Annotated in this window: 54 protein-coding genes and 3 tRNA genes (2 of these 57 only partly in view); 18 read left to right on the top strand and 39 right to left on the bottom strand. The window is 67.6% G+C overall.

What is annotated here, in order from left to right; genetic code table 11:
* The 22 genes from fliD to ACR4XJ_RS10310 form a co-directional block, all read right to left on the bottom strand.
* Positions 1-750 carry the beginning of a flagellar filament capping protein FliD gene (gene fliD, locus ACR4XJ_RS10415; RefSeq protein WP_434755144.1) on the bottom strand. The gene continues 984 nt to the left of window position 1, outside the view, so the window shows 750 of its 1,734 coding nt (coding positions 1-750); its start codon is at positions 748-750; its stop codon lies beyond the left edge, outside the window.
* 212 nt (positions 751-962) lie between these two features.
* Positions 963-2,456: a flagellar hook-associated protein FlgL gene (gene flgL / locus ACR4XJ_RS10410; RefSeq protein WP_434755143.1), complete on the bottom strand. Its 1,494-nt coding sequence runs from the start codon at positions 2,454-2,456 to the stop codon at positions 963-965.
* A gap of 183 nt (positions 2,457-2,639) precedes the next feature.
* Positions 2,640-4,712, bottom strand: coding sequence for a flagellar hook-associated protein FlgK (flgK, locus tag ACR4XJ_RS10405; RefSeq protein ID WP_434755142.1), 2,073 nt, complete (start codon positions 4,710-4,712; stop codon positions 2,640-2,642).
* A 95-nt stretch (positions 4,713-4,807) separates the two neighbouring features.
* The gene (locus ACR4XJ_RS10400) at positions 4,808-6,385 is read right to left on the bottom strand and encodes a flagellar hook protein FlgE (protein ID WP_434755141.1); all 1,578 of its coding nucleotides are present in this window, start codon (positions 6,383-6,385) and stop codon (positions 4,808-4,810) included.
* A gap of 33 nt (positions 6,386-6,418) precedes the next feature.
* On the bottom strand, positions 6,419-7,096 hold the full coding sequence (locus ACR4XJ_RS10395) for a flagellar hook assembly protein FlgD (RefSeq protein WP_434755140.1): 678 nt from the start codon (positions 7,094-7,096) through the stop codon (positions 6,419-6,421).
* On the bottom strand, positions 7,071-7,436 hold the full coding sequence (locus ACR4XJ_RS10390) for a zf-HC2 domain-containing protein (protein ID WP_434755139.1): 366 nt from the start codon (positions 7,434-7,436) through the stop codon (positions 7,071-7,073). The genes ACR4XJ_RS10395 and ACR4XJ_RS10390 overlap by 26 nt, the downstream gene beginning before the upstream one ends.
* Before the next feature lie 246 nt (positions 7,437-7,682).
* The gene (locus tag ACR4XJ_RS10385; protein ID WP_434755138.1) at positions 7,683-8,618 is read right to left on the bottom strand and encodes a helix-turn-helix domain-containing protein; all 936 of its coding nucleotides are present in this window, start codon (positions 8,616-8,618) and stop codon (positions 7,683-7,685) included.
* Positions 8,619-8,749: 131 nt separating this feature from the next.
* Positions 8,750-10,393: an FmdE family protein gene (locus ACR4XJ_RS10380; RefSeq protein ID WP_434755137.1), complete on the bottom strand. Its 1,644-nt coding sequence runs from the start codon at positions 10,391-10,393 to the stop codon at positions 8,750-8,752.
* 355 nt (positions 10,394-10,748) lie between these two features.
* A complete protein-coding gene (locus tag ACR4XJ_RS10375) occupies positions 10,749-12,176 on the bottom strand; it encodes an NADH-quinone oxidoreductase subunit N (protein WP_434755136.1) in 1,428 nt (475 codons plus the stop codon).
* On the bottom strand, positions 12,173-13,732 hold the full coding sequence (locus ACR4XJ_RS10370) for a complex I subunit 4 family protein (RefSeq protein ID WP_434755135.1): 1,560 nt from the start codon (positions 13,730-13,732) through the stop codon (positions 12,173-12,175). Before ACR4XJ_RS10370 ends, ACR4XJ_RS10375 begins: the two co-directional genes overlap by 4 nt.
* Positions 13,733-13,765: 33 nt before the next feature.
* Positions 13,766-15,547 carry a Na(+)/H(+) antiporter subunit D gene (locus tag ACR4XJ_RS10365; protein ID WP_434755134.1) on the bottom strand — a complete coding sequence of 594 codons (1,782 nt, stop codon included), beginning with the start codon at positions 15,545-15,547 and terminating at the stop codon, positions 13,766-13,768.
* A gap of 168 nt (positions 15,548-15,715) precedes the next feature.
* Positions 15,716-15,973: a hypothetical protein gene (locus tag ACR4XJ_RS10360; protein WP_434755133.1), complete on the bottom strand. Its 258-nt coding sequence runs from the start codon at positions 15,971-15,973 to the stop codon at positions 15,716-15,718.
* A 9-nt stretch (positions 15,974-15,982) separates the two neighbouring features.
* Entirely contained in the window at positions 15,983-17,482 is a 1,500-nt protein-coding gene (locus tag ACR4XJ_RS10355; protein ID WP_434755132.1) for a monovalent cation/H+ antiporter subunit D family protein, read from the bottom strand.
* On the bottom strand, positions 17,482-17,796 hold the full coding sequence (nuoK, locus tag ACR4XJ_RS10350) for an NADH-quinone oxidoreductase subunit NuoK (RefSeq protein ID WP_434755131.1): 315 nt from the start codon (positions 17,794-17,796) through the stop codon (positions 17,482-17,484). Before nuoK ends, ACR4XJ_RS10355 begins: the two co-directional genes overlap by 1 nt.
* Positions 17,793-18,299: an NADH-quinone oxidoreductase subunit J family protein gene (locus ACR4XJ_RS10345; RefSeq protein ID WP_434755130.1), complete on the bottom strand. Its 507-nt coding sequence runs from the start codon at positions 18,297-18,299 to the stop codon at positions 17,793-17,795. Before ACR4XJ_RS10345 ends, nuoK begins: the two co-directional genes overlap by 4 nt.
* Position 18,300: 1 nt before the next feature.
* The gene (locus ACR4XJ_RS10340) at positions 18,301-18,933 is read right to left on the bottom strand and encodes a 4Fe-4S binding protein (protein WP_434755129.1); all 633 of its coding nucleotides are present in this window, start codon (positions 18,931-18,933) and stop codon (positions 18,301-18,303) included.
* Between the two features lie 172 nt (positions 18,934-19,105).
* A complete protein-coding gene (nuoH, locus tag ACR4XJ_RS10335) occupies positions 19,106-20,080 on the bottom strand; it encodes an NADH-quinone oxidoreductase subunit NuoH (protein ID WP_333504674.1) in 975 nt (324 codons plus the stop codon).
* Between the two features lie 6 nt (positions 20,081-20,086).
* The gene (locus tag ACR4XJ_RS10330; RefSeq protein WP_434755128.1) at positions 20,087-21,307 is read right to left on the bottom strand and encodes an NADH-quinone oxidoreductase subunit D; all 1,221 of its coding nucleotides are present in this window, start codon (positions 21,305-21,307) and stop codon (positions 20,087-20,089) included.
* Positions 21,300-21,905, bottom strand: a complete 606-nt coding sequence (locus ACR4XJ_RS10325; RefSeq protein ID WP_434755127.1) for an NADH-quinone oxidoreductase subunit C — start codon at positions 21,903-21,905, stop codon at positions 21,300-21,302. Before ACR4XJ_RS10325 ends, ACR4XJ_RS10330 begins: the two co-directional genes overlap by 8 nt.
* Complete coding sequence (locus ACR4XJ_RS10320; RefSeq protein WP_434755126.1) at positions 21,902-22,465, bottom strand: NADH-quinone oxidoreductase subunit B; 564 nt, start codon at positions 22,463-22,465, stop codon at positions 21,902-21,904. Before ACR4XJ_RS10320 ends, ACR4XJ_RS10325 begins: the two co-directional genes overlap by 4 nt.
* A complete protein-coding gene (locus ACR4XJ_RS10315; protein ID WP_434755125.1) occupies positions 22,441-22,821 on the bottom strand; it encodes an NADH-quinone oxidoreductase subunit A in 381 nt (126 codons plus the stop codon). The genes ACR4XJ_RS10320 and ACR4XJ_RS10315 overlap by 25 nt, the downstream gene beginning before the upstream one ends.
* Before the next feature lie 690 nt (positions 22,822-23,511).
* Entirely contained in the window at positions 23,512-24,402 is an 891-nt protein-coding gene (locus ACR4XJ_RS10310; protein WP_434755124.1) for a sialate O-acetylesterase, read from the bottom strand.
* Positions 24,403-24,718: 316 nt separating this feature from the next.
* On the opposite strand from ACR4XJ_RS10310, the gene ACR4XJ_RS10305 reads away from it, so the two are divergent.
* Positions 24,719-24,976, top strand: coding sequence for a hypothetical protein (locus ACR4XJ_RS10305; RefSeq protein WP_434755123.1), 258 nt, complete (start codon positions 24,719-24,721; stop codon positions 24,974-24,976).
* A gap of 49 nt (positions 24,977-25,025) precedes the next feature.
* On the opposite strand, the gene ACR4XJ_RS10300 is transcribed toward ACR4XJ_RS10305, so the two are convergent.
* Complete coding sequence (locus tag ACR4XJ_RS10300; RefSeq protein ID WP_434755122.1) at positions 25,026-25,400, bottom strand: hypothetical protein; 375 nt, start codon at positions 25,398-25,400, stop codon at positions 25,026-25,028.
* Between the two features lie 231 nt (positions 25,401-25,631).
* Positions 25,632-27,812: a glutamine synthetase III gene (locus ACR4XJ_RS10295; RefSeq protein WP_434755121.1), complete on the bottom strand. Its 2,181-nt coding sequence runs from the start codon at positions 27,810-27,812 to the stop codon at positions 25,632-25,634.
* On the opposite strand from ACR4XJ_RS10295, the gene ACR4XJ_RS10290 reads away from it, so the two are divergent.
* On the top strand, positions 27,811-28,116 hold the full coding sequence (locus tag ACR4XJ_RS10290) for a hypothetical protein (protein ID WP_434755120.1): 306 nt from the start codon (positions 27,811-27,813) through the stop codon (positions 28,114-28,116). The genes ACR4XJ_RS10295 and ACR4XJ_RS10290 overlap by 2 nt on opposite strands.
* Before the next feature lie 160 nt (positions 28,117-28,276).
* Here the strand turns inward: ACR4XJ_RS10290 and ACR4XJ_RS10285 are convergent, their stop codons facing one another.
* The 8 genes from ACR4XJ_RS10285 to ACR4XJ_RS10250 form a co-directional block, all read right to left on the bottom strand.
* Positions 28,277-28,930 (bottom strand): CBS and ACT domain-containing protein, encoded by a 654-nt coding sequence (locus ACR4XJ_RS10285; protein ID WP_434755119.1) that lies wholly within the window; start codon positions 28,928-28,930, stop codon positions 28,277-28,279.
* A gap of 45 nt (positions 28,931-28,975) precedes the next feature.
* Complete coding sequence (locus ACR4XJ_RS10280) at positions 28,976-29,680, bottom strand: ABC transporter ATP-binding protein (RefSeq protein WP_434755118.1); 705 nt, start codon at positions 29,678-29,680, stop codon at positions 28,976-28,978.
* Positions 29,673-30,395, bottom strand: a complete 723-nt coding sequence (locus ACR4XJ_RS10275; RefSeq protein WP_434755117.1) for an ABC transporter ATP-binding protein — start codon at positions 30,393-30,395, stop codon at positions 29,673-29,675. Before ACR4XJ_RS10275 ends, ACR4XJ_RS10280 begins: the two co-directional genes overlap by 8 nt.
* Positions 30,392-31,333, bottom strand: coding sequence for a branched-chain amino acid ABC transporter permease (locus tag ACR4XJ_RS10270; RefSeq protein ID WP_434755116.1), 942 nt, complete (start codon positions 31,331-31,333; stop codon positions 30,392-30,394). The genes ACR4XJ_RS10275 and ACR4XJ_RS10270 overlap by 4 nt, the downstream gene beginning before the upstream one ends.
* On the bottom strand, positions 31,330-32,256 hold the full coding sequence (locus ACR4XJ_RS10265) for a branched-chain amino acid ABC transporter permease (protein WP_333504687.1): 927 nt from the start codon (positions 32,254-32,256) through the stop codon (positions 31,330-31,332). The genes ACR4XJ_RS10270 and ACR4XJ_RS10265 overlap by 4 nt, the downstream gene beginning before the upstream one ends.
* 273 nt (positions 32,257-32,529) lie before the next feature.
* Positions 32,530-33,714: an ABC transporter substrate-binding protein gene (locus ACR4XJ_RS10260; protein WP_434755115.1), complete on the bottom strand. Its 1,185-nt coding sequence runs from the start codon at positions 33,712-33,714 to the stop codon at positions 32,530-32,532.
* Between the two features lie 495 nt (positions 33,715-34,209).
* Positions 34,210-34,830 carry a polysaccharide deacetylase family protein gene (locus ACR4XJ_RS10255; protein WP_434755114.1) on the bottom strand — a complete coding sequence of 207 codons (621 nt, stop codon included), beginning with the start codon at positions 34,828-34,830 and terminating at the stop codon, positions 34,210-34,212.
* A gap of 205 nt (positions 34,831-35,035) precedes the next feature.
* The gene (locus ACR4XJ_RS10250) at positions 35,036-35,236 is read right to left on the bottom strand and encodes a hypothetical protein (protein WP_434755113.1); all 201 of its coding nucleotides are present in this window, start codon (positions 35,234-35,236) and stop codon (positions 35,036-35,038) included.
* Between the two features lie 350 nt (positions 35,237-35,586).
* On the opposite strand from ACR4XJ_RS10250, the gene ACR4XJ_RS10245 reads away from it, so the two are divergent.
* From ACR4XJ_RS10245 to ACR4XJ_RS10235, 3 genes are all read left to right on the top strand, one after another.
* Positions 35,587-35,662, top strand: a tRNA-Val gene (locus tag ACR4XJ_RS10245).
* A gap of 6 nt (positions 35,663-35,668) precedes the next feature.
* Positions 35,669-35,745, top strand: a tRNA-Asp gene (locus ACR4XJ_RS10240).
* Between the two features lie 98 nt (positions 35,746-35,843).
* Positions 35,844-35,920, top strand: a tRNA-Asp gene (locus ACR4XJ_RS10235).
* 74 nt (positions 35,921-35,994) lie between these two features.
* Here the strand turns inward: ACR4XJ_RS10235 and ACR4XJ_RS10230 are convergent.
* A complete protein-coding gene (locus ACR4XJ_RS10230) occupies positions 35,995-36,438 on the bottom strand; it encodes a winged helix-turn-helix transcriptional regulator (protein ID WP_434755112.1) in 444 nt (147 codons plus the stop codon).
* An 84-nt stretch (positions 36,439-36,522) separates the two neighbouring features.
* Between ACR4XJ_RS10230 and ACR4XJ_RS10225 the strand changes: the two genes are divergently transcribed.
* The 4 genes from ACR4XJ_RS10225 to ACR4XJ_RS10210 all read left to right on the top strand — a co-directional run bounded on the left by ACR4XJ_RS10225 (position 36,523) and on the right by ACR4XJ_RS10210 (position 41,295).
* Positions 36,523-37,380, top strand: a complete 858-nt coding sequence (locus ACR4XJ_RS10225; RefSeq protein ID WP_434755111.1) for an SDR family oxidoreductase — start codon at positions 36,523-36,525, stop codon at positions 37,378-37,380.
* Positions 37,381-37,537: 157 nt separating this feature from the next.
* Positions 37,538-37,774 carry a hypothetical protein gene (locus ACR4XJ_RS10220; RefSeq protein ID WP_434755110.1) on the top strand — a complete coding sequence of 79 codons (237 nt, stop codon included), beginning with the start codon at positions 37,538-37,540 and terminating at the stop codon, positions 37,772-37,774.
* Positions 37,775-38,207: 433 nt separating this feature from the next.
* Complete coding sequence (locus tag ACR4XJ_RS10215) at positions 38,208-39,923, top strand: SulP family inorganic anion transporter (RefSeq protein WP_434755109.1); 1,716 nt, start codon at positions 38,208-38,210, stop codon at positions 39,921-39,923.
* A 229-nt stretch (positions 39,924-40,152) separates the two neighbouring features.
* Positions 40,153-41,295, top strand: coding sequence for a glycosyltransferase (locus ACR4XJ_RS10210; RefSeq protein ID WP_434755108.1), 1,143 nt, complete (start codon positions 40,153-40,155; stop codon positions 41,293-41,295).
* A 109-nt stretch (positions 41,296-41,404) separates the two neighbouring features.
* On the opposite strand, the gene wbaP is transcribed toward ACR4XJ_RS10210, so the two are convergent.
* Positions 41,405-42,844 carry an undecaprenyl-phosphate galactose phosphotransferase WbaP gene (gene wbaP / locus ACR4XJ_RS10205; RefSeq protein WP_434755107.1) on the bottom strand — a complete coding sequence of 480 codons (1,440 nt, stop codon included), beginning with the start codon at positions 42,842-42,844 and terminating at the stop codon, positions 41,405-41,407.
* 179 nt (positions 42,845-43,023) lie between these two features.
* The gene (locus ACR4XJ_RS10200) at positions 43,024-43,596 is read right to left on the bottom strand and encodes a flavin reductase family protein (protein ID WP_333504697.1); all 573 of its coding nucleotides are present in this window, start codon (positions 43,594-43,596) and stop codon (positions 43,024-43,026) included.
* A 303-nt stretch (positions 43,597-43,899) separates the two neighbouring features.
* Here ACR4XJ_RS10200 and ACR4XJ_RS10195 point away from each other — a divergent pair, with 303 nt between their 5' ends.
* The 5 genes from ACR4XJ_RS10195 to ACR4XJ_RS10175 all read left to right on the top strand — a co-directional run bounded on the left by ACR4XJ_RS10195 (position 43,900) and on the right by ACR4XJ_RS10175 (position 48,534).
* Entirely contained in the window at positions 43,900-44,655 is a 756-nt protein-coding gene (locus ACR4XJ_RS10195; RefSeq protein WP_434755106.1) for an ABC transporter substrate-binding protein, read from the top strand.
* Between the two features lie 196 nt (positions 44,656-44,851).
* A complete protein-coding gene (locus tag ACR4XJ_RS10190) occupies positions 44,852-45,532 on the top strand; it encodes an amino acid ABC transporter permease (RefSeq protein WP_434755105.1) in 681 nt (226 codons plus the stop codon).
* Positions 45,533-45,542: 10 nt separating this feature from the next.
* Complete coding sequence (locus ACR4XJ_RS10185) at positions 45,543-46,328, top strand: amino acid ABC transporter ATP-binding protein (protein WP_434755104.1); 786 nt, start codon at positions 45,543-45,545, stop codon at positions 46,326-46,328.
* Positions 46,328-47,002 (top strand): amino acid ABC transporter permease, encoded by a 675-nt coding sequence (locus ACR4XJ_RS10180; protein ID WP_434755103.1) that lies wholly within the window; start codon positions 46,328-46,330, stop codon positions 47,000-47,002. Before ACR4XJ_RS10185 ends, ACR4XJ_RS10180 begins: the two co-directional genes overlap by 1 nt.
* A gap of 104 nt (positions 47,003-47,106) precedes the next feature.
* Positions 47,107-48,534, top strand: coding sequence for an FAD-binding oxidoreductase (locus tag ACR4XJ_RS10175; RefSeq protein ID WP_434755102.1), 1,428 nt, complete (start codon positions 47,107-47,109; stop codon positions 48,532-48,534).
* A 184-nt stretch (positions 48,535-48,718) separates the two neighbouring features.
* Here ACR4XJ_RS10175 and ACR4XJ_RS10170 read toward each other — a convergent pair whose 3' ends face one another.
* Complete coding sequence (locus ACR4XJ_RS10170; protein ID WP_434755101.1) at positions 48,719-49,378, bottom strand: hypothetical protein; 660 nt, start codon at positions 49,376-49,378, stop codon at positions 48,719-48,721.
* A 239-nt stretch (positions 49,379-49,617) separates the two neighbouring features.
* On the opposite strand from ACR4XJ_RS10170, the gene ACR4XJ_RS10165 reads away from it, so the two are divergent.
* Both ACR4XJ_RS10165 and ACR4XJ_RS10160 read left to right on the top strand, forming a co-directional pair.
* Positions 49,618-50,832 carry a pyridoxal phosphate-dependent aminotransferase gene (locus ACR4XJ_RS10165; RefSeq protein WP_434755100.1) on the top strand — a complete coding sequence of 405 codons (1,215 nt, stop codon included), beginning with the start codon at positions 49,618-49,620 and terminating at the stop codon, positions 50,830-50,832.
* A complete protein-coding gene (locus ACR4XJ_RS10160) occupies positions 50,833-51,627 on the top strand; it encodes a uracil-DNA glycosylase (RefSeq protein WP_434755099.1) in 795 nt (264 codons plus the stop codon).
* 63 nt (positions 51,628-51,690) lie between these two features.
* On the opposite strand, the gene ACR4XJ_RS10155 is transcribed toward ACR4XJ_RS10160, so the two are convergent.
* Complete coding sequence (locus ACR4XJ_RS10155; RefSeq protein ID WP_434755173.1) at positions 51,691-52,734, bottom strand: radical SAM protein; 1,044 nt, start codon at positions 52,732-52,734, stop codon at positions 51,691-51,693.
* Between the two features lie 522 nt (positions 52,735-53,256).
* On the opposite strand from ACR4XJ_RS10155, the gene ACR4XJ_RS10150 reads away from it, so the two are divergent.
* Together ACR4XJ_RS10150 and ACR4XJ_RS10145 are read left to right on the top strand one after the other, a co-directional pair.
* Entirely contained in the window at positions 53,257-53,676 is a 420-nt protein-coding gene (locus ACR4XJ_RS10150; protein WP_434755098.1) for an HIT family protein, read from the top strand.
* A 26-nt stretch (positions 53,677-53,702) separates the two neighbouring features.
* Positions 53,703-53,996, top strand: coding sequence for an integration host factor subunit alpha (locus ACR4XJ_RS10145; protein WP_007524232.1), 294 nt, complete (start codon positions 53,703-53,705; stop codon positions 53,994-53,996).
* Between the two features lie 189 nt (positions 53,997-54,185).
* On the opposite strand, the gene ACR4XJ_RS10140 is transcribed toward ACR4XJ_RS10145, so the two are convergent.
* Together ACR4XJ_RS10140 and ACR4XJ_RS10135 are read right to left on the bottom strand one after the other, a co-directional pair.
* Positions 54,186-54,635 (bottom strand): MarR family winged helix-turn-helix transcriptional regulator, encoded by a 450-nt coding sequence (locus ACR4XJ_RS10140; RefSeq protein ID WP_434755097.1) that lies wholly within the window; start codon positions 54,633-54,635, stop codon positions 54,186-54,188.
* Positions 54,636-54,755: 120 nt separating this feature from the next.
* On the bottom strand, positions 54,756-54,762 hold the 3' portion of the coding sequence (locus ACR4XJ_RS10135) for a hypothetical protein (protein ID WP_434755096.1). It continues 890 nt past the right edge of the window; 7 of the gene's 897 nt are visible here — the last part of the coding sequence; its start codon lies beyond the right edge, outside the window — the gene reads right to left on this strand; its stop codon occupies positions 54,756-54,758.

Raw genomic sequence — 54,762 nt, 5'->3', positions numbered from 1 at the left:
GGTCACCCCGTCGATGACGTCGTCGATGGTGTTGGTGGAGCGCTCGATCCACTCGTCGGCGGCGGCGGGAAAGCCGTCCACCTTGATCTGGGCGTTCTGGGCCTTCTGGGTGTTGGTGAAGGCGTCCGGCCCCATGGCGTCGAAGCCGGTATCGTTGATGGTCACGGTGTTGTCCGCGCCAAGGTCCATGCCGCGTATTTGCAGGTGGTAGGCACTGCCTTCATTGATGATGCCGGCGCGCACGTCGTCGTTGTTGCCGCTGGCGTTGTTGATGAGGCTGGCGAACTCCGAAAGGGTGGCGCCGCCCGGCACGTCGATGGTGTACGTCTGGTCGCCGTAGGTGAACGAGAAGGTCTGGTCGGTGTCGGTGATCACCGTGTCGGTGGAGGCGTAGCCGTCGTCGCTGCTCCAGATGTCGTTTTTGGCCAGCTGGTTCACCACCACGGTGTGCGAGCCTTCTTCCGCATCGTTGCCGGCGGTGACGGTGACGCAGGTCTCGTCGGAAGAGGTGGCCCCCTTGGCGAGAAAGTCGGACACGTCGCTGTAGCTTTGCAGGGTCTGGTACAGCGTGGTCATCTGGGTTTCCAGGTCCTGCACCGCGGCCAGCCTGGCCTCGTAGTCCGACTGTGCCGCAAGCATGCTGTTGTAGCGGTATTCCTCCACGGCCATCTGGGCCTCGATGATCGCATCCCAGTCGGTGCCGGTGTTCAGGCCGGTGAAGGTGATGGAGCCGGACCAGTATTCGGACATGGATTCCTCCGTGGGGGCAGGGGGCGAGCAATGCGGGTGCTGGCCGGTATCGGGCTGGCGCCGGACCAGGGGATGCTTCTAATTTAGGATTTTCGTTCGTTGGCAAGGAAAACGAGTCTGCCATGAGGGAGTATACTCTTCTCGTATTCGACCGATATGGCAGGCGAAGTTTGACGAAGCCAACGGGCGAAAAGACAAGTTGGAAGTATCCCCTAGAGATAATCGAGCAGGCTGAGCTTCATGACGGCGGACGATGTGCTGAGCACCGCCTTGTAGATGGTGGTGAGCTTGGAGAGTTCGGTGGCCAGTTCCGTGGTGTCGGCGTCCACCACGTTGCTGACGGCGTTCTTGGCCGTGGAGGTGAGCAGGGTGTTGGCCGTTTCGATGTGTTCCAGGCGTATTTCGCGCGCGCCGATGTCGCTGGCGGCGGAAAGCATCCTGGCCTGCCCTGCGGTGATGGCCTCCAGGCTTTCGGCGATGCCTTCCTCGTTGTTGGTCTCCAGGTAGCCGATGAACTGGCCGATGGCCTCGAACAGGTCGTCGCCGCCGGTGCCGGAGTAGCCGGTGCCGTCGGCACTGTAGAGCCCGCCGAACACGTCCAGCCCGCAACTGTTGATGGCGATGCTGGTGCCTGTGGAGACCCGCACGGTGAGGTCGGTGGAGTCGGAGGTGACGGTGAAGGTGTCGCCCGCCGCAAGGCCGCTGCCGCTGCCCGCCGAAAGCTCCAGGGTGCCGCCGGGCACGGTCAGCGTGCCGTTGTCCGAACTCTTCACGTCGGACCAGGTGAGCCCGCCGTCGGTGGAATAGCGGTACGATACGGGGCCGGACACGTTGGTGTCGCCCTCGATGCGCACCACCACCGAACTGCCGAAGGTGCCGGTGGGCGTGGCCGTGACGCCGGTGTTGGTCTGGGCCGTCACCTTCGCGCCGTCGTCCGCGTCGCCGGTGTAGATGGCGGCCGGGCGCACGGTGATGCGCGTGCCCGCGCCGGTGTCGTCGTCGGATACGGCGGTGACCCCGGTGCCATCCTGCATGTGCACCTGCACCCCGTCGCAGGACAGGGTGGTCTCTCCGGCGGCCAGGGTGGCCTCGGTCCAGGTGTCGCCGCCGTCGGTAGAGTAGCGGTAGGAAATGGCGTCCGTGCCCACGGCACCGTCGCCGGTGAATTCGATGCGGATGCTCTGGTCCGCCTCGCCGTCCACCGAGAGTACGGCGGACCCCGCGCCCGAGGCCAGGGTGGCCCCGCTCACCGTGGCCCCCAGGCCCAGGGTGTAGGCCGTGCCCCCGGAATCGCGCCCGGCGAAGATGGACTGCCCGTTGTACTGGGTGTTGGCGTAGGTGATCAGCTGTTCGTACAGGCCGCGCGCCTCTTCGGCGATGGCCAGCCGGTTGGCGTCGGTGAGCGTGCCGTTGGCCGCCTGTTCGGCCAGTTCGATGAGGCTGGTGATCACGGTGCTGGCGTCGCCCAGGGTGTCGTCGGCCAGCGAGAGCCAGCCTTTGGCCGTGTTCACGTTGCTCTGGTACTGGGTCAGCTGGCTGATCAGCGTGGAGTTGGTCAGCGCCACCTCGGTGCCGTAGGGGTCGTCCGACGGGCAGTTGATGCGCTGCTGGGTGGCCATCTGGATGGTCAGCCGGTTGATGTCCGATTGCAGGCGGGTCATGTATTTCAGCGAGTTGTCGTAGGTCATGCTGGTGGAGATGCGCATGGTGGACTCCCGGGAGAAATGGCGGCGTGCGTTCGTCTAGGGGCTGTTTCTAAGTTAGGGTTTTCGTTCGTTGGCAAGGAAAACGAGCCTGCCATGAGGGAGTATACTCTTCTCGTATTCGACCGATATGGCAGGCGAAGTTTGACGCAGCCAACGGGCGAAAGGACAAGTTAGAAACAACCCCTAGTCCCGCAACGAAAGAACGGTTTCAAACATGGAGTTCGCCACCTGGATGAGTTGCGCGGCGATGCTGTACGCCTGCTGGTACCTGGTGAGGTTGATCAGTTCTTCGTCGGTGTTCACGCCGGAAATGGACTGCTGGAGGCTGTCGGCGTTTTCGGCCAGGGTGCTGTAATAGGTGTACTTGCGGGCGGAGGTGTCCACGTCGGTGCCCACGGTGGAGACCAGCGCGGCCAGTTGCTTGCTCAGGGTCCTGGAGGTGGAACCGCTGGCCAGGTCCAGGGTCACCTTGGCGTCCGCCAGCGCGGCCAGGTTGTTGGCGCAGGTGGAGTCGCCGGAAAGCACCTCGCCCGAGGCGTCCACCACGGCGGCGTTGACCCGGTTGGGGTCGTTCAGCACCGCGTCGGACACGGCGATGTTCCCCGCGTCGTCGCCAGAGAAGAAGGTGTTGATGCCCAGCGCCGCGAGCAGGCCCGAGGTGTCGCCCGCGAACTGGAACGAATGGCCGTCCGCCGCCGCGATGGTGAGTTGCCCGTTGCTGATGCTGGCCGTGAGCAGGCCCGAAAAGGTGGTGTTGAGGGCGTCTGCCACGTCCTCCAGGCTGTCGGACGCGGGGTCGATGGCGATGGACGACAGTGTGGACACCTCTCCGGTGGCGTCGTCGTACACCGAGATGGAGAGGGTGCCCGTGGTCAGCCGGTCGGCGTAGGCCAGGCTGCTGTCCGAGAGGGCCGCGGTGGTGTCGTCCACGGAATTTCCGGACGTGGCGGACGAGAAGTTGGTCAGCCCCGCGCCCTGGCTGTGCACGTAGTTGACCTGCCAGACCAGTTCTTCGGCCAGGGCGTCCAGCGTCTCCAGATAGCTGCCCACGTACTGGTCGCGGGTGGCCAGCAGCCCGGCCAGGCTGCCGCCGGAAAGGCGGTTGTTGCTGTCCGAGTCGGTGACGTCGATGGGGGTGACGTTCACCTTTCCGGAGGTGGTCTGGTACCAGTACACCCCGGATTTCGCCATGACGGTGAAGTCGTCGCCCACGGCCAGGCTGCCGCTGGCGGCCGCGCCGGAATCGGTGGACGAGCCGAACCAGATGGACACCCCGGCCACGGTCACCTTGTCGTCAGCGCCCGAGGCCGTGAACAGCAGGGTGTTGCCGGAATCGTCGGTGAGCCAGGTTTCCCCGCCGTCCAGCGACACCTTGTAGGTGGCCGCGCCCGCCGAACCGTCGGCCGTGCCCGAGGTGACGAACTCTATGGTGATTTCGTGGCTGCTTTCGCCCTCGAAGTAGATCTGCCCATCGAAGGTGGAGGCGGAGGTCAGCGACTGGGTGGCCTGCGGCCCCTCATAGGCCAGCTTGTGGGTGGTGCTGCCTTGCACCAGGGTCTGCCCGGCGGCGGTGTACACGGTGGCCTGGCCGTCGTCGTTGTAGACGACGGAAAGGGCGAGATAGGTGGAAAGCTCGCGCAGGGCGGTGGCCTGGCTGTCCAGCAGGGTGGCGTTTTCCGGGTCCCCGGCCAGTTGCGAGTTGAGGCCGGCCAGGGTGTCCAGCAGGTCGTTGATGTCGTCGACCTGCTGTTCGATCTGGGAATTCAGGCTGGTCTGCACCGCCTCCAGGCTGGCGCTGGTGGAATTGAGCAGCGTGGTCAGCGTTTCCGCGTAGCCGGTCAGTTCGGTGCGGGCGGCCTCGCTTTCCGGGTTTGCGGCCAGCGCGTCGAGGCTGGTCCAGAAGGCGTCCAGGGCGGTGGACAGGTCGTAGCCCTCGTCGTCGCTGTCGTCGAACAGCGTTTCAATGGACGAGAGGGTGGAGGTGATGGTCTCCCACATGGACGCCTGGGAGCTGTACGTCAGGTACTGCGACTCCACGGTGTAGCTGAAATGCCGGGTGATCTCCGACACCGTGGCCCCGGAACCGTAGGTGTACCCGCCGCTGCTGACCGTGGGTCCCGTGGCGTACTGCACCGTCTGGCGCGAGTAGCCTTCCACCCCGGCATTGGACAGGTTGTTGCTGGTCACCGATATGCCGATCTGCGCGTTGGAAAGCGCGTTGGCGCCGATGTTGAAAATGGAACTGAGCGAGGACATGGCGCGTCCTTACGGGCAGACCCGTGCGTTGCGGCGGAACCGGTAGGCGGGCGCGCGGCGCGCGGGGCCGACGATCCCCGCGCGCCCCGGCCGCCCTAGCGCTTCAGGCCAAGAGCGGTCTGAAGCATTTCGTCCACGGTGGTGATGACCTTGCTGTTGGCCTGGTAGGCGCGCTGCATCACGATGAGGCTGACCATCTCGGTGGACACGTCCACGTTGGATTCCTCCAGCTTTTCCCCGTAGATGCTGCCGTAGATGCCCTGCCCCGCCCGGCCGATGTTGGCCGTGCCCGATTCCGTGGTGGCCGAGTACAGGTTGCCGCCCATCAGCTTCAGCCCCTGGTCGTTGTCGAAGCTGGCCAGGGCCACGATGAACAGCGCCTGGGTCTGGCCGTTGGAGTAGGTGCCGTAGATCACCCCGCCCTCGTCCACGTAGTAGCTGGTCAGGTAGCCGGTGGCGTAGCCGTCCTGGCTTGATTTGTTGGTGCTGCTGGCCGAATCGTAGCTGGTGGAACGGTTGGTGCCGTAGGCCGTGGAGGTGAAGCCGAACAGCAGCGAACTGTCCGTGCCGATGTCCGCCGCGCTGGTGACGGTGGTGTTCCAGCTGTCGGTGATGGACTTGGCCGACAGGCCGAGGTTCAGTTCGACCTGAATGGCGTTGGCCGCGTCGGTGGTGCTGGCGTCGGCCGAACCGGAGAAGTTGCAGGCGAACACCGGCAGGCCGCTGGTGGAAAGCTCCGCCAGGGTCCAGTTGGACAGGTCGGTCAGGTCGCCGCTGGCGGTGGAATCGAGCGTGAAGGCCGTGGTGGAGACCAGCGCGCCGGTGGCGTCGAAGGTCAGCGTGCCCGCCATCAGCAGCCCGGCGGCCGAGGTGCCCGCCAGGCTCTGGCCGTTGATGGTGCGCACGTCCTCGCCGGGGTCCATGGTGACGATGTATTCCCAGGTGGTGGCGCCGGTGGTTCCGTCCTCCACCTTGTCGAAGTACACGGTCAGTTCGTGGGCGGAACCGGCCTCGTCGTACACGGTGATGGTGGTCTGGTACTCGTACTTGGCGGTGCCCAGCGGGTCGTCGGCGGTGCCGTCCCATTCGGTGAGCAGCGAGAAATACGGGTCGGTGGTGGAGGTGGAGTTGTCCTCGCCGTCGGAATCCAGGTTCACCGTCAGGGAGATGTTGGTGGTGGCGGACGCGGGCGAGGTGCGGCTTGTCAGCTGGATGTCGCCCAGCGCGCCGGTGGTCTGCGGGTCGCTGGAACTGGCGGTGTCCGGGTCCACGGCCCAGCCCTGCACCTGGTAGCCGGAGGAGTTCACCAGGTACCCTTCGGTGTTGAAGGTGAAGTCGCCCGCGCGGGTGTAGTATATCTGGCCGTCGTTCTGCGGGTCCTCCACGATGAAGTAGCCCACGCCCCCGATGGCCATGTTCATGGCCTCGGAGGTGTCCTTGTACGACCCCTGCGAGAAGTCCGTGGCGATGGCCGCGATGGACGAGCCGTTGCCGATCTGGTCGATGCCGCCGGAGGTGGTGATGGAGGAATAGAATACGTCCTCGAACAGCATGGACATGGACTTGTAGCCCGTGGTGCTGGAGTTGGCGAGGTTGTTGCCGATGACGCTGATGGACTCGGCGGTGCTCAGCAGCCCCGAGACGCTGGCATACATGGAGGATGAAAGGCCCATGGCGTGCTCCCGCGACAGTGCGCGTGCTGGTTGTTATGCGTCGGAGGAGACGACGCTGTAGACGTCTTCGAGGTTCACCGTGCGGCCGTCGGACAGGGTGAGCACCGTGACGCCGTTCTCCACCGAGACGCCGGAGACCGTGCCCGCCACCATGGTGGAGACCTCCAGGCTGTCGCCGTCCTCGTCGTAGGCTTCGAACACCACGCTGTAGGTGCCGTTGGCCACTTCGGCGCCGGTGTAGTTGGTGCCGTCCCAGGTGAAGGTGTAGGTGCCGCTGTCCGTGGCGCCGAGGGAGATGGAATTGATGATGGTGCCGCTGGAGTTGTAGACGTGCGCAGTCAGGCTTTCCGCGTCCGATTCCAGCGTGAAGGAGACGGCGGTGGTTCCGTCGCTGGTCTTGGAGATGTCGTCGCCTTCGGCCAGCACGGACTGCCCGATGAAGCTCACGGCGGAGTTCAGGCTCATGGCGGTGAGCGAGTCGTAGATGGAGGTGGCCGTGTCGTTGAGGGCCGACAACTGCTCCACCGTGGAGAACGAGGCGATCTGGTTGATCATCTCGGTGGAGTCGGTGGGATTGGTGGGGTCCTGGTTCTGCAACTCCGCGATGAGCAGTTGCAGGAAGGCGTCGGAATCCAGCGTGGTCCCGCTGCTGCCACTGCTGGAAGACGACGATGTGTTGGTGGCGCTATACAAGGATGAGATAGTGGTCATTGCTGTCCTCCGGGCCTTGTTCCGGCGTGCCCTGTTCCGGCGTGCCCTGTTCCGGGTCATGTCCCGTTTCGTGCCGGGTGGAGAGGGCCAGCGCCGCCTCCACGGCCTCGAACGGCGTCTTCACTTCCGGCGCCTTCATGATCTTGCGCAGTTCCAGAAGGTCTCCCCTGCATGACCTGCACGATGCGAAGTGCGATTCAAGACGCCTTCGTTCAGCAGGTGTGGCCGATTTTTCCAGGTAGCAGGCGATCATGTTCACGCCGGGACATGGCGAATCGTCCGTGCACAGTCCTTCCTCGATGGAATGGAGCACCGTGGCGTGGTGCCGCTGCTGTCTCATGGGCTGAACTTCCGTGCTGAGGTGTGAAGGACCTGTTACCGGTATGTACGGAGGCAACAGGCCGGAACGCCCATCAAGAGACGGAAAGAGATGTAAAGGCGGCTTTACGGAGAGGAGGGGGGAGAGCGGCGGCGGGGCATGGGGACGGCGGGTGCGGTTCTGGGCGCGGCCCGGAAACGGCAAAGGGCCGGAACATGTCCGGCCCTTGCGGTGTGCGGCGGAGAGAGCGGGGCGGGGTGGGGGGCGTCAGGCGTCGGTGGCGGTTTCTCCGGACGGGTGCGCCACGGCCCCGCCCTGCTGGTACTGGCGGGGGGTGGCCCCGGTCAGGTCGCGGAACACGCGCGAAAAGTGGCTCTGGTCGGAAAAGCCGGTTTCCGCCGCCACGTGGCTGATGGCGTGCCCGGCGGCCAGCAGGCGCCGTGCCGCGTCCACGCGCAGTTGGGTCTGGTAGGCGTGCGGGGGCAGGCCCGTGGCCTGCTGGAACATGCGCAGCAGGTGGCAGCGGCTGCGCCCGGCCAGCCGGGCCAGGTCGTCCAGCCGTACCGGGTCGGCCACGTGGCCGCGCAGGTGGCGGCGCACCGCCTCCACCGCCTCGGCGGGGTCCGGCGGGTTTGCGGCGGTGGCCGTGGCAGGGTCTGGGCCAGGGTCTGGGCCAGGGTCTGGGCCGGGGCCGGAAGCGGGCAGGCAGTGGCGGGCCAGCAGCAGTTCCGCCGCCTGCACCAGCAGCGACTGTTTTTCCAGCACCGAGCCGCCGCGCGTCACCGCGTCGTACAGGGCCGACCACGCGGCCGTGGTCTGCGCGCAGTCCACCACCGGCGAGCGGAAGCGGGGGAGGCAGGGCCGGGCGGGCGCGGTTTCCGGGGCCTCGGCGGTTGCCGCCAGTTCCGCCAGCCAGTCCGGGTCCACGTAGAACATGCGGTAGGCGAAGAAGGTGTCGCGGTCGGGGTTGCAGGCATGCACCCGGCCCGGTTCGATGAGCACCAGTTGCCCGGCCACGGCCCGGTGCGGCGCGCCCTCCAGCATGAACGAGGCGGCCCCGCCGTCCATGAGCCCGATGGAGTACGCGGCGTGGGTGTGGCGGCGGAAGGTTTCCTCGTTGTAGCTCGACCGGCGCACCTCCACTCCGGGCAGGTCCGGGTCGCGCCAGAAGCGGACGGCGGCATGGCGTGGGCTGCGGCTCATGGGGGGAAGTATCGGGGGGCTTGCCGGGCGCGTCAAGTGTGTGGGGTCGGCAGCGGCGAACGCCGGAAACGGAAAAACCGGGAAGGCCCGCGCCTTCCCGGTTTTGCTCGTGATCAGGTGCCGTCCGGGCGCTATTTCCCGAACGGGCACTTGGGATAGGTGCAGCTCTTGCACTCCATGCACAGGCCGCCCTCGCCCAGTTTCGCCAGGTCGCGCCGGGTGATCTCCACCCCGGCCAGCAGGCGCGGCAACAGGATGTCCAGCGCGGTGGTCTTGTAGAACAGCGCGCAGGCGGGCACGCCCAGCACCTGCACGGGGTGGGGGGCCTGTTCGTTGGCGATGCGCCCCACCAGGCTCATGGTGCCGGGCAGCATGGGCAGGCCGTACAGCATGTCGGCAAGGCCCGCGTCCACCAAACCCTTGCGGGTCACGTCGTCCGGGTCCACGGACAGCCCGGCCGTGGTCACCACCAGATCCGCCCCGGCGGTGATCAGGTCGCGTACGCCCTGGGTTATCAGGGCCGCGTCGTCGGGGGCGAACACGGTCTTCACCACCTCGCAGTTCAGGCGCTGGGCCTTCTGGGTGATGATGGGCGCGAACTTGTCCTGGATCAGCCCCTGGAAGACCTCGGTGCCGGTGACCAGGATGCCGATTTTCGCGGCGCGCATGGGCAGCACCCGCAACAGCGGGCCGTCCTGCAACATGGCCGTGGCCTTGATGTAATTCTCGCGCGAGAGGTACAGCGGGATGGCCCGCGTGCCCGCTACCTTGGTGCCCGCCAGCACCACGCTGTAGCCCTGGCGGGTGGCGCACATCACGTCGGGCACCAGGTTGAAGCGCTCCAGCCGTTCGGCGTCCACCAGCAGCAGGCCGTCGCGGGTGGCGGTGAGGTTGGCCTTGCCCTCGCGCGGGGCGTCGCGCATGGCCACGCCCTCGCCCGCCATCAGTTCGGCGAAGGTCTTGGCGGCCTCGTCCTCGTGCACCCAGGCCTCGGCGGCGTCCGCGTCCTCCTGCACGTAGATGGAGTTGCGCCCCATCAGCTGCAATCTACAGATGTCGCCCGCAGTCAGTTCCTGCCCGGCGGTGAATTCGGCGTCCTTGTGCTCGCCAGGGACGATGCGGGTCATGTCGTGCAGGGCGCGCTTGCCCACGGCCTCGGCCACGGGCACGGCGCGCAGGGCGGGCTGGCCCTCGAAGGCCAGGCCCGGACCGGCGTGGTAGGGCGATTCGCCCTGGCACGAGCGGCAGATGCCGCCCGAGGACACCGGATAGTATTCGCCGCACAGCGGGCAGCGGCCCACCAGCCCCTTGCCCTTGTGGCCCAGCCGGTCGGGCCGCACGGTGACGGGCCGGGCGGTGAGGATGTCCGGCCCCGCCTCCTTGATCTGGGCCTGCAACAGCGGCGTGTCCTGATCCTTCTTGGGCTTCAGCTTCAGGAACCAGGTGCGGATTTCGCCCCACGGCCCCATCTTGTCCACGTCCAGGTGCACGCGCACCCCTTCGCCGGTGCGCTTGTCGAACAGCGACACCGCGTAGATGCCGAAGTTCATGATGCGCAGCCAGCCGTTGCCCACCGTGCAGGGGGTCAGCAGCTGCACCGCGTCGGGCAGACACTGTTCGGTCTCGGAAATGGCGTCGAACAGCACGCCTTCCGGCAGGCCCTGCCGGGCCAGTTCGACCATGTAGCCGCCGATGATCAGGCCGGGGGCCGGGTAGCCGTGGAACCTGCGCGCCACTTCCATGAATTCGTCGTGGGTGTGCGGACCGATGAGCATGTGGTGGTTCTCGTGAAGGCAAAGGTTGCGTGAACGGCGCGGCGGCGGGGAACCGGCCGGGGATGCCTGCGCGGCGGACTGGATGGCCGGCCCGTGTGGCCGGAATTTCAGGGAAAACCGGTGTGTTGCCGTAATGTTCCCGCCCTGCGGCAGGACACTAGCAGGTTTCGGCGCGGCAGTCACGGAAGCGCGACTTGGCGTGACATTGGCACCACATGCCGCCGGGAGCCATGCTCTCCTTGAGAGTGCAAAATCCCCCTGCCCCGCGTGGGACAGGGGGATTCCGTATGTTTTCGGGAAAGCCGGGGCTGTGGACGGCCCCTTCGTTTTTAGCCCCGATCAGCTCAGGATTGGATCAGCCGAAGAGGGCCATCCCCGCCTTGACCGCCTTCTCGAACAGCGGCGCGGGCACGATGCCCAGCACCAGCGTGGCGGCGGCCAGCGCCACCGCGCCGCCCAGGCTGAACGCGCTCTGGTCGGGCGCGGGCAGGGCCGTGTTCTCGTCCGGTTCGGTGTAGGCGTGGCGCACCAGCGACAGGTAGTAGTAGATGGCGATGGCGCTGTTCAGGGCCAGGGCGATGACCAGCCAGTTGTACCCGTGGTTCCACGCCGCCGTGATCAGGAACAGCTTGCCCATGAAGCCCGCCGTGGGCGGCAGGCCCACCAGCGCGAAGGCCCCCACGCCAAGGGCGAAGGCCAGCACCGGAGAGCGGCGGTGCAGCCCGTTGAGGTCGGACAGGACCAGGTTGCGTCCGTCCACGGCCACGCGGGACACCACCCAGAAGCACAGCAGGTTCATGACCACGTACACCAGCGCATAGAACGCGGCGGCGGCAAGGCCCTCCGCCGTGCCGGACACTAGGCCCACGGTCACGTAGCCCGCGTGCGCCACGGACGAGAAGCCCAGCATGCGCTTCACGTCCTTCTGGACCAGCGCGCACAGGTTGCCGAAGGTCATGGAGATGACCCCCAGCCAAGCGATGGCCGTGGTGATCTCCAGCCCCGGCTGGAGCAGGGCCGCCAGGCGCACCAGCACCACCACCGCGCCCAGCTTGGGCAGGGTGGCCACGTAGGCGGCGGTTTCGTTGCTGGCCCCCTGGTACACGTCGGGGCACCAGAAGTGGAACGGGAACAGGGCCAGCTTGTAGAACATGCCGCACAGGAACAGCGACAGGCCTACCACCGCCATGGGGCTGGCCGCCCACGACCAGTCGCGCGCGGCCAGCGCCGCGATGTACGTGGTCTGCTGCGCGGCCATGATGTACGATAGCCCGTACAGCGAGATGGCCGTGGCCGCCGCGCCGAACAGGATGTACTTGACCCCGGCCTCGGCCCCCTCGCGGGTGCGCCCGCGCAGGGGAATGAGCACGTACAGGCTGTACGACGACAGTTCCAGCGCAAGGTACAGGGTCACCAGTTCGGCGGCGGATGCCAGCAGCATCAGGCCCCACGCCGACACCCCCAGGAACAGGAAGTAGTCTGCGCGCTTGCCTTCCTCCAGCGTGGGCTGGCGGGTGGCGTTGAGCACGGCGATGCAGAAGCCGCCCGCCACGCACAGCTTGAAGAACTGCGACAGGGCGTCCACCTTGTAGGCGTCCCACAGCAGCATTCCTTCCGCGGGCAGACCGGCCACGGTGGCGGCCGTCACCGCCAGCGCCCCGTAGGGCAGCCAGCGGTGGGCGGACACGGAAGCGGCCCCGGCGGCCAGCGCCTGCACGAACAGCACGGCCACCAGCAGCAGCATGGCGCACTCGGGCAGCAGCAGGGTAAGGTCGAGGTTCACTGGCGCACCTCCTTGGCGATGGCGGCGGATGCGAGGATGGCGGGCGGTTCATGGCGCGGGGCGTCCGCGCGGCCGAAGGCAAGCTGCGCTTCGGCCACCGGGGCGCGGTTGCGCAGGTCGGCCAGCAGGCGGTCCACGGCGGGGTCGATCAGCCGCAGGAAGGGCGCGGGCGCAAGGCCGATCCACAGCACCAGCACGGCGGGCAGCAGCAGGTAGGCCCATTCGCGGCGGTTCAGGTCGTTCCACGTCTTGGCCGTGGACGGGCTGCCCCAGGCCATGCGCAGGCTGACCCGGAACATGTACGCCGCCGCCAGCAGCGCGCCGGGCACGATGAGCACGCCCACGGTCAGGCTTTGCTGGAAGGCGGCCACGAACACCAGCACTTCACCCACGAAGCCGTTGGTGCCCGGAAAGCCGAACGAGGCCAGGGCATACAGCCCCCAGAAGAACATGAACGCGGGCAGGTACTTGCCCAGGCCCATGTTGTCCGCCACCTCGCGGCTGTGGCTGCGTTCGTACAGCGCGCCGATCATCATGAACATGGCGCCGGTGACGATGCCGTGGTTCAGCATCTGGAGCAGCGCGCCCTGCACGCCGCTTTTCTGGAACAGGAAGATGCCCAGCGTCACGAAGCCCATGTGGGCCACCGACGAATAGGCCACCAGCTTCTTGATGTCGGTCTGCCCCAGAGCCACCGCGCCCCCGTACAGGATGGACACCACCGACACGCCGATCATCAGCGGGGCGAAGTGCACGCTGGCCTCGGGCGTCAGCGGCAGGCAGAAGCGCAGGAACCCGTAGGTGCCCATCTTCAGCAGCACCGCCGCAAGGATGACGCTGCCTGCGGACGGGGCCTGCACGTGCGCGGCGGGCAGCCAGGTGTGGAACGGGAACATGGGCACCTTGATGGCGAAGGCCAGCGCCATGGCGAGGAAGGCCCAGTACTGGAAGCGGAACCCGAAGGTCTGCTGCATCAGGTCGGGGATGGAGAAGGTGCCCCCGGCGATGCGGAAGGCCACGATGGCCACCAGCAGCAGGGTGGACCCGGCAAGGGTGTACAGGAAGAACTTGATGGATGCGTAGCGCCGCTCGGCCCCGCCCCATACCGCGATGAGCAGGTACATGGGGATGAGCATGGCCTCCCAGAACACGTAGAACAGCACCAGGTCCATGGCCGTGAACACGCCGATGCAGGCGGAGGTCATCAGCAGCAGGCAGACGTGGAACTCCTTCACCCGCTTGCCGATGTACGTCCACGAGCACAGCACGCACAGCGGCAGGGTGAACAGGGTCAGCCACACCATCAGGATGCTGATGCCGTCCACGGCCAGGTGGTATTCAAGGCCCCAGCGGGCCACCCAGGTCATGCGCTCCACGAACTGGAACCCGGCGTCGGGGTTGAAGGCGATGAGCGGCCAACCCGCCGCAAGCCCGGCGAGCGACGCCGCCAGCGACACGCGGCGCACGGTCTCGTCGTCGCGCAGCGGCAGCAGCAGCGCCGCCGCCGCAAGGGGCAGGAAGATCAGGATGCTGAGGACCGGTATGTCAGGATACACAGGCGTCTCCGTTTTTTGTGGGTCCCGTTGCGGCTAGCCGAGATACCAGACCAGGCCGAACACGCACAGCGCCAGGAACGCGGCCAAGCCCAGGTAGTCCTGGAGGCTGCCGTTCTGGGTGCGCGCGCCAAGCCCGCCGATGCCCCGCACCGTGCGTGCGCTGCCGTCCACCACGCCGTCGATGGCCCTGCGGTCGAACCACACGGAACCCAGCGCGATGCCCATCAGCCCGCGCAGGCCGCCCGTGCGGTATGCCTCGGTCCAGCGGTCGTCCAGGAAGGCCAGCGGGCGGCACACGAAGCGCAGCGCCCCGGTGCCCACCGCGCGGTAGGCGATGTCCACGTCTAGGTTCAGCCCTTCGTGCGGGGTGATCACCTTGCGCAGCAGGTAGAAGGCCAGCCCCGAGAAGCCCAGCAACAGCAGCGATTGCAGCACGTGCCACGCGGTCCACGGCACGTAGGGGTGCTCCACCTCGAAGGGCAGCCAGGCGTACAGGATGGACGGGGCCACGCCCTGCGCGATGCACAGCACGGCCAGCACGGTCATGCCCGCGTACATGTTCCACGGGATGGGGGCCAGCGCACGGTCGTTGTCCGTGGGCTTGCCGCCCCAGAAGGCGAAGTAGGGCAGCTTGATGCCCACCGAGATGAACGTGCCCACCGCCGCGATTTCGAGGCCCAGCGCCACGAGGGTGCGGTGCGCCTCGGCCGCGCCGGTGATGGTCATGGTCTTGGAGATGAACCCGTTGAACACCGGCATGCCCGAGATGGACAGGGCCGCCACCATGTACAGCACCATGACCCACGGCAGCCGCGCGGCCAGTCCGCCCAGCTTGTCCAGCTTGGCCGTGCCCGCCGCGTGCAGCAGGCAGCCCGCGCCCATGAACAGCAGGCCCTTGTACAGGATGTGCGCGTAGGCGTGGGCCACCGCGCCGTTCAGGGTCATGGCCGTGCCCACGCCGATGCCCGCCACCATGTACCCCACCTGCGAGACGATGTGGTACGACAGGATGCGCCGGGCGTTGTTCTCGATGCAGGCGTACAGCACGCCGTACACCGCCATCACCGTGCCCGCCGCCGCCAGGATCTCCCATCCGGCGAAGCCGCGCGCCAGCACGTACACCGCCGTCTTGGTGGTGTAGGCGCACATGAACACCGAGCCGGTCACCGTGCCGCGCGGGTAGGCGTCGGGCAGCCATGCGTGCAGCGGCACCACGGCGGCGTTGACGCAGAACCCGGCCAGGATCAGCCATTCGTACAGGGGCGGGGTGGCCCCCGGGGCCATGGCCGTGAACTCCCACGTGCCCAGCGCCTTGTAGCGCAGCAGCAGGCCCGCCAGCAGCAGCAGGCCCCCGGCGGTGTGGTAGAGGAAGTAGCGGAAGCCCGCCAGCACCGACTCGCGCGTGCGGTTCAGCAGCACGAGGAAGGTGGAGCCGATGGACATCAGTTCCCAGAACACGAACAGGGTCAGGTAGTCGCCCGCGAACACGCAGCCGAACCCGCCCGACACGTACAGGGCGGCGGCGATGTGCTGGCCCCGGTCCTCCACGTGCATGGCGTACAGCATGCCCGCCAGCGACATCACCGCGAACACCTGGGCGAAGACCAGCGACAGCTTGTCCACCCGGCCCAGCAGCAGGGTCTGGCCCAGCCAGTTCAGGGTCAGGTGGTCGCCCGGCGTCATGGTGAACACGGCGAAGATGGCCAGCACCGCCGGGGCGGGCAGCAGCCAGTTCCACCATTTTCCGCGCAGGAAGGGCAGCACCGCCGCCAGCGCCAGGAACCCGATGGCGGGGTGGATGAAGGGAGAACTCATTACGCCACCTCCTTTGGCTGCAAACGCGGTCTTTGGGCACCGGCGGCGTTATCGGCGCAAAAGCCTCCTCGCCGTAGCGCTGCTACGCCTGCGTCGTCTTTTCCGCCGCTGCCTTGCCGCTGCCGGGAAGCCCGCGTTTTCGCGTCAAAGGCGATGCCGCAATGAGTTCTACACGTCTCCATAGTGGTCCTCCTTGCGCACGATGGCGGGCTGCACCATGCGCTTCATGATCACCACCATCAGCACGCCCACCACGAGGCCGAACAGCGCCCAGAAGCCGGGGTAGGCGTCGAGGACGAAGTGCGGGTCGTGCGGGCCGATGAACAGGTTCAGCAGCACGAGGGCGGCCAGCACCCCGTACAACGCCTTCAGCCATGCGCCGCGCAGTTCGCGCTGGCGTTCAAGGAATGCTCCGAGTCCGTTCATGGTGCGCTCCTAGAAGTGGCCGAACGCCTGGATGAAGTTCAGGAACACCTGCGGGTACAGGCCCAGCAGCAGCGATATGGCCCCGGTCAGGCACAGCGGCACCACCATGGAGGCGGGGGCCTCGCTGTATTGCTCGATGTTGGCGTCGGGGGCGGGCGGCAGCATGAACGCCCGGTAGAAGATGGGCACGAAGTAGCCCGCGTTGAGCAGGGTGGACAGCAGCAGGGCCACCAGCAGGGCGGTCTGCCCGGCCTGGAGTGAGCCGTTGACGATGTACCATTTGGAGACGAAGCCGCACACCGGCGGCATGCCGATCATGGACAGCGAGGCCAGGCCGAAGGCCCCGAAGGTCCACGGCATGCGGCGGCCAAGGCCGTTCATCTGGCTGATCTTCTTGATGTGCGTGGCCACGTAGATGGCCCCCGCGCCGAAGAACAGGGTGATCTTGGAGAAGGCGTGGTGGGGGATGTGCATCAGCCCGCCCTGCACGGCCGACGGCGTCAGCAGGGCCACCCCGATGATCACGTAGGACAGCTGGCTGACCGTGGAATAGGCCAGCCGGGCCTTGATGTCGTCCTTGGTCAGGGCGATGAGCGAGGCCCCCACGATGGTGAACGCCGCCAGCCACGCGGTGGGAATGCCGAGGCCCAGCGTGTCCATGGCCTCGACCCCGAAGCCGGACAGGATGATCCGGCTTACGGAGAACACCCCCGCCTTGACCACGGCCACCGCGTGCAGCAGGGCCGAGACGGGCGTGGGGGCCACCATGGCCGAGGGCAGCCAGTTGTGGAACGGGGCAAGGGCCGCCTTGGCCAGGCCCGCGATGTACAGCACGTAGGTCAGCCGCACCAGGTTGGGGTGGGCGGCGATGACGTCCGCCGGGAACATGCCGGTGAGCACGTCGCCAAGGCGCATGTCCAGCGTGCCGGTGAGCACGTAGGTCAGCACCATGGCGGGCAGCAGGAACAGCTTGGAGGTGCCCATCAGGTACACCAGGTACTTGCGCGCCCCGGCAAAGCCCTCCGCGTCCTGGTGGTGGGCCACCAGCGGGTAGGTGAAGACGGTGATGACCTCGTAGAACAGGTACAGGGTGAACACCGTGGCCGAGAAGGCCACCCCCACCGCGCCGAAGATGGCCACGGCGAAACAGGTGTAGTAGCGCGTCTGGGCGTGTTCGTTCAGCCCGCGCATGTACCCGATGTTGTAGCTGGTGGCGAAGCCCCACAGGAAGGTGGCGATGAGCGCGAAGATCATCCCCAGCCCATCGGCGCACAGGGTCAGGCTGATGCCGGGCAGGATGGTGGTGACGGTGTAGGTGTAGATGGTCCCGCCGATCACCCCCGGCGCCAGTTGCAGCACCGAGACGAAGGTCAGCGCGGCGGCGATGAACGACACGGCCTCGCGCCGGTTGGCGTTGCCGCGCGCCAGCATGATGGCGAAGGGCGCGACCAGGGTGATGATGAGCGGAACGAGCAGGCTCGCGGTTTCGATGGTGTTGGGCGCTGTCATCACGGCTGCTCCCTCAGGGTGGTCAGGGCGTCGGTGCGGGTGGAGCCGAAGCGGCGGAACACCACCACGATGGCGGCCAGGGTCACGGTGGCTTCAGCCGCCGCAAGGCCCATGACCAGCAGCGTGGCCAGTTGTCCGAGGGCGGCGTCGCCCCCGGTGAGCTGGGTGGCGGCCACGATGGACAGCCCCGCGCCGTTGAGCATCAGTTCAACGGCGATGAGCATGCCCACCAGCGTGCGCCGCTTGACCAGCCCGGCCAGGCCCGCGCCAAGCAGCACGAGGGAGGCCAGTTGGTAGAGCACGAGCGGTTTCACTTGTCCCTCCTTTCCCAGACGAGCAGCACGGCCCCGGCCATGGAGATGAGCAGGACCACCGAGATCAGTTCGAAGGGCAGCACGTAGTCCTCCATCAGCCTGCGGCCGAGGTCGGCCAGCGGCACGTCCGGCGGCAGCAGGTGCGACGCCGTGGGGTGCAGCAGCAGGATGGGGGCCAGCAGCGCGCCGGGCAGCATGGCCGCCAGCACCCCCTTGAAGGTGCGCGCGGCCGGGGCGGGGTCCGCCTCGTCACCGTCCGCGTCGGCCCGGGCCAGCATCAGCGCGAAGAAGATCAGCACGCAGATGGCGCCGATGTAGATGAGGATCTGCATGAAGGCCATGAACGGCGCGTTGAGCAGCAGGTACATGCCCGCCACGCCCAGCAGCGTGGCGACCAGCCCCACCAGCGCCCGCACCAGGCTGGCGCAGCCCACGGCCATGAAACAGCCGACGACAATGACCAGGAAGTAGAAGCCGAAGGCGAGGATTGCCGGTGTTTCCATGTCATGCCTCGCTTGCGGGGGTTGCGGTGCCGGGTTCGGAGGGCGCGGCGGCCGGTGCGGCCGGTGCGGGCGGTCCGGCGGGCGTCGGCGCGGGGGCGGCCTTGGGCTCCGGCTTGCGCGCCGCGGCCTTGCGGGCCAGGCGGGCCAGCTGGTCGAACACGAAGTCCTCGCGTTTCGTCCCCACCATGTAGATGTCGTTGGAGAAGCCGAGGGAGTCCACCGGGCAGACCTCCACGCAGCTGCCGCACAGGCTGCACAGCGAGAAGTCGTAGGTCCAGGTGCCGGGGGCCTTGGGCGGCGCGGGCTTCTTGGGCTTTTCGCCGCGCGCCTCGGCCTCGGCCATGGCCTTCAGTTCTTCCGGCGTGGGCTTGGGCGCGACGGCGCGGGTGACGGCGATGCACCCGCTGGGGCAGGCCGACACGCAGAGCATGCAGGCGATGCACCGGGGCTTGGCCGGGTCCTTGTCCAGTCCGATGAGTTCTATGGGGCCCCGGAACGAGGCCGCCGCCTCGGGCGCTACCTCGGCCCGGGGATAGTGCACGGTGACGCCGGGTTTGCAGAACTCCTTGCCGGTGATGCCAAGGCCCACCACAAGGCTCCACAGGTCGGCGATGGTGCGGAAGATCGATGCCATTATATCCTCCTTAGAGAGCGGGGGGCTCTGCCCCCCGGCCCCCCGCAAGGGGGCCGCGCCCCCTTGACCCCTTCATGTGGGCGTCCACCCTAATGAAAAGTTTGGGGGGATGGGGGTCCGGGGGAAGGGGACCCTTTTCAAAGGGTCCCCTTCCCCCGCCGCCTTTCCGTCTCTACAGCTTCATGACGAACGCGGTCGCCAGCAGGTTCAGCACGCCGAGGGGCAGCAGCCACCGCCAGTTCATGTTCAGCAACTGGTCGAAGCGCACGCGCGGGAAGGTCCAGCGCAGCCACATCATGGTCAGCAGCAGCGCGTAGACCTTGGCCAGGAACCACCACACGCCGTCGAGGAACGGGCCTTTCCACCCGCCCAGGAACAGCACGGTGCACACGCTGCACGCCACGATCATGCTGGCGTATTCGGCCAGGAAGAACATGCCGAAGCCCATGCCCGAGTATTCGGTGTGGAAGCCTGCGGTCAGTTCCGATTCGGCCTCGGGCAGGTCGAAGGGGGCGCGGTTGGTCTCGCCCAGGGCGCTGACGAGGAAGATCAGGAACGCCAGCGGTTGCACGGCGATGTTCCACTGCCACGGCATGCCGCCCTGCCCGTCCACGATGGCGGTGAGGCTCAGCGTGCCTTCCTGGAAGGCGATGGCCAGCACCGAGAGCAGCAGGGGGATTTCGTAGGCCACGGACTGGGCCACGGCGCGGGCCGCGCCGAGCAGGCCGTACTTGTTGTTGGAGCCCCACCCCGCCAGCAGCAGGGCCAGCACGTTGAACCCGGTGAAGGCGAGGATGAGCAGCAGGCCCAGGTTCACGTCCCACCCGGTGAGCAGCGGGCTGAAGGGAATGGGCAGGAACAGCAGCAGCACGGGGAAGAAGGCCAGCACCGGGGCCATCCAGAACAGCAGCGGGTCCGCCCTGTCCGGGCGCACCAGCTGCTTGCCGATGAGCTTCAGGGCGTCGGCCACGGCTTGCAGGATGCCTTGCGGGCCGACCTCGTAGGGGCCGGGGCGGCGCTGGATGAAGCCCGCCACCTTGCGTTCGGCGTAGACGAGCAGCAGCCCGTTCAGCCCCACGAAGACGGCCACGCCCACCAGCGCGAGCACCACGTGCAGCACGGAATCGAAGGAGATGGTTGCATTCATGGCGGCCTACCTGTCGATTTCGGGGATGACCATGTCGAGGCTGCCGAGGATGGCGACGGCGTCGGCCAGCAGGGTGCCGCGCGCGCATTCGGCGAACAGGGCCAGGTTGGAGAAGCCCGGCGCCCGCAGCTTGACGCGGTAGGGCGTCTTGCCGCCGTCGCTGGCGATCCACACGCCGATCTTGCCGCGCGCCCCTTCCACCGCGAAGTACGATTCGCCCGCGGGCAGCTTGAAGCTGGGCTTGGGGGCCTTGGGGTGCATGTGCTCGCCCTCGGGCAACTGGTCCAGCGCCTGTTCCACGATGCGCAGGCTCTGTTCGATCTCGGCCATGCGCACCATGTACCGGGCCATGGAGCACTGCTCGTGGCGGACGGGAATCTCGTAGTCCACCCTGTCGTACACGGAGTAGGGTTCCGCCCGGCGCACGTCGTAGGCGATGCCGCTGCCGCGCGCCACCGGACCGCTGGCCCCGTAGCGGGTGACCATGTCCGGCGGGATGACGCCCACCTCTTCGATGCGGCGGCGCAGGATGATGTTTTCCGTCACCAGCGCGGTGTACATGGGCAGGCGCGAGCGCATGTGCGGGATGAACTCGCGCACGCCCTGCACGAAGGCCGGGCTTGCGTCGGAGTACACCCCGCCGAAGCGGAACGAACTGTACGTCAGGCGCGAGCCGGTCATCATCTGCAACAGGTCCAGCAGCCGTTCGCGGTCGTCGAAGGCGTACATGATGGGGGTGAAGGCCCCCAGGTCCAGCAGGTACGCGCCCCACCACAGAAGGTGCGACGTGATGCGGTTCAGCTCGCAGGTGATCACCCGCAGCCATTCGGCCCGCTCGGGAATCTCGATGCCCGCCAGCTTTTCCACCGCGCCCACGTAGGCCCAGTTCCAGGCCAGGGCGTGCAGGTAGTCCACCCGGCCCATGTTGGGCATGAACTGGGCGGGGTTCTTCACCTCGGCCATCTTCTCGTGCATGCGGTGCAGGTAGCCCAGCACGGGTTCCGCCCGGACGATGTATTCGCCGTCCAGTTCCAGCAGCACGCGCAGCACGCCGTGGGTGGACGGGTGCTGCGGCCCCATGTTCAGGATGAGCGATTCCGGGCGGGCCCCCTGCTCGAAGCGGCAGGTGTAGCCGTCGCCCGCGATCTGGTCGTCGGCGCAGCCCCCGTCCGCCGAGGCGGCGGGACAGGACGTGGCGCGCTGCCGGAGGGTGTCGGTGCTATGCATTGTCGGTGCCCTCCCCGGTGGCGGCGGCCTTGGCCTTGGCGGGCTTGGCCGGTTTGCTGTCTTCGGCCGGTTCCAGCAGGTTGAAGCCGTCGGCCTTGCGCAGCACTTCCGCCTCGCGGCCGGGCGCGGCCAGCAGGGCGGCCAGCGGCGCGCGGGCGGCGGCGTCCTTCAGCAGGGGGTAGCCCTGCATGCCTTCGGGCAGCAGCAGCGGCGCGGGGTTGGGGTTGCCGGTGAAGGCGATGCCGTAGAAGTCGGCGGTTTCCCGTTCGTGCCATTCCGCGCCCTGGTAGATGTCCGCGATGGAGGGCAGCGCCGGGGCTTCGCGGTCCGTCAGGATGTGGATGGCCAGGCGGCCGGGGGCGGTCATGCGGTCGAAGTGGTACACCGCCACCAGCCCTTCGCGCACGTCCAGGCCGCAGATGTCCTCCAGGTGCCAGCCCGCCTCCAGCAGCAGGGCGGCGGCGCGGGGCAGCGCGTCGGCGGACAGGAAGGCCGACCAGGCGAGGCCGGTGCGGGCCGGGTTCTCGCGGGCCATGTACGCGGGCTCCAGCGGGGCCAGCAGCATGTCGGGGGTGGGAAGGGAGGTTCCGGGCGTCATGCGCCACCCCCCAGCGAGCCGGAGACCTCGGCGGGCACCGGCCACCAGCGGCGGCCGGTGATCTTGTGCTGGATCTGGAACAGCCCTTCCAGCAGCGCTTCGGGCCGTGGCGGACAGCCGGGCACGTACACGTCCACGGGCACCAGGTTGTCCACGCCCTCGATGATGGCGTACTGCCCCTCGAAGTTGAACGGCCCGCCCGAGATGGCGCAGTTGCCCAGCGCCATGACGTAGCGCGGCGCGGGCATTTGCTCGTAGAGGCGCACCAGCGCCGGGGCCATCTTGCGGGTGACGGTGCCCGCCACGATCATCAGGTCCGACTGGCGCGGCGAGGGCCGGAACACTTCGGCCCCGAAGCGGGAAATGTCGAACCGGGCCATGCCCACCGCCATCATCTCGATGGCGCAGCAGGCCAGGCCGAAGGTCATGGGCCACAGCGACATGGCCCGGCACACGTCCAGGATCTTCTGCACCGGCGCCACGTTGACGATGGGCGCATCGACCCCGCCCGTGGCCGGTACGATGACCGGCGGCCTTACAGGGCAATCTTGCGCGGCCATGTGAACACCCCCTTGGCGCGGAAATAGACCAGGGCAAGCACGAGGAAGAACAGGAAGACGCAGATCTCGACGAAGGCGGCCCAGCCCACGGTGGCGTGGTAGTGGGCGGCGGCGGGGAACAGGTACAGCACGTCCACGTCGAAGGCGATGAACAGCAGGGCGTAGACGTAGTAGTTGATGCCGAAGCGGGTCCAGGCGTTGCCGTGGGGACGCATGCCGCATTCGTAGGACATGCCCAGGTCGCCGCCGCGCGCCCGTGGAGCCACGAGCAGGGCGAGGATGAGCGGGCCGCCCGCGAACGCGAGCCCCGCGATGAGGAAGAGAATGATAGCAAGATGCAGGATGTCGAAGACCATCGGTCACCTCCGGAAACCAGTGGAACCGCGGCGCGGCCGCGGCATTGGATTGCCCGTTGCGTGCGCAGGCCACGTCAGGAGCGCCTGACGTGCGGTGCGCGCCGGCGGCGACCGTGTCCGCCGGGTTGGCGTTCCGCCGGTGATGGCGGGCGGAACGCGGAGGAAGGTGGAGTTGGGGTGGGTTACCTCGCCGTGTTACGTCTGTCAAATTAGTGTTACTGATTGGAATGCCGTACTGCGATCACTGCCGTGCCCGTGCGGTCCGGGACATCCCTTCGCCCCGGTGGCAGCCGACGCGAAAAGGCCCGCCTGGCGAGGGGCGTGGGCAGTTTCGCGTACCGAATGGAATAATGGTCTATCATCCGTATATCACCCAAAGTCAGTAACCGCTACCATGTTTGGAAATTCACGTGGAAATATTTGGGCTTCGCCGCCGGGCGCACCCGCGCGGCCGGTGAAACCGGGGCAAGCGGGCGTAAACCGGGGGTGTGCGGGGGATGGGGGCGAGATTGTCTGGTCAGGCAAACGAATTGGTTGAACGGCGAAAGAAGTTTTTGCGGAACCTGCCGTCAATGCTGACTTTTAAGGTCGGGATATGTCGCCCGGCGCGCGTGGGATGCGGGCGGGTGCGGGATGCGGGAGGAAGGGGGAGCGGACGCGGCGGTTCCGCACGGACCGGGGACGGACCTGCTATTCGGCGGCCTGCTCCGCGTCGAGCATGGCGTCCATCCACAGGCCCGCCACGATGTCGCCACCTTCGTCGGTGAAGTGGCAGCCGTCGCGGCGGAAGGGCAGGCCCACCTCGTCGGTGTCCGGCCCCAGGGCCACGTTGGGCACCTGGCGGGCCAGTTCCTGTTGGGCCTGGCGCACCGATTCGCTGCCGTAGCGGCGGCACAGCGAAGTCTGCGAAACCAGCACCGGGTTGTCGATGCCGAAGGTGCGCAGCGTGCCCACCAGATCGAGGAAGTCGTACTTGTAGAGCAGGCGCGGCAGGGAATTGAGGGCGTCCGATTCGCCGTGGAACCAGAACACGTAGTCGGGCCGGATGGGCAGTTGCTGGATGGCCCGCAGGCGTTCCTCCAGCTTGGGGCGCACCGGGCCGCCGGGCAGCCAGTAGGACAGCGGCGAGCCGCCCTCGGCGATGACCGAGAGCACCACGTACCGCCAGCGTCCGGTGGCCAGCGCCAGCCGCGCGAAGCGCGACCACACCGAACCCCGCTCGCCCGTGGCGCCCAGCATGGGGTCTTCGGCGGGGTACAGGGTGCCGTCGTATTCGATGAACACGTTGTCGAGATCGTCGGAGGGCAGGGGCGTTTCCACCTCGTTGGCGGCGTTGGACTGCCCCATGACCAGCACGTACAGGGTGTTGCCGTCGGCCAGCCGCTCCAGCGGCACCGGTTCGCGGTTGGAGATGTCGGTGACCAGGTCGGAATCGTCGAACTGGCTGTAATCGTACAGCCTGGCCTTGACGTAGCGGGCCAGGCCCACCAGGCCGTCGCGCAGGGGGGCGTGCAGCAGCACCGCCGCCGCCAGCAGGGCCGGCAGGACAAGGAGGCGGAACTGGCGGGAGCGGCGCGACATGGTGGGCTTTCCGGCGGGCTTTCCGGGACTGGGGAAGGACGGCGGGACGGTGACGGACTTTGCCGGGTTGCAGCGGGGTTTTGCCGGGTTGCAGCGGGGTTTTGCTGGATGCCTTCTAGAACCACCGGGGGCGGATGGCAAGGGACAAATGGTAACGGCGGGCGGCCGCGCCGGGAGCGGGCGGAAACCGGAGCGGAGGGCACGGTTTGCCATGCCTGCGGCCGGGGTGTACGGTGCGGGACACTCCCCTCCAATCGGCTCAACCTGTCAGTCAACTGAGGGACGGCTTGCCCGCGAAGCTGTTCACGGTGCCCTCATGTTCCATACGCCCTGTGTCGGCTGCGGCTGGTGCTGCCTGTCCGACCAGTGCCAGGTCTCGCACCGGCTGCACGGCTACCTGCCGCGTTGCCCGGAACTGGTCTGGGATGGAGCCCTTGGCCGTTACCTGTGCCTGCTGATGGCCCCGGACCGCGCGGCATCCGGTCCGCTGCCGGATATTGCGGAACTGCGGCAGGGGCTGGGCTGCTGCGCCCCGCTGTGCTCGTGGCGGCGCGACGTGCGCTGCCGGGGGTAGCGCCGCCGCGCGGACGAGGCCGTTCCTGCCCCGGTTCCTGCCCTGATTCCTACGCTTCCCAGACGTCCAGCCTGTCTTCGGGAATGGCGTGTTCGGACAGGAAGGCCCAGGCCACGTCCTCTTCGCCCTCGGGCACGATGAGCACCAGGTGCCCCTTGATGACGTCCGCGTGGCGGGAGAAGGCATGCAGCCGTTCCGCCAGTTCCTGCGTGGCGAAGGCCTCGCGCGGGCAGATCTCGAAGATGCAGGGCACGCCCTTGGCGTTGGTGGCGGTCAGGTCGGGCACGTGGCCCTCCACCGGGGCGGGCTCGGGCATGTCCTCGTAGCCGCTCACCAGCAGGCCGGTGAAGCCGCTTTCCTCCAGCGCCTCGTAGGCCGCCTCGATCAGGTAGTCGTAGCCGTCGTCTTCTTCGTGGTTGGCCATGAAGTCCTCTTGCGGAACCGCGTTCGCGGGGATGTGCGCGGCCGGGCGGGCCGATGGGCGGCGCATGCCGCCATGCCGCGTGGTGCCTCATGCCCTAGACGGGGCCGGGCCTCGCGTCAAGCGCGGGGCGCGCCCGCCGTGGCGGCCCGCAGGCAGGCGGCTCCACGCAAAGGGCCGCCCCCAAGGGCGGCCCGTGTCTTTGCATGTCTGCCGTCCGGCAGGGCGCGGGCCCTACTTGATGAACAGCATTTCCTGGTAGCTGGGCAGGGCCCACAGGTCGTCGGCCACCACGGCTTCCAGCGCGTCGGCGTATTCGCGCACCTTGAGCATGGCGGGCAGGATCACGTCGCACATGTGCTTGGCTTCGGCGTGGGTGCCGTCGGCCTCGTGCTCCAGCTTCTTCTCCAGTTCGCCCACGGCGGCCTGCATGGCGCGCAGCTTGGTGGTCACGTCTTCAAGGGTGACCACCTTGTAGTCGTGCCCGGCGGCCTTCAGGTTGGCGCAGGTGGCGGCCAGTTCGCCCTGGTAGCGCATGGCGGCGGGGAAGATGATGGTGCGGGCCATGCGGATGACCAGGTTGGCTTCGGTCTTCACGGTCTTGCAGTACTGCTCGAGGTAGATTTCCTCGCGCGACCTCACTTCCGCCTCGCTGAACACCCCGTAGGAGGTGAACAGCTTGACCACTTCGGGGCTGCCCAGCACAGGCAGGGCGTCGGGGGTGGTCTTCAGGTTGGGCAGGCCGCGCTTTTCCGCTTCCTTGTGCCATTCCTCGGAGTAGCCGTCGCCGTTGAAGATGACCTTGTCGTGCTCCTTCATGATCTTCTGGAGCAGCTTCTGCACGGCGTCGTTGAGCTTCTTGGGGTCGCCCTTGGTGGCCTTTTCCAGTTCGGTGGCGATGTAGTCCAGCGATTCGGCCATCATGGTGTTCAGGGCCACCTGGGGACCGGCGATGGACATGGACGAGCCCACGGCGCGGAACTCGAAGCGGTTGCCGGTGAAGGCGAAGGGGCTGGTGCGGTTGCGGTCGCCCGGATCCATGGGCAGCGGCGGCAGCACGTCCACGCCGATGTTCATGACGCAGGCCTTCTTGCAGCCGTTGACCTTACCGGTCTTGATCTGCTCGAAGACGTCGGTGAGCTGCTCGCCGAGGTACACGGACATGATGGCCGGCGGGGCCTCGTTGGCGCCCAGGCGGTGGTCGTTGGAGGCGGACGCCACGGTGGCGCGCAGCAGGGCGCCGTACTTGTGCACGGCGCGGATGGCGGCGGCGCAGAACACCAGGAACTGGGCGTTCTCGTGCGGGCTTTCGCCGGGGTCGAACAGGCTGCCCAGTTCGGCGTTGCCGATGGAGTAGTTGAGGTGCTTGCCCGAGCCGTTGATGCCCGCGAAGGGCTTTTCGTGCAGCAGGCAGACCATGCCGTAGCGCTTGGCCACGCTGCGCAGCACGGTCATGATCAGCTGGTTGTGGTCGGTGGCGAGGTTGCTGGTTTCGAAGATGGGGGCGATTTCGTACTGGCTGGGGGCCACTTCGTTGTGGCGGGTCTTCACCGGCACGCCGAGCTTGAACAGCTCGCGCTCCACTTCCATCATGAACGACAGCACGCGGCGGGGAATGACGCCGAAGTACTGGTCCTCGAATTCCTGGCCCTTGGCGGGCTTGGCGCCGAACAGGCTGCGGCCGCAGATGTGCAGGTCGGGGCGGGCGAAGGCGAAGTTGCGGTCGATGAGGAAGTATTCCTGCTCCGGACCGGCGAACGAGCCCAAGGGCAGCTTGGTTTCGGTGCCGAACAGCTTCAGCACGCGCTGGGCCTGCTTGTTCAGGGCCTGGTTGGCGCGCAGCAGGGGGGTCTTCTTGTCCAGGGCTTCGCCGGTCCAGGAGACGAACGCGGTGGGAATGCACAGGAAGGTGCCGTTGGGATTTTCAAGAAGGTAGGCGGGGCTGGTCACGTCCCAGGCGGTGTAGCCGCGCGCCTCGAAGGTGGCGCGCAGGCCGCCGGAGGGAAAGCTGGAGGCGTCGGGCTCGCCCTGGATCAGCAGCTTGCCGCTGAATTCGGACAGGGCGCCGCCCTTGCCGTCGGGCACCAGGAAGGCGTCGTGCTTTTCGGCGGTCAGGCCGGTGAGCGGGTAGAAGACGTGGGTGAAGTGCGTGGCGCCCTTCTCGATGGCCCAGTCCTTCATGGCGTTGGCGACCACGTCGGCGATGGAGGGGTCGAGCTTCTCGCCGAGTTCGATGGTCTTCTTCAGCGACTTGTAGACGGTCTTGGGCAGGCGGTCCTTCATGACCTTGTCGTTGAAGACGTTGCAGCCGAACAGCTCGGTGGGCTTGGTTTCGGCGAAGTTCATGGGGGCCGCGCTCGGCTTGTAGTTGGTGATGGCCGAGATCGCGTTCAGACGGGCCTGGATTCCGCTCATGGACGTTCTCCTGAAAGGGGGTTGCGGTAATCGCGATACTTACAAATTTGTCGCATTTGTCCGGCGCGACCTGCTCGCGCCGGTGTCCCTGTTCACGTGGTCGCCTGCCGGGGTGCGGCTGTGTGCCGGTTCCGCCGCGTACCGCGTGGCGGGTGTCGGCGCGTTGCGACGCCAAAGGCAAAGCAAGAAGCGGTCCACCAAAAAAAGGTCCGGTGTTCCGTGCGGTTGGCAGTTCGGCCTGTGCACGGGGCCGGAGAAAAAACTGCAAATTTTACAAATTCGTTCAAAGTATGGGGTGCTATAGCAGCCTCATTTTTGCAAACTTGTAACAGCAGCCTCTTTTGGAGGCAAGCAAGAAACATGGGGGGAACTCCGGTTTCGTCCGTATCTTAATGATGGAGGACGGCGCAACGGAAAAGGGCCGGGAAACTTCCCGGCCCTCGCGCGCGTCGTGCGGCGCGGCGCTACAGCGCGTGCACCAGTTGGAACGGGCTTTTTTCGATGTCGTCCACCAGCCCGGCCCAGTCGCCTTCGCCGCGCAGGCGCAGCACCACGTAGCGGGTGCCGGGCGCGGCCTTCTCGCTGGTGGACATGATGCTCTGCAACCGGAAGCCGCGCGCCCGCGCCAGGTCGCCCGCCTCCTTGATGGACCCGGGCTGGTCGGGCAGCGCCAGGGCCAGCCGGTGGCCCCCGCCGCGCACGCCGGTGATGTCCACCATGACCCGGAACAGGTCGTTGTCGGAGATGATGCCCGTCAGGCGCTGGCCGCCGGGGGCGGGCTCCGTCACCGGCAGGCAGCCGAAGTCGCGGTCGTGCATGATCATGGCCGCCTCTTCGATGGGCGTATCCGCCGGTATGGAGACCACCGGGCGGGTCATGGCCTGGCTGACCTTGGTCTTGGCCAGCAGGTAGTTGAGTTCGTAGATGTCCAGCGACGTGCCCTTGGAGGGCAGGTACGCCTTGATGTCGCGGTCGGACAGCATGCCGACCAGCAGTTCGCCCTGAACCACCGGCAGGTGCTTCACGTTGCGCTCGCGCATCATGCCCGCGGCGGACGAGATGGAATCGTCCGGCGTCACCGTGTAGACGTGGGTGGTCATCCAGTCCTTGACCAGCATGGGAACCTCCGTTGGATGAAGCCGGGTGGGTGGCCGCCGCGCGCGCTACACGCCAAGGTACGCGGCCTTCACGTGGGGGTCGCGGAGCAGGTCGGCCCCGGCCCCCTCCTGGGTGATGCGTCCGTTCTCCAGCACGTAGGCCCTGTCGCACAGGGCCAGCGTCTGCCGCACGTTCTGCTCCACGATGAGCACGGTCATGCCCTCGTCGCGCACCGTGCGGATGACGTTGAAGATATCCTGCACCAGAATGGGCGCAAGGCCCAGGGAAGGCTCGTCGAACATGATCAGCCGGGGCAGGGCCATCAGCCCCCGCCCGATGGCCAGCATCTGCTGCTCGCCGCCGGACAGGGTGCCGGAAGGCTGCCTGCGCCGCTCGGCCAGGCGCGGGAAGATGGAAAACACCCGCTCTCTGGTGCGCGCCCGTTCCTTGCGGGCCCGGCCGCGCAGCGAGCCCATGTCCAGGTTTTCCTCCACGGTCATTTCCGGGAACAGCCGCCGCGCCTCGGGCACGTGGGCCAGCCCCTTTCCGATGAGGGTGTAGGGTTCAACGGTGTGGATGGCCTCGCCCGCCAGCAGTATTTCGCCCTTCAGGGGGCGCAGCACGCCCGACACGGTGCGCATGATGGTGGACTTGCCCGCGCCGTTGGCGCCGATCATGGCCACTATCTCGCCCTTGCCCACGCGGAACGAGACGTCCCGGATCACCTGCACGTCGCCGTAGGCCACGTCGATGTTGCGTACCTCAAGCACCGTGCTCCTCCCCCAGGTACGCTTCCACGACCTGCCTGTTGGCGCTGATTTCGCCGGGCGTGCCTTCGGCGATCTTCTGGCCGAAGTTCAGCACCACGATGCGGTCCGAGATGGCCATGATCACCTTCATGTGGTGCTCGATGATCATGACGGTGACGCCCTGCCGCCTGATGCCCCGGATGATGTCGATGGACACGTCCAGTTCCGCCGGGTTCAGCCCGGCGAACGATTCGTCCAGCAGCAGGAATTCCGGCTGGGTGGCCAGCGAGCGGGCGATTTCCAGCCGCTTGCGCTTGCCGAGGGGCAGCCCCTTGGACAACTGGTCGCGGTCGTCCCACAGCCCGGTGAAGTGCAGCACCTCTTCCGTCACGTCCTCCGCGCCCTTGCGGGTGGGGTTGCGCAGGAAGGCGGATGCCAGCACGTTGTCGAACACGCTCATGCGCGACAGCGGCTTGACCACCTGGAAGGTGCGCGCGATGCCGAACTGGCAGATCTTGTGCGGTTTCAGCCCGGTGATGGGGCGGCCCTTGAACAGCACCTGCCCTTCCGACGGGTTGTAGAACCCGTTCACGCAGTTGAACAGGGTGGTCTTGCCCGCGCCGTTGGGTCCGATGAGGGCCAGGATTTCGCCCTGGCGCACCTCGAAGTCCACGTCGTGCAGGGCGGCCAGCCCGCCGAAGAACATGGACATCCTGCGGATTTCCAGCATGCTCATGCCGTGGCCCCCCTGCGCAGCAGCTTGCGCCGGAGCACCGGCCAGTCGCCCACCAGCCCGTTGGGCAGGTAGATGATGATCACGATGAGCAGCACCCCGAACATGGTCTGGTAGGCCACCCCGATGAGCGGCAGCGAGCGGATGTATTCCGCCAGGATGACCATGATGCCCGCGCCCAGCGCCGGTCCCCATTCCGTGGCCACGCCGCCCACCATGACCACCATGATGATCAGGATGGAGATTTCGCCCAGCGAGAACACCACCCCCGGATCGATGTACCCCATGTAGTTGGTGTAGAACGCCCCGGCCAGGCCCGTGAGCATGGCGCTGACCGTGAGTGCGATGGTCTTGTAGCGCGTGGTGTCGATGCCCATGGATTCTGCGGCGTCCTGGTCCTCGCGGATGGCCACGAAGTAGTAGCCCCAGCGCGAGCGCACGATGAGCCGGCAGACCACGAAGGTCAGCACGGCCAGCCCCAGGATGATGTAGTAGTAGTGCGTCTTTTCCACCCAGGTGCGGGTGATCATGATGCCAAGGGTGCCCTTGGTGAAGTCGGTGAGGTTTTCGCAGGTGATGCGCAGCACTTCGCCGATGGCCAGGGTGGCCAGCACGAAGTAGGGGCCGCGCAGCCGCAGCACCACCATGCCCATGCCCAGGGCCACCAGGGCCACCAGGGGCAGGCTGGCCAGAAAGCCCCACCAGGGCGACAGGCCCAGATGCAGGTGGACGAGCCCGGCGCTGTACGCGCCCATGCCGAAGAACGCCGCGTGCCCGAACGAAACCTGGCCGCAGTACCCGCCCAGCAGGTTCCAGGCCATGCCCGCCAGGGTCCACATGATGGTCAGGATGAGGATGTGCATGACGTAGCTGTTCAGGCCCAGCAGCGGCAGCCCGGCCAGCGCCGCCAAGATCGCCAGTGGCAGGAGATGTTTTTTCATTTCGTGAGCTTCCTGGTCTTGAGGAGCGAGGCGACGCCGCCCGGCAGGAACACCAGCGCGGCCACGAAGATGACGAAGCGCCCCACCGGCGCCCAGCCCATGCCCACGTAGGTGGCGGTCATGGATTCGAACACGCCCAGGATCAGCCCGCCCAGGATGGCCCCCAGCGTGGAGCCCAGCCCGCCCAGGATGGTGATGACGAAGGCGATGAGCGTGAACTGCGAGCCCAGCGCGGGGAACAGGTAGTAGATGGGGATGAACAGGCACCCGGCGCAGGCCACCAGCGCCGAGCCGAGGCCGAAGGTGATGACCCGCATCAGCCCCACGTTGACGCCCATGATCAGGGCGGCGTCCTTGTCCTGGGCGGTGGCGCGGATGGACTTGCCCGTGTCGGTGTGGGCCAGGAAGAACCACAGCAGCACGGTGATCACCACCGACAGCAGGAACGACACCCCCCACGGCAGCGACAGCGAGATTTCCACCGGCGTGCCCGGCCACAGGTCGGACAGGTAGAAGGCCGTGGTGGCGTAGTCCACCGGGGTGGAGCGGTAGTCCGACGTGAACAGGATGGTGGCCACGTTCTGGAGCACCAGGCCGATGCCCACGGTAAGGATGACCTGGTTGTGCGGCAGGATGGATTCCACCCGCAGCACCGGGTTCACCAGCGCCTTCTGGATCAGCATGCCGAAGGCGAACATGAGCGGCGGCGCGATGAGCAGCGACACGTACGGGTCGATGCCGAACAGCGTGAACAGCCAGAAGGCGATGTACATGGCCACCATCATCAGCTGGCCATGGGTGAGGTTGATGATCTTCATGACGCCGAGGATCAGCGTCATGCCGATGCCGATGAGCGCGTACAGGCCGCCGAGAAGGATACCGGCGACAAGGGTTTGCAGGAACACTTCGGCTTGCACCCACATGGGGCGTGACCTCCCAGTGACTGGCGGCGGGTTGTCCGTGCGGCGGCGGAAGGGGCATGCGTGATTACGCAACGGTGCGCAAACGTGCCCGAAGGGGGCGGGCGTTGCGTCCTCCGTCCTGCCGGGCCGGGTCTTGGCGAACCCGGCCCGGCAGGGGCGCGGAGGGGCGGACGGCGGACGGCTTGCGCGAAGGCGGGCCGTCCGGGGGCCGGGTGTCACGCGGGGCGGGAGGCACTCCGCCGCCGCGCGGTTACGGCGTGGCGATGAGGGGCGCTACTTGCGTTCGCGCCACTTGGGGATGGGGAACACCGGCTTGGCGCTGGCGTAGCGCTCGGGCCAGATGGTCTCGTGCTTGCCGTGCAGCACCTGCAAGGCCAGGGTGTCGATGAAGTTCTGGTTCTGGTAGCCGTCGCGGCTTTCGAACTTTACCGGGCCGAAGGCGGTCATCATGTCCACGCCCTTCATGGCCGCGTTGATGTCTTCGGTGGTCAGGGCCTTGGCCCGTTCCACGGCGTCCTTGACCACGTACACCGAGGAATAGGCCAGCGCGCCGTGGTACGAGGGGTAGTCGCCGTGGGCGGCCTTGTACTTTTCGGCGAATTCGTGCGCGCCGGGGTAGCTCACCTGCGGGCTCCACAGGGTGGCGGTGACCACGAACTCGGCGGCGTCCTTGGCGTTGTCGATGAATTCGGGAATGGCGAACCCGGCGGCCCCGCCCGCGAACAGGCGCGCGTCGATGCGCAGTTCCTTGATCTGGCGCATCAGCAGGGCCGCGTCCATGACGTAGGAGACCATGTAGATGACGTCGGGGTTCTGGGCCTTGACCTGCGAGAGCATGGGCTTGAAGTCCACCGCGCCCTTTTCGTACTTCTCCTTCATCAGCACCTTGATGCCCGCCTTTTCGGCGGACTTGGCCATCTCTTCCGCGCCCGAGGTGCCGAAGTCGGACGATTCGTACAGGATGGCCATGGTCTTGGGCTTGACCACCTTGTCCATGAACGAGAGCAGGCCCGAGGCGTAATAGGCGTTGGTGGGGTTGATGCGGTAGACGTACCTGTAGTTCTGCTGGGTTATCTCGTCGGCGGCGGATGCCACCACCACGTAGGGGGTCTTGCGCTCTTCCGCCACGGCGGCCACGGCCTTGGCGCAGGCCGAGGTGTATTCGCCGAACAGCAGCGGCTGCTTCTGCACGTCGATGATCTTTTCCGCGATGGACCGCGCGATTTCGGGCTTGCCCTGCGAATCCTCGAAGCGCAGCACCAGCTTGCCGCCCTTCACGCCGCCCTTGGCGTTGATTTCCTCGGCGGCGATTTCCATGGATTTCTTGATGATCTCGCCGAACTTGGCCTGGCCGCCGGTGAGCGGCAGCGGCACGCTGAGGGCAAGGTCCGCCGCGAAGGCCGTGGCGGGCAGGACGAGGCACAGGGAAAGACACAGGGCCAGCAGGACGTTGCGCATGGTTCGACCTCCGGAAAAGTGAAGGAAACGGACGCCGCCCGGCCACGGGGCCGGGTGGGGGGCATGCGCTCACGAGGCGGCGGCACGGCGGGAGGGGGCGTCGGCAGCCGCCCGCGAAGGGCGGACTGTCTGGGCGGGGCGCCCGGCCCGGCCATGCCGCGAAGTGCGGCGGGCTCCTTCTCGCGAGCCGAAAGTTGTAATGGCGTCCCAATACGCGCGTTTGGACGAGAATGTAAATACGGCAAACAGTGGCACGGATGTCACTGGCGTGGGGTAATGCTCCGGTTTGGCTGGACATCGCACCGCTGCAAAAAATTTTGCAATCAATACGGTTGGTTGTTCAACCTATGGGGTGTTCGCACAGTCCGCGTTGCGGGGCGGAAGGGAGGATGGCGGGGGCCGATGGGGCGGGGAAGGGGGGGGAGGGGGAGGGCAGGGGAGAAAGAACCGCGAGCGGCGGCGCAGCGCGCCGCAACGTCCGGGCCGCGCGCCCGGTCAGTGCAGACAGAGCGGGCCGGAGGTCTCCACGTATTCCGACATGGTCACGAAGGTGCAGCCCGCCTCGGTCAGGCGGTCGATGAGGTTGGGCAGCGCCTCCACCGTCTCGCGGTGGTTGTCGTGGAACAGGAACACCCCGCGCACCCCGCGCACGCCGTAGGACTTGCGCGGCAGCACGGCGGACAGGTCGTGCTTGCGCCAGTCGCGGCTGTCCACCGACCACAGGGCGATGGTCATGCTCAGCGCGGCGGCGGCGTCGATGGTGGCGTTGTCGTACCGGCCATAGGGCGGGCGCAGGTAGCGCGGCACGATGCCCAGCCTGGCCAGTTCCTCGTTGGTGCGGGCGATCTCGCTCAACTGTTCCACGGGGGCGCGCTGGCGCAGGCTGATGTGCGAGAAGGTGTGGTTGCCCACCTCGTTGCCCTCGGCCACCAGGCGCTTCAGGGTTTCCGGGTACAGGTGCACGCGCGAGCCCACCACGAAGAAGGTGGCCCGTATGCCCTTGTCGCGCAGGATGTTCAGCAGCGCTTCGGTGGTCTGGCCGGGGCCGTCGTCGAAGGTCAGGGCGCACAGGTTGGCGCTGACGCCGCGCTGGGCCAGGGCCAGACCGTCGAGCACCGAAGGGTCGCGGGCAGCGGCCGGGGCCGGGTGCAGCGCCAGCGTCGCAACCAGATGGATACACAGGAAAAGGAGGAGGAGAGCGGCCGAACGGCGCGCGAGAGGAGCCGGGCTCCGGCGCCGGGGGCGCGGTGCATGCGTGGGGTGCGCGGTGATCTGGGCGAGCATGGGGGCTCCCGCTGTGGGGGTGCGGCGTGAAATCGCGTCAGTTGCTCCGGGCCGACGTGTCGGGCGTCGGCGGCGGGGCGTGAGGGCGTTCATCCGCAAAGCGGGTGCGCAGTTGGGCGGCGTAGGCGGTTGCGTCGCGCAGCAGCAGGGTGAGCTGCATGCTGTGGTCGATGGCCGGTTGTATGCAGGAGCGGCAGGGAAGGTCCTCTGCGGCGTCGATATCCGTGGGGTCGAACATGTGCGTGCGTCGCACTCCTGAAAGGAAGTTCCGCCTCCGGCGCCGGGCGCTGCACGGGATCGCCGCGCATGACGACGGTATGCGAGTACCCTTGTATAGAGAGACGTGTCGGCATGCAAGGATTGTCTGCGTCCTGCGTGCGGATTGCGGGCGTGTCCGGCGGAGCGTCGGGCAGGGCGTCGGGCAGGCTCCGCCGCATTCGGCTGGCCTTGCGGGCCGCTTGCGCGGGGCGCAGGCAGGAATATTTCGTGGTTCCGGAATGTTGACCCGCGAAATCGAAAAAAAGCGGCGCCCCGGAAAAATTCCGTTGACAACTTCGGGGGGGTGAGGATAGACAGTCCTTCCTACGTGGGCAGTTAGCTCAGCTGGGAGAGCACCGCCTTCACACGGCGGGGGTCGCAGGTTCAAGCCCTGCACTGCCCACCACCACGCGGAGCCGTAGTTAAGACGGTTATAACGCCGGCCTGTCACGCCGGAGGCCGAGGGTTCGAGTCCCTTCGGCTCCGCCAGGATCCCACGAGGGGGAGCGCAAGCTTCCCCTTTTCTAAAGCCGAATTTCCCGGTGCGGAAGACCGCTGTGCGGTCGGCATCCGTGTCGGGTTTCTGCGGAGCGGTAGTTAAGACGGTTATAACGCCGGCCTGTCACGCCGGAGGCCGAGGGTTCGAGTCCCTTCCGCTCCGCCATCGAATGCACGGGGGCGAGGTAGCAATACCTCGCCCCTTCTGCGTTTTCCATGGATGCGCGATGGGTGTTTCCATCACTCCGCTCCGTCGGCGGGCTGTCCGGCGCCGATCCGCCCCAGATTTTCCTCTATCCAGTCCGTCAATTGCCGTACCTGTTCGCTGACCTCCCGGCCCAGCGGCGTCAGGCTGTATTCCACGCGGGGCGGCACCACGGGGTAGGCGGTGCGCGTGACGAAGCCGTCGGCCTCCAGCCATTGCAGGGTCTGGGACAGCATCCGTTCGCTCACCCCGCCGATGCGGCGGCGCAGTTCGCTGAAGCGGTGCGTGCCGTCCAGCAGGGCCACCAGGATCAGCACGCCCCAGCGGCTGGTGACGTGGGTAAGAATCTGCCGCGACGGACACTTTTCCGCGAACAGGTTGCCGCGCAGGAGCAGCGCGGTGGGGGTGGCAGGCTCGGCGGGCGTCCGGAGCGCCGTGGAATTCCTGGAGTTCACGGGTGCGGGAGCGGTTTTCTTCATGCTTACCTTCGTGTGCGTACTTACTTTACGTGCGTTAGGGGCATATATTGGCGACTCCAACCCCGAACGTAAAGGAGCACGACCATGATTGCCGTAACCGGAGCATCCGGCCAACTGGGCCGATTGGTGATGGAAGGGCTGCTGGCCCGCGTGCCCGCCGAAAACCTCGTGGCGGCGGTGCGCAACCCGGCCAGGGTGGCGGACCTGGCGGCCAGGGGCGTGGCGGTGCGCACGGCGGACTACGGGAAGCCGGAAACGCTGGACGCGGCCCTGGCGGGCGTGGACCGGCTGCTGCTGATTTCCTCCAGCGAGGTGGGCGGCCGCGTGCCGCAGCACCGCAACGTCATCGAAGCCGCCAGACGCGCGGGCGTGGGGCTGGTGGCGTACACCAGCATCCTGCATGCGGACACCACGCCGCTGGGCCTTGGCGCGGAACACCGCGAGACGGAAGCCCTGTTGCGGGCGTCCGGCCTGCCGCACGTCATCCTGCGCAACGGCTGGTACACCGAAAACTATCTGGCCAGCCTGCCCGGCGCGCTGCAACATGGCGCGTTCGTGGGCAGCGCGGGGGACGGGCGCATCGCCTCCGCCGCGCGCGCGGACTACGCGGCGGCCGCCGTGGCGGTGCTGACCGGCGAGGGCCACGCGGGCAAGGTATACGAACTGGCGGGCGACACCGCCTACACCCTGGCGGAACTGGCCGCCGAGGTCAGCCGCCGGACAGGGAGGCAGATCGGTTACACCGACCTGCCGCAGGCGGAATTCCGCGCGATGCTGGTGGGCGCGGGCCTGCCGGGCCCCGTGGCGGACCTGCTGGCCGATTCCGACGCGGGCGCGTCCCGTGGCGGTCTGTTCGAAGACGGGCGCCAGCTTTCCGCGCTGATCGGGCGGCCCACCACGCCGCTGTCCGCGCTGGTGGAGGCCGCCTTGAAAAAGGCGTAGCCCGTCCGCGGGGACCGTACATGGGCATGATGCATCCGGGGCCGCGGCAGGAATGTCGCGGCCCCGATGCGTTGCACGAGCGGGTCTGACTGCGGGAGCCATCCCGGCTCGCCCGCCATGGCTGACACGTTCCCCCGCACCTGCTATCTGACGGGCCATGCTTACACTGCGCTGCGCGGCCTGCCGCCGCAAACTCTGGAAGTACATGAAATTCGGCAAGGGCGAGGTGTTGCGTTGCCACAAGGAACGCATCACCCGGATGTACGATGCCGAGGAACGCGACGGGCGCATCTGGTGCGCCTGCGGGCAGGCCGTGGGCGTGGACAGGGGCGGGCATTGGTCCATGATCTCCAATGCCTTCACCTATTCCGGCACCAAGGACACCAAACTCTGACCGCCCGCGCCACCCCCATGCCACCGGCTGCGCGACGGCATGCGCCACGCGAACCGGAGGTCTTGTATAACACATTATAACATGCTTGAATAAAAAGTCATAACTGCGCACTTGCCAATGCGCCGCACCGGGCGTAATGGACCGGGCTTTGGGGTGCGTGTCTTACTTACTGCTGAAAACGGCAGCGCTGCCGCAGTTTGCGGCGCGGCGCGCATCCCTGCTGACCTGCGGTCCCGTCGGGGCAATGCATCGTGCGGCATGGCCGGAGGAGCGTAGGCGGTTTTTGCGAGTGAGTACGCGCGTCAATCGGGGCGTGGCGCACTCATGACAGGGCCGGGCGCGGAGGGCTGCCGCATCCGGACCGGGAACGACAGCGCCACCGGCGCCCGGGGACGCATGCGCCACCCCGGCGTGCGCAAGCAAGGGAGCGGCAATGGCTGGTACAGACAACATGGGCGACGGCGCGACATCCTTCCTGCCGCGCTCCATCACCGAACTGCGCGCCGGATATTCGGCGCAGAAATGCATTCGCGACCTGCTGGCGGGCCTTACCGTGGGCGTGGTGGCCCTGCCGCTGGCCATGGCCTTCGCCATCGCCTCGGGCACCACCCCGGAACGCGGGCTGTTCACCGCCATCGTGGCCGGGTTCCTCATCTCGCTGCTGGGCGGCAGCCGCTACCAGATCGGCGGGCCCACCGGCGCGTTCGTGGTCATCATCTACAACGTCATCTACCGCCACGGGTACGACGGGCTGGTCATCACCACGCTGCTGGCCGGGGCCATGTTGCTCATCTTCGGCCTGTGCCGCATCGGCGTGCTGATCAAGTACATTCCCTACCCGGTCACCACCGGGTTCACGGCGGGCATCGCCGTGCTGATCTTTTCGTCGCAGATGAAGGACTTCTTCGGCCTGACCATGGACGCGGTGCCGCCGGAGTTCTTCGACAAGTGGGCTGCCTACCTGGAACATGTGGACACCCTGAACCCCACCACGCTGTGCGTGGCCGGGCTGGCCCTGGCGTGCATCCTGGCGGTGCGGCGGTTCATCCCGCGCATCCCCGCGCCGGTGGTGGGCGTGGCCGTGGCGTCCCTTGCGGTATGGGCGCTGGGGCTGGAAGTGGAGACCATCGGCAGCCGGTTCGGCGGCATCCCGCGCGAACTGCCCAGCTTCGCCTGGCCCACGTTCACCTTCGCCCGGGTGCGCGAACTGCTGCCCGACGCCATGACCATCGCCTTGCTGGCGGGCATCGAATCGCTGCTCTCGTGCGTGGTGGCCGACGGCATGACCGGCGACAAGCACAACTCCAACGTCGAGCTTACCGCCCAGGGCGCGGCCAACATCGCCTCGGTGCTGTTCGGGGGCATCCCCGCCACCGGGGCCATCGCCCGCACGGTCACCAACATCCGCTCCGGCGGGCAGACCCCGGTGGCGGGAATGGTGCACGCGGCGGTGCTGGTGGCCTTCGTGCTGTTCCTCGCGCCGCTGGCCTCGTTCATTCCGCTGGCCAGCCTGGCGGCCGTGCTGATCATGGTCTCGTGGGACATGAGCGAACTGCACAAGTTCCTGCGCCTGCTGCGCGCGCCCAAGTCCGACATCACGGTGATGTGCCTGACCTTCGTGCTCACAGTGGTCATCGACCTGACCGTGGCGGTGTACGTGGGCGTCATGCTGGCGTCGCTGCTGTTCATGCGCCGCATGAGCGAGGTGACCGCCATCTGCTCCTGCGCCATCGACGACAAGCCGGTGATCCAGGGTCGCGAGACGGCGGCGCTGACCGTGCCCGAAGGGGTGCAGGTGTACGAGATCGACGGGCCGTTCTTCTTCGGCGTGGCCGACCGCTTCCAGAGCGTGTCGCAGGCGTTGCAGAAGCAGCCCGAGGTGTTCATCCTGCGCATGCGCAAGGCCACCACGGTGGACTCCACCGGGGCCAACGCGCTGGAGGCGTTCTACCGCACCTGCCGCCGCCGGGGCACCGTGCTGCTGCTGTCGGGCGTGCGGCCCGCCGCGCGCAACATGATGGAGCGCTTCGGCACTCTGGACCTGATCGGGCGCGAGAACCTGTTCGAGAACGTGGACCGCGCGCTGGAACACGCCGTGCGCCTGCTGGCCGACAAGCACGGGGTGGCGCCCACGGCGGCCCGAAAGTAGGGTCTCCGAAACGGACGTGGCGAAGAAGCCGGGCGGCGCAACGCGCCCGCCCGGCTGCGACGATACCTGACGACGCCCCGCCGGGAGTACCGGCGGGGCGTTTCGCGTGTGCGGGGCGGGTTGCGGGGCAACCTGCGCTGGACGCCATCCCTCCGGGCACGTTACAAGACGGCGTTCGGAAGACGCCCGGAAGACGCTTGTACAGGGACGGCCCAGGACCGGAGGCGGGATGAAGGTAGCCATCGTACATTACTGGTTCGTGGGCATGCGTGGCGGCGAGAAGGTCGTCGAGGCGCTGTGCCGCATGTACCCGCAGGCCGACATCTTCACCCATGTGGTCGACCGGGACCGCCTGTCGCGCACGTTGCAGGCGCACGACGTGCGCACCACGTTCATCGGGCGCCTGCCCGGCGCGGTGCGGCATTACAAGAAGTACCTGCCGCTCATGCCGCTGGCTCTGGAGCAGTTGGACCTGCGCGGCTACGACCTGGTCATTTCCAGCGAATCGGGTCCGGCCAAGGGCGTGCTGACCCGCGCGGACACGGCCCACGTCTGCTACTGCCACAGCCCCATGCGCTACCTGTGGGATTTCTATCAGGATTATCTGCACGAGGGGGGGGGGTTCATGCGGGGCATGATGCGACCGTGGTTCCACTACCTGCGCATGTGGGATGCCGTGTCGGCCATGCGGGTGGACCGCTACGTGGCCAATTCGCGCACGGTGGCGGCGCGCATCCGCAAGCACTGGCGGCGGGATGCTGTGGTGGTCACCCCACCGGTGGAGATTGACGCCTTTGCTCCTGCCGGAGTCACGCCCACCCGTCCGGCCGAAGGCGCGCCGTATCTCTGCCTGGGGCAACTGGTGGGGTACAAGCGGGTGGACCTTGCGGTGCGCGCCTGCACCGCCACCGGGCGTCCGTTGGTGGTGGCGGGCGACGGCGAGATGCGCCGCGCGTTGGAGGCCGTGGCCGGTCCCACGGTGCGCTTCGCGGGGCGGCTGGATGACGCCGCCATGTGCACCATCTATGCTCAGAGCCGCGCGCTGCTGTTCCCCGGCGAAGAGGACTTCGGCATGGTGCCGGTGGAGGCCATGGCCTCGGGACGGCCGGTCATCGCCTACGGACGGGGCGGGGCGCTGGAGACGGTGGTGGACGGCGAGACGGGGCTGTTCTTCGGCGCGCAGGACACGGATGCGCTGGTGGCGGCCTTGGACCGCTTCGAGCGCGAGGAGCACCGGTTCGACCCGGCCCGCATAGCGGCCCATGCCCGGAACTTCGGTGAAGCGCGGTTCCGGATGGAATTCGGCGCGGTCATCGACGAGGCGTTGCGGGATCTGGCTGAGCCGGGGACGAGGCAGGCTGCGGACCGCTGAGGATTCCCCGCATGCGCCGCCGCGTGGAACGCACATTCGCCGCACACGCACGAAGGCCGGGAGCATCTCCCGGCCTTCGTGCGTGTGCGGGGTTCACCCCGGCACTTTCCTAGTACGCCCCGTTGCGCTGCAACACCACCGGCACGGTCTTGGCGAGAATCCAGATGTCGAACCACAGCGACCAGTTGCAGATGTAGTAGCGGTCCATCTCCACGCGCTGCGGGTAGCTCACGTCGTTGCGGCCGGAAACCTGCCACAGCCCGGTGATGCCCGGCTTGACGCGGGTGTACAGGTCGAACACCTCGCCGTATTTTTCCACCTCGGACTGCACGATGGGGCGCGGGCCCACCAGGCTCATCTCGCCCTTGAGCACGTTCCACAACTGGGGCAACTCGTCCAGGCTGGTCTTGCGCAGGAAGGCCCCGGCCCGGGTCACGCGCGGGTCGCACTTCAGCTTCTGGTCGCGTTCCCATTCGGCGCGCAGGGCCGGGTCGGCGCTCAGGCAGTCGCGCAGCACGCATTCGGCGTCGCGGACCATGGTGCGGAACTTCAGGATGCGCATCTCGCGGCCGTTCTGGCCGATGCGGCGCTGGGTGAAGAAAGGCGAGCCGGGGCTGTCGATGCGAATCCATACGGCGATGCCCAGGATCAGCGGCAAGACCACCACGGCGCTGCCCAGGGTCAGCAGCAGGTCGATGGCGCGCTTCAGGCGCACCCGGTTGGCGTCCAGCAGGTTCTGGCGCACCAGCAGGCCCAGCAGACCGCCGATGTCCATGGCGCTGACCCACAGGCGCGCCCCGCCGGTGGAGAAGTGGGGCATGATCAGCACGTTGCGGAACCGTGCCGTGGCCTCGACGATGCGCTGCCGCGCCCTGGTGTCCTCGAAGCTGTCGAGCAGCAGCAGGGCGTAGGCATGGGGATACAATCGCACGGCCTCTTCGTCGCTGGCGCAGCAGGGGAGCCCGCAGTCCCCTTCGGCAGGGCCGTCGGGGGTGTCCGGGGCGTCAGCGGCGGAACCGGGCTCCGGAGCCACGCAGGCCACGGGCCGCAGGCCGAGCATGGGCCGCGCACGCAGGGTGCGCACCACCTCCGCCGCGGCGGCCCCGCCACCCAGGATCACGGCGGGCACGCCCCACCACGGCTTGCCGGCAAGCCGGCCGCGCAGCCAGTGGCGGCACAGCGGCAGGGCCACCGCGCACCCCAGCCAGGCCAGCAGGAAAGCCACGCGGGAATACCGTTCCCCATCCCTTGCGAAGAATATGAACGATCCGGCGCACAGAAAGGCCACGGTCGCGCCGAGGGTGAGCTTTCTCAGTTCCTGCGGCGGCGGCAGGGTGATGCTGGCGTACAGCCCGAGCACCGCGTTGAACAGCGGCAGCAGCAGGAGGAACGGCAGCAACCGTGGATAGAAACTCCACTGGATTCCGTGCCCGGCAATGTCGCGCAGCAGGGTTGCCGCCAGGGTGACGCCGATGATGACGGCGGTGTCCGTCAGCGCCAGGAGCAGGGTGGTTCGCCAGGGGGCGGTCTGGGCGGGGCAAAGTGTCATGCGTGTCCGGGCGTATCCGGTCGTATCCGGGCGTCTTCGGGGCGCGGCCCGGCGCGGTTCTGGTGGTCGTTCCGTGGTCCGTGCGGCGCACGGCGCGTCATGATGGACTGCCTATATAAAGGAAAGTAAAGCGGTGCCGCAACCAGTGCGGCACCGCGCAGTCCGTTTTTCGTCCGGCCTCAGGAACGCAGGCCCTTGCCCGCCGAGAACGCCTTGGCCAGGAATTCGCCCACGGCGTAGTATTCGCGCGAAACCGGGGCGAACACCACCGGGTCCACCTTGTTGATGTCGGGCAGGCCGTCGTCGCGCAGGCAGGATTCGTCCACCTTCACGTCCATGATTTCGCCGATGAACTGTGTATGCAGGCCGATTTCGATCTGGTGGATCAGCTTCAGTTCGATGGCCATGGGAAATTCGCCCACGTAGGGCGCGTCCACGTGCTCGCCCGGCACCGGGGTAAGCCCCAGCGAGGCGAACTTGTCCTCGTTCTCGCCGGAATAGATGCCCGCGTAGTCCGCGTGGCGCACATAGGCGCGCGAGGGGATGGAGATGGTGAACGCGCCGCGCTCGGTGATGGAGCGGTAGGTGTAGGTGGCCTTGCGCAGCGACACGGCGATGCTCGGCGGCTGCGAGCAGCAGATGCCCGCCCACGCCGCGGCCATGATGTTGGGGCGGGAGTCGCGGTCGTAGGTGCCCACGAGAAAGAGCGGGGTGGGATAGGCGAGGGTGCGCGCACCCAGGGATTTCTTCATGTCCGACCTCGTTTGGAATGATGGGCGCCGCCGGTGCCGGACGGCGAGGACCGGGTGCGGCAGGACGCTGGGAGCAAGTTTGGCAGACTTTGGCCTTCGCGGCAAGGCAAGTGACGACGCAATTGTCAAAATCACGCCGGCGGCGCTTGCGCGGCCCGCCGGTTTCTGGTAGCGAAATCAAGAAATTTAGCATTTCCGGCATGTTCGCATGACGGTATGCGCGGCAGGGTATGCGTGCCGGGGACGAACCCCGGGCGCGGGTGCGGTGTTGCAACGGTTCAACGAACGAGAGGAAGCACGAGCATGTTCAGAACGACCACCCTTGTGGCGGCCCTGGCCCTGGTCCTGACGCTGGCGCTTGGCGGCGTGGCCTTTGCCGAGAAGACCTACATCAACGGCATCGACGCCAACTATCCCCCCTTCGCCTACGTGGACAAGAGCGGCAAGCCCGCAGGCTTCGACGTGGATTCCATGGACTGGATCGCCAAGAAGATGGGCTTCAAGGTCACCCATCAGCCCATGGACTGGGACGGCATCATCCCCAACCTGCTGGCCAAAAAGATCGACATGGTCTGCTCTGGCATGTCCATTACCGAAGAACGCCGGGAAAAGGTCAATTTCTCGAACCCCTACTGGAACGTGAAGCAGGTCTTCATCGCCAAGAAGGGATCCACCCTCGACGCCGACAAGATCCTGAAGGGCAAGGTGAAGCTGGGCGTGCAGCGTGGCACCTCCGAGGCCGAAGCGCTGCAGAAGGACAAGGAAGCCAAGGGCTACGGCTATGACCTGCGCTTCTACGATTCCGCCCCGCTGGCCGTCGAGGACGTGCTGAACGGCCGCATCGACGCCGCCACCATGGACAACCTGCCCGCCGACGACGCCGCCTCCAAGGGCAAGGCCATCCAGGTCGTGGGCGTGTACGGCGATTCCGAGGACTTCGGCGTTGCCACCCGCAAGGAAGACGCCGAACTGCTCAAGCTGATCAACGACGGCTACAAGCTGCTGATGGCCGATCCCTACTGGGAACAGCTGAAGCAGAAGCACCTGGCCAAGAAGTAATCCGGCCGCGGGCCGCCGGGTGCGCCAGCGCCCGGCCCGGCCCCGGTTCCGGCCCCTGTCATGACCGGCCAAGATTCGTCCGTCCGGAGGGCGCGGGAAATCTCCTGTCGCCTTCCGGACCTTTTTTGGGTATGCAACCCGTTGCGCCCCGGCGCGCCATAACTGTCACAAAGGGGGGGCCGCCCGGCCCGCGTCCATGCTTGAAAGCATCGTCACCATCATAGAGGCCCTGCCGTACATTCTGGAAGGCACCCTCGTCACCGTCGCCACCGTGTTCGGGGCCATGTCGCTGGGGCTTCTGCTCGGCGTGCCCATGTCCGTGGCCCAGGTGTACGGGGCGTGGCCCGTGCGGCTTGCCGTGGGGTTCTACGTCTGGTTCTTCCGGGGCATGCCCATCCTGGTGCTGCTGCTGCTGTTCTATTTCGGGCTGTTCCAGCTCATCGGGCTGAACCTTTCCGCCTTCACCGCTTCGTGCCTGGTGCTGGGCATGACCAGCGCCGCCTACCAGTCGCAGATATTCCGGGGGGCCATCCTCTCGTTGCCGCAGGGCCAGCTGCGCGCCGCGCGCGCCCTGGGCATGAGCGACGGAACCGCCATCCGCTCCATCGTCCTGCCGCAGGCCCTGCGCCTGTCCATACCCGGCTGGTCCAACGAGTATTCCATCCTGCTCAAGGATTCCGCGCTGGCCTTCGTGCTCGGCACGCCCGAGATCATGGCCCGCACCCACTTCGTGGCCTCGCGCACCTACGAGCACCTGCCGCTGTACATGACGGCGGGCGCGCTCTACTTCGTCATCACCCTGATCGGGCTCAAGGTGCTGCGCCGTCTCGAACACAAGCTGCACATTCCGGGCTACGCCAGCCACGGACCGTTATAAGGACATCCCCATGGCCACGCCCGAAACCGTCCCCGCCCCCGGCACCCCCATCCTGCGCCTCGAGAACATCGGCAAGACCCTTGGCGGCAAGCGCATCCTGTCCTCGGTCACCATGGAGGTGGACAAGAGCCAGTTGAAGGTGCTCATCGGTCCCTCCGGCGCGGGCAAGAGCACGCTCTTGCAGTGTATCAACCACCTCATCCCGCCGGATGAGGGGCACATCTACCTCGAAGGCCGGGTGGTGGACGCCGCGCGCAAGTCCGAACTGTACGCCTTTCGCCAGCAGGTGGGGATGATCTTTCAGGATTTCAACCTGTTCGACCATCTGGACGCGCTGAACAACGTGTCCATCGCCCTGCGCAAGGTGCGCGGCATGAGCCGCAAGGCCGCCGCCGAACGGGCCATGGCCGAACTGGAGCGGGTGGGCCTGGCCAACCGCGCCGCCCTGTATCCGGCCCAGCTTTCCGGCGGCCAGAAGCAGCGCGTGGCCATCGCCCGCGCCCTGGCCATGGACCCCAAGGTCATGCTGCTGGACGAGCCCACGTCCGCCCTGGACCCCGAACTGGTGGGCGAAGTGCTGGCGGTCATTCGTGATCTTGCCCGCGGCGGCATGACCATGGTCATGGCCACCCACCAGATGGACTTCGCCCGCGCCCTGGCCCACGAAATCCTGTTCATGGAGCGGGGCAGCATCATCGAGCGCGGTTCCCCGGCCGAACTGCTGGCCCCCGGCTCCGGCACCCGCACCGCCGACTTCTGCAGCCGTCTGACCGACCTGTGCGAGGAGTGCAGCTAGTGTTCGACGTCGCGTTCCTCGTCGACCGGGTGTTCCCCCAGTTGAACGCCGGGCTGTGGATGAGCGTGAAGCTCATTGTGCCCTCGGCCGTGTTCGGCCTGCTGTTCGGGGTGGTCATCGGGGTGGTGCGGGTGTTCGGCAAGCCGTGGATGCAGCGTGCCGCCAACGCCTACACCGCCGTCTTCCGGGGCGTGCCGCTGCTGGTCCAGCTGTTCATCCTCTATTTCGGCCTGCCCAACATCGGCATCTACCTCGAGCCGTACGCCGCATCCGTGTTGGGCTTCATCCTGTGCAGCGCGGCCTACAATTCGGAATACGTGCGCGGCGCGCTGCTCTCCATCCGGCAGGGACAGCTCAGCGCGGCGCAGGCCCTGGGCTTCAGCACCATGCAGACGCTGGTCTCCATCGTGGTGCCCCAGGCCGTGCGGCGCGCGCTGCCGGGCTGCGGCAACGAGGTGGTCTACCTCATCAAGTATTCGTCCCTCGCCTACGTGATCACGTGCATCGAGCTCACGGGCGAGGCCAAGGTGCTCGCGTCCCGCACCTTCCGGTTCACCGAGGTGTTCCTGGTGGTGGGCGCGTACTACCTGTTCCTTGTCACCGTGGCTTCGTGGCTGCTCCACAAGCTGGAGGAGCGCTTCCACATTCCCGGGTTCGGCCGCCCGCGCCAGTAGCGCGTCGCATGCCGGGCCTGCTCTCCGGCGCGTTCCGCGCGCCGGGGCGGACGGAGCCCGGCGGCGGACGCCCCGCTGCCGCGCGGCCGGACCAGTGTGCCCCCATGTCCCACGTACCCCCTGCGGATTCCGGCACCGACTCCGGCGCGCCGTACGCCCCCCGCTTCGTGCTCACCGACGCCCACCGCGCCGCCATCGCGGCCGCCGTGGGCGAAGCCGCCGTGCTGCACGCCCCCGGCGAACCCTACGACCGCGACGCCTCGGAACTGCGCGCCCCCGCCGACCTGGTGGTGCTGCCCGAATCCGTGGAGCAGGTGCAGGCGCTGCTGCGCTGCGCCAGCGCCCATTCCATCCCGGTCATCCCGCGCGGCGGGGGCACCGGCCTTGCGGGCGGCTGCCTTGCCATGCGTGGCGGGGTGGTGCTGTCGCTGGAGCGCATGAACCGCATCCGCGCCATCGACACCCGCAACCTGGTGGCCGAGGTGGAGGCGGGCGTCATCTCGCAGCGCGTGCGCGACGCCGCCGCCGAGCAGGGGCTGTACTACCCGCCCGACCCGGCGGGCATGGATCGTTCCACCATCGGCGGCAACGTGGCCACCAACGCGGGCGGTCCCGCCTGCGTCAAGTACGGCGTCACCCGCGACTACGTGCTGGGCGTGGAGGCCGTGCTGCCCGGCGGCGAACTGCTGCGCGCCGGGGTGCGCACCCGCAAGGGCGTGGTGGGCTACGACATGGCCCACCTGCTGTGCGGGTCCGAAGGCACCTTGGGCGTCATCACCGCCCTGACCCTGAAGCTGGTGCCCCTGCCGCCCGCCACCGTGAGCATGGCCGTGGCCTTTCCCGACATGGCCGCCGCCATGCGCGGCGTGGCCGCCGTGCTGGGGTCCGGACACCTGCCCTCGGCCATCGAATTCCTGGACCACCGCTGCATCCGCCTGCTGGGCGAACTGCTGCCCATCCCCGTGCCCGGCGACAAGCCGTCGCTGCTGATCATCGAACTGGACGGGGCCCGCGAGCAGATCGTGCCCGAGCTTGACCTGGTGGCCGCCATCTGCCGTCGGCAAGGCGCTACCCACGTGCTGCCCGCCGCCGACGAGGAGACCCGCGCCCGCGTCTGGGGCGCGCGCCGTCAGGTGTCGCTGCGCATCCACGACTATGCCGCGCTGTACATGTCCGAGGACGTGGCCGTGCCCCTCGGCGCCATCGCCGACCTGGTGGCCGCGCTGCCCGAGTTCGAACAGCGCTATGGCATGGAGATCTTCGCCTTCGGCCACGCGGGCGACGGCAACATCCACCTCAACGTCACCGCCCCCACCCGCGACACCCGCGACATGGTGGAACAGGGCATCGTGGCGCTGGTGGGCAAGGTGCTGGAACTGGGCGGGACCATCTCCGGCGAGCACGGTATCGGCGAGGCCAAGAAGCACCTGCTGCCCCTGGAACTCTCTCCCGCCTCCATCCGCTTGCAGCGGGGCATCCGCCAGGTGTTCGACCCTCAGGGCATCATGAACCCCGGCAAGGTGTTCGGGTAAAAGGCATTTTTTGAGAGGAAGACGAATCGGGAGGGGGGAGGAAACTTTCGAGAAAGTTTCCTCCCCCCTCCCGAACCCTCCCCCTTCCTTCAAAGCTTTTCAATTGGGGGAGCTTCGCACGGTGTACTTTGGCAAACACCGTATGCGAGCCCGGCACGGTTGAAATGCCGCGTATGTTCCTCCGCTATTCCTTCAATTCCAGCACATGCAACCGGCTGTGCAGTTCCAGCCGGTCCTGCCGCGTCTCGAAGGTCAGGTCCAGCCGGTCGGTGCCCCGCAGGGCCTTGATGCGGTTGGTGCTGTCCAGCCCCGCCGCGATGGCGTCCACGAACCCCGCATCGAAGGCGATCAGCCGCACCCGCTGCGGGTGGCGTACCTTGCCCGCCAGCGTGGCCGCCAGTTGCCGGGCGTCCTTCTCCGTCCGGCGCAGGATGCGGAACGGCGTGTCCTCGCCCAGCTTGGCCGCCACCCGGTCGGTCTTGCGCGCCGCGATGTTCCCGCAGTCCAGCCACAGCCGGATGTTCCCGGCCGCGTCCAGCGAGACCAGGTCCGGCTTGTAGTGCCAGCCCACCCCTTCCTCCACGCGCGGTTCCCATTCCCGGTACAGCAGGTACCCCAGGAACTTCAGCGCGATGTGCCACGGCACCTCGCCGGGGGCCGCGTCCAGCACGATGCGGTCACGCACCGGCAGCGGCAGCCCCGATGCGGGCACCGGACGTGGGCCATAGTCGCCCATTTCCGGCACATGTCCGGTCCCGCATCCAGCCCCATGGCGAGGCTGCCGGGGCGGCACCTCCAGCGGGCGTGAACCAGGCAGGTGTTCGATGGTGCAGGTATATTTCATGCGGGCCTCGAAATGGCGGACTGCATGTTTCCGTTGACGTTACCGTGGGCTCAGGGTGCCACCGCGCGAGGGCCGATGCAAGCGGGCAGGGCGGCGATTTCCGGTCCGCATCCCGTCCCGTGCGTTGCGGAGCGTGGCGCGGGCGGGTATAGCCCAAGGCTGGCCGAGGCATCGTGCCATCGGGTGCCCGCGCGCCGCGTCGGCCGTTCCTTCATTTCCGCCTGCCACCGGAGCCGATCATGTCCGACATCACATCCCCGCAAGCTTCCCTGCGCGTTGCCGAGCGCGTGCGCAACATCCGCATTTCCGCCACCAAGCTCATGCCCATGCTGGCCGCCAAGGTGGGCGGCTGCGTGTCGCTGGGGCAGGGCGTGCCCTCGTTCCGCACGCCGGACCACATCGTCGAGGCCGTGTGCCGCGCCCTGCGCGACGACCCCACGGCCGGGCGCTACAGCCTGCAACCCGGCATGCCCGCTCTGCGCGAGGCCATCGCGGCGGACATCCTGGCCCGCAAGGGCGCGCGCTTCGACCCGGAAACGGAAATCGGCGTCACCGTGGGGGCCATGGAAGCCCTGGTGATGATCATGCTCACCGTGGTGGAGCGTGGCGACGAGGTCATCATCCCCTCGCCGGGCTACGCCTCGCACGCCGAGCAGGTGCTGATGGCCGAGGGCGTGCCCGTGCACGTGCCCCTGCGCGCGGCCGACTGGGGGCTGGACGTGGACGCGGTGCGCGCCGCCGTCACCCCGCGCACCCGGGCCATCATCGTGTGCAGCCCCGGCAACCCCACCGGCGGGGTGTACGACGACGCGGACGTGCGCGCCCTGTGCGGCCTGGCCCTGGAGCACGACCTGGTGCTCATCGTGGACGACACCTACGACTACATGGTGTACGGCGAACAGCCGGGTTCGCCCCGTTTCTCGCCCCGCTTTTCTCCGGTGGCCCAGCCCGAGTTGCGCCGCCACGTCATCACCGTGAATTCCTTTTCCAAGAAGTACGCCCTGACCGGGTGGCGTGTGGGCTACGTGGCCGCCGACGCCGCGTGGATGGCGGAACTGCTGAAGGTGCACGACGCCACGGCGGTGTGCGCGCCCACCGTGTCGCAGCACGCGGCGCTGGCCGCGCTGACCGGTCCGCAGGACTGCGTGGCCGCCATGCGCGCGGCCCTGGCCGCCCGGCGCGGCCTGACCTGCCGCAGGCTCGACGCGCTGGCCCCGCACTTCACCTACGTGCCGCCGCGCGGCGCGTTCTACGCCATGGCCCGCTACGCCTTCACCGACGCCGACTCCATGGCCGTGGCCCGCCGCGTGTTGGAAGAGGCGCGGGTGATCACCGTGCCGGGCGGCTCGTTCGGCCCCACGGGCGAACGCCACCTGCGGCTGTCCTTCGGCATGGACGAGGCGGAACTGACCGAAGCCTTCGACCGCATCCAGAACTGGGTGGCGGCCCTGTAGATGGCCCGGCGCAGGATTCTCGTGGACGGCCCGGCGCGCGGGGCAGGGCCGGACCCGCTGGCGGGCACCGGCTGGCCGGACCACGTGGGGGAACTGGCCGCCGGGAGGCATCTGGAAACGCTGGCCGTGGTGGAGGGGCTGCGCTCCCAAGGCCGTATCATTTACCCCGCCCGTGCCGACGTGTTCCGGGCGCTGTGCGTCACCCCGTGGGACGCGGTGCGGGTGGTCATTCTGGGGCAGGACCCCTACCACGGGCCGGGACAGGCCCATGGCCTGGCCTTTTCGGTGCCGGACGGCGTGCCTCTGCCGCGTTCCCTGCGCAACATCTTCAAGGAGGTGGCCGCAGACTGCGGCCAGGAATCCGGCCATCTCGCGTGTCCGGCGGGCGATACATCCGGTGACGCACCGCTGCTCACGCCGTTCGCCAACGCGCCCACCACGCCCCGTGAACCCTCGGGCGACCTGTCGCGTTGGGCCGCGCAGGGGGTGCTGCTGCTGAACACGGTGCTTACCGTGGAGAACGGGCAGCCCAACAGCCATGCGGGCCTCGGCTGGGAGGCGGTGACGCGGGACATCGTGGCCGCGCTGGGCGCGCGCACGCGGCCGTGCGCCTTCCTGCTGTGGGGCAGGCCCGCGCACGGGTTCGCGGACCTGGTGACTAATCCGGCGCATCTGGTGCTTACGGCGGCGCATCCCTCGCCGCTGTCGGCGTCACGCGGGTTCTTCGGCTGCCGTCACTTCTCGCGGGTCAACGCGTGGCTGATCGAGCGGGGGGAGGTTCCCATCCACTGGTAGGCGGGGAGCGGAACGTGGGAACGTTCGCGGCGGCTGTCCCGGATTCCGGGTCGGCCGCCGTCGTCATTCCAGCGAAAAATTATCGTCGTCGCGCCAGTGGACCATGGCGCGGGTGATGCCCAGGGCCGCGTAGGCGTCCACCAGCCCGTTGGCGTGGCCCCACAGCAGCCCGCGCAACCGGCGCGGTACGCCGAAGCGCGCGGGCGGCCCCGGCAGGCGGGCCACGTGCGCAGCCACGTGGCGGCGCAGGGCTTCGGCCTTGGCCAGTTGCCCCAAGGCCGGATGCACCGGCCCGGCCAGCACCGCGTCATCCAGCCCGTCCTCCGGCGAAAGGCCCATGCGCACCACGGCCACCCCGCGCGCCCAGGCGGCCAGCAGGCCGCCGGCCAGGGCGTCCACCGTGGTTTCCAGCAGCCACGGGGCATAGTCTCCAGCCCGCCAGCGCTCGGCCAGCGGGGTGCCGCGCAGCACCAGGCAGGGATAGAAGCGCAGGAAGGCGGCCAAGGGGAGCGTCCCGGCGGTATCGGGCAGCAGGGCGGTACGCACGTCGGCGCGGAATACTTCCGGCGTCACCCCCGGCATGCCGGGCATCAACTGCACCCCCAATTCCAGCCCGGCCCCGGCCACCATGGCGCAGGCGGCGCGGGCCGCTTCTCCGGCGTACCCCCGTCCGGATGCGGACAGGGCCGCGTCGTCGAAGCTCTGCACCCCCAGTTCCACGCAATCCATGCCCGCCGCGCGCAGTCCGGCAAGATCGCGTTCCGTCACCGCGTCGGGCCGGGTGGAGCAGCGTACCCGGCAGATCACGCCGCGTTGGAGCCAGCGCCGGGCCAAGTCCAGGCAGGCGGCGCGCTCCGCTTCGGGCAGCAGGGTGAACGTGCCGCCGTAAAAGGCGATTTCCAGCGGGGCCGGGGATTTTCCGGGTTCCGGCGTGGTGCCAATGTCCCGCGCCCCGTCCATCTGCCGTGCCTCGTGCTCCAGCCGCGTTTCGGCCTGGGCCAGGGCGCGGACCACCGTGACGGCCCCCCCGCGCTGGCCGGTCTGCACGTCCTGCGCGCAGAACACGCAGCGCGTGGGACACCCGGCGAAGGGCAGGAAAACCGGCAGGATGCGCGGCCTGTTGTGAGGCGATCCGGGCGGGGCTCCGGCCCATGTGACGGCAGGCCCGGAATCCGCGCCGCGCCTGCATTCCGGCCCGGCAGGACGGGCATTGCCGGGCCTGCGGCCGCCACAAGCGGGCTCGGGGACCGGAAAAATCAATGCCGACATGATTGCCTTGTGTTGCTGATGTGTTACTATCAAAGCGTAGTTGATGGTTCCAGCGGCGGCAATGTGCCCCTTTCCGATCGCGCGGCCCTCCCTTTCGGGGCAGGGAGCGGGCACGGGAAAGGCAGGGCGCGCTATACTCTCTTTCCTGAAAGGGAGTTGGAGGGGTGTCCGCAGGCGCCGCCGCCATGGACGATGGCACGGAAGCCCTTGTGCCGCAAGGCGTGGCAACCCGGCATAATCTTGCAAGATTTTGCTTGCGGTTGCGTCTTTGACTGTGTATATAACTAGTTACATGCCCGCTGCTTCGCGCCGGTACGCGCGGACGAATGATTTCAAAGTGTTTCATGTGACGGAGAATCCATGTCCCAATCCGATTGCATCTTCTGCAGGATAGTGCGTGGCGAAATTCCCTGCGCGCAACTCTACGCCGACGACCACGTGCTCTCCTTTCTGGACATCGGGCCCGTCAACCGGGGCCATGCGCTGGTCGTTCCCAGGGAACACCACCGCACGGTGCTCGACATGCCCGCGCGGCTCGGCGAACACATCATCGCCGCCCAGCAGCGCGTTGGACGCGCCGTCATGGAGGCCACCGGAGCGGAAGGGCTGAACATATTCCAGAACAACTTCGCGGCGGCGGGACAGGTGGTGTTCCACGTCCACTGGCATCTGGTGCCCCGCTTTCCCGGCGACGGCCACGAACTGTGGCCGCAGGGGCAGTATGGCAGCATCGACGAGATGCAGGCGCTCGCGAAGGCCATCAGGGAACGCATGGAGTAGCCGGCAGCACCGGCCCGGAGGACAGTATGAGCGGCAAGACCCTGACCAAGGCGGAAATCGTCGATGCCATCTATGAAAAGACCGACAGGAACCGCGCCGAAGTGAAAGGCGTTGTCGAGTCGCTTCTCGGCATCATGAAGCAGGCGATCAAGAAGGATCATGCCCTGCTCATAAGCGGATTCGGCAAGTTCGAGGCCTACGACAAGAAGGCCCGCAAGGGGCGCAACCCGCAGACCGACGAAACCATCACCCTGCCCCCGCGCAAGGTCGTGGTGTTCCGCCTGTCGCGCAAGTTCCGCGCCGAACTCAACGACGAATAGCGCGTTTTCGCGCACCCGCCCGGCCACGGGCCGCAAGGGTTTTCGGCGCCGCTCCCCGGCCGGGGGGCGGCGTCGGTGTTTTTTCGGGGGCAGGAATGGAGGGGAGGGCGCGCGGGCCTTGCCGCCGGAAGGGCGGTGGAGAGGGGGCGGAGCCGCGTCAGGCGGTGCGGGCGCACCGTGAGCGCGGGGTCACTCCGTCAGGCGCGCGTGCAGTCGGTGCAGGGTGCGCAGGGTGGTGTTCAGGTCCGCATCGGGAATGCCCTCGAACAGTTCGTCGCGCACGGCGACTCCCACGGCGACCACGGATGCGGCCAGCGCGCGCCCCGTTTCCGTGAGCTCCAGCAGGTTGGCGCGGCGGTCGTCCGGGTTCTGGATGCGTCGCAGGTGGCCTTCGGCCTCCAGCCTGTCGATCTGGCGGACCAGGGTGGACCCTTCGATGCCGATGTGCCGGGCCAGTTGGATTTGCGTCTGCGAACCGACCCACGCGAGGGTCCAGAGCACGCCCCCGGAGGCGAGGGTGAGCCCCAGCGGTTTCAGCCGCTGGTCCATGCGCGTGCGCCAGGCGCGGGACAGATCGCCCACGAGGGAGCCGAGGCGGTGCGAGGTGCGGGCATCCGGAAGGTCGTCGTCGGGCGGCATGGCGCTCCTGCTGGCTGTAGGTGACCGGGCGTGCACATCCGGGATATGTGGCGGCCCCGCGCGTTGTCAATGTCTGCGCGAGGTCGGGGCACGACGACGCTTGGCCAGGCGAGGCCCGGGCTAAAAA

The organism is Nitratidesulfovibrio sp. D1 (assembly GCF_051133415.1).
GTDB lineage: Bacteria > Desulfobacterota > Desulfovibrionia > Desulfovibrionales > Desulfovibrionaceae > Cupidesulfovibrio.
Note: the sequence above shows the minus strand (reverse complement) of the source record. Positions and strands in the feature narration are given on the sequence as shown.

What these genes read in the sequence shown, in the direction of transcription:
- flgL (WP_434755143.1), bottom strand. Translation starts at nt 2,456, where the DNA reads ATGCGCATCTCCACCAGCATGACCTACGACAACTCGCTGAAATACATG.
- flgK (WP_434755142.1), bottom strand. Translation starts at nt 4,712, where the DNA reads ATGTCCTCGCTCAGTTCCATTTTCAACATCGGCGCCAACGCGCTTTCC.
- ACR4XJ_RS10400 (WP_434755141.1), bottom strand. Translation starts at nt 6,385, where the DNA reads ATGGGCCTTTCATCCTCCATGTATGCCAGCGTCTCGGGGCTGCTGAGC.
- ACR4XJ_RS10395 (WP_434755140.1), bottom strand. Translation starts at nt 7,096, where the DNA reads ATGACCACTATCTCATCCTTGTATAGCGCCACCAACACATCGTCGTCT.
- ACR4XJ_RS10390 (WP_434755139.1), bottom strand. Translation starts at nt 7,436, where the DNA reads ATGAGACAGCAGCGGCACCACGCCACGGTGCTCCATTCCATCGAGGAA.
- ACR4XJ_RS10385 (WP_434755138.1), bottom strand. Translation starts at nt 8,618, where the DNA reads ATGAGCCGCAGCCCACGCCATGCCGCCGTCCGCTTCTGGCGCGACCCG.
- ACR4XJ_RS10380 (WP_434755137.1), bottom strand. Translation starts at nt 10,393, where the DNA reads ATGCTCATCGGTCCGCACACCCACGACGAATTCATGGAAGTGGCGCGC.
- ACR4XJ_RS10365 (WP_434755134.1), bottom strand. Translation starts at nt 15,547, where the DNA reads ATGAGTTCTCCCTTCATCCACCCCGCCATCGGGTTCCTGGCGCTGGCG.
- ACR4XJ_RS10360 (WP_434755133.1), bottom strand. Translation starts at nt 15,973, where the DNA reads ATGAACGGACTCGGAGCATTCCTTGAACGCCAGCGCGAACTGCGCGGC.
- ACR4XJ_RS10355 (WP_434755132.1), bottom strand. Translation starts at nt 17,482, where the DNA reads ATGACAGCGCCCAACACCATCGAAACCGCGAGCCTGCTCGTTCCGCTC.
- ACR4XJ_RS10345 (WP_434755130.1), bottom strand. Translation starts at nt 18,299, where the DNA reads ATGGAAACACCGGCAATCCTCGCCTTCGGCTTCTACTTCCTGGTCATT.
- ACR4XJ_RS10340 (WP_434755129.1), bottom strand. Translation starts at nt 18,933, where the DNA reads ATGGCATCGATCTTCCGCACCATCGCCGACCTGTGGAGCCTTGTGGTG.
- nuoH (WP_333504674.1), bottom strand. Translation starts at nt 20,080, where the DNA reads ATGAATGCAACCATCTCCTTCGATTCCGTGCTGCACGTGGTGCTCGCG.
- ACR4XJ_RS10330 (WP_434755128.1), bottom strand. Translation starts at nt 21,307, where the DNA reads ATGCATAGCACCGACACCCTCCGGCAGCGCGCCACGTCCTGTCCCGCC.
- ACR4XJ_RS10325 (WP_434755127.1), bottom strand. Translation starts at nt 21,905, where the DNA reads ATGACGCCCGGAACCTCCCTTCCCACCCCCGACATGCTGCTGGCCCCG.
- ACR4XJ_RS10320 (WP_434755126.1), bottom strand. Translation starts at nt 22,465, where the DNA reads ATGGCCGCGCAAGATTGCCCTGTAAGGCCGCCGGTCATCGTACCGGCC.
- ACR4XJ_RS10315 (WP_434755125.1), bottom strand. Translation starts at nt 22,821, where the DNA reads ATGGTCTTCGACATCCTGCATCTTGCTATCATTCTCTTCCTCATCGCG.
- ACR4XJ_RS10310 (WP_434755124.1), bottom strand. Translation starts at nt 24,402, where the DNA reads ATGTCGCGCCGCTCCCGCCAGTTCCGCCTCCTTGTCCTGCCGGCCCTG.
- ACR4XJ_RS10305 (WP_434755123.1), top strand. Translation starts at nt 24,719, where the DNA reads ATGTTCCATACGCCCTGTGTCGGCTGCGGCTGGTGCTGCCTGTCCGAC.
- ACR4XJ_RS10300 (WP_434755122.1), bottom strand. Translation starts at nt 25,400, where the DNA reads ATGGCCAACCACGAAGAAGACGACGGCTACGACTACCTGATCGAGGCG.
- ACR4XJ_RS10290 (WP_434755120.1), top strand. Translation starts at nt 27,811, where the DNA reads ATGGACGTTCTCCTGAAAGGGGGTTGCGGTAATCGCGATACTTACAAA.
- ACR4XJ_RS10295 (WP_434755121.1), bottom strand. Translation starts at nt 27,812, where the DNA reads ATGAGCGGAATCCAGGCCCGTCTGAACGCGATCTCGGCCATCACCAAC.
- ACR4XJ_RS10285 (WP_434755119.1), bottom strand. Translation starts at nt 28,930, where the DNA reads ATGCTGGTCAAGGACTGGATGACCACCCACGTCTACACGGTGACGCCG.
- ACR4XJ_RS10275 (WP_434755117.1), bottom strand. Translation starts at nt 30,395, where the DNA reads ATGAGCATGCTGGAAATCCGCAGGATGTCCATGTTCTTCGGCGGGCTG.
- ACR4XJ_RS10270 (WP_434755116.1), bottom strand. Translation starts at nt 31,333, where the DNA reads ATGAAAAAACATCTCCTGCCACTGGCGATCTTGGCGGCGCTGGCCGGG.
- ACR4XJ_RS10265 (WP_333504687.1), bottom strand. Translation starts at nt 32,256, where the DNA reads ATGTGGGTGCAAGCCGAAGTGTTCCTGCAAACCCTTGTCGCCGGTATC.
- ACR4XJ_RS10260 (WP_434755115.1), bottom strand. Translation starts at nt 33,714, where the DNA reads ATGCGCAACGTCCTGCTGGCCCTGTGTCTTTCCCTGTGCCTCGTCCTG.
- ACR4XJ_RS10250 (WP_434755113.1), bottom strand. Translation starts at nt 35,236, where the DNA reads ATGTTCGACCCCACGGATATCGACGCCGCAGAGGACCTTCCCTGCCGC.
- ACR4XJ_RS10230 (WP_434755112.1), bottom strand. Translation starts at nt 36,438, where the DNA reads ATGAAGAAAACCGCTCCCGCACCCGTGAACTCCAGGAATTCCACGGCG.
- ACR4XJ_RS10225 (WP_434755111.1), top strand. Translation starts at nt 36,523, where the DNA reads ATGATTGCCGTAACCGGAGCATCCGGCCAACTGGGCCGATTGGTGATG.
- ACR4XJ_RS10220 (WP_434755110.1), top strand. Translation starts at nt 37,538, where the DNA reads ATGCTTACACTGCGCTGCGCGGCCTGCCGCCGCAAACTCTGGAAGTAC.
- ACR4XJ_RS10215 (WP_434755109.1), top strand. Translation starts at nt 38,208, where the DNA reads ATGGCTGGTACAGACAACATGGGCGACGGCGCGACATCCTTCCTGCCG.
- ACR4XJ_RS10210 (WP_434755108.1), top strand. Translation starts at nt 40,153, where the DNA reads ATGAAGGTAGCCATCGTACATTACTGGTTCGTGGGCATGCGTGGCGGC.
- wbaP (WP_434755107.1), bottom strand. Translation starts at nt 42,844, where the DNA reads ATGACACTTTGCCCCGCCCAGACCGCCCCCTGGCGAACCACCCTGCTC.
- ACR4XJ_RS10200 (WP_333504697.1), bottom strand. Translation starts at nt 43,596, where the DNA reads ATGAAGAAATCCCTGGGTGCGCGCACCCTCGCCTATCCCACCCCGCTC.
- ACR4XJ_RS10195 (WP_434755106.1), top strand. Translation starts at nt 43,900, where the DNA reads ATGTTCAGAACGACCACCCTTGTGGCGGCCCTGGCCCTGGTCCTGACG.
- ACR4XJ_RS10190 (WP_434755105.1), top strand. Translation starts at nt 44,852, where the DNA reads ATGCTTGAAAGCATCGTCACCATCATAGAGGCCCTGCCGTACATTCTG.
- ACR4XJ_RS10185 (WP_434755104.1), top strand. Translation starts at nt 45,543, where the DNA reads ATGGCCACGCCCGAAACCGTCCCCGCCCCCGGCACCCCCATCCTGCGC.
- ACR4XJ_RS10175 (WP_434755102.1), top strand. Translation starts at nt 47,107, where the DNA reads ATGTCCCACGTACCCCCTGCGGATTCCGGCACCGACTCCGGCGCGCCG.
- ACR4XJ_RS10170 (WP_434755101.1), bottom strand. Translation starts at nt 49,378, where the DNA reads ATGAAATATACCTGCACCATCGAACACCTGCCTGGTTCACGCCCGCTG.
- ACR4XJ_RS10165 (WP_434755100.1), top strand. Translation starts at nt 49,618, where the DNA reads ATGTCCGACATCACATCCCCGCAAGCTTCCCTGCGCGTTGCCGAGCGC.
- ACR4XJ_RS10160 (WP_434755099.1), top strand. Translation starts at nt 50,833, where the DNA reads ATGGCCCGGCGCAGGATTCTCGTGGACGGCCCGGCGCGCGGGGCAGGG.
- ACR4XJ_RS10150 (WP_434755098.1), top strand. Translation starts at nt 53,257, where the DNA reads ATGTCCCAATCCGATTGCATCTTCTGCAGGATAGTGCGTGGCGAAATT.
- ACR4XJ_RS10145 (WP_007524232.1), top strand. Translation starts at nt 53,703, where the DNA reads ATGAGCGGCAAGACCCTGACCAAGGCGGAAATCGTCGATGCCATCTAT.
- ACR4XJ_RS10140 (WP_434755097.1), bottom strand. Translation starts at nt 54,635, where the DNA reads ATGCCGCCCGACGACGACCTTCCGGATGCCCGCACCTCGCACCGCCTC.